Source organism: Streptomyces sp. NPDC058671 (assembly GCF_042716475.1).
Taxonomy (GTDB): domain Bacteria; phylum Actinomycetota; class Actinomycetes; order Streptomycetales; family Streptomycetaceae; genus Streptomyces.
Genome location: NZ_JBHXSA010000019.1, coordinates 56366 through 111427 on the forward strand (window position 1 = coordinate 56366; position 55062 = coordinate 111427).

The window sequence follows — 55062 nt, forward strand, 5'->3', positions numbered from 1 at the left end:
CCGTGGCTGCGCTGGGCGGTCCTGGTGGCGGGCGCGGTGGCCGCGCTCGGCCTGTTGTGCGCGGGCCGGGTGGACCGGCGGCTCGGGCTCGGGTTCGCGGGTCTCGGTCTGGCGGCGGGGCTCGCGGGTCCGTGTGCGTACACCCTGGCGACGGTGGACTCCGGGCACCAGGGCTCGATCGTGACGGCGGGCCCGGCGGGGGCGGGCTTCGGCGGGATGCGCGGCGGCCCCGGCGGCGGCCGGGACGGCGGCACGCGGATGGCGTACGGCTTCCCGGGCGGCGGGCAGACGGCCAACCAGACCTCCGGAGGGCCGGGCCGGCAGGACCAAGGCCAGGGCCGGCAGGACCAGAGCCAGGACCAGGGCCAAGGCCGGATGCAGCCCCCCGGACAAGGCGCCCGGACGCCGGGCGGCCAAGCCCCAGCCCCAGGAGGCCGGCTGCCCGGCATCCCCGCCGCCGAGCGCGGCGGCCCCGGCGGCGGCATGGGCGGGCTCCTCAACGGCGCGACCGTGGACGCGGCGGCGAAGGCGGCCCTGCTCAAGGGCGCGGACGACTACACCTGGGTCGCGGCCGCGGTCGGCGCCCAGAACGCGGCCGGCTACCAGCTCGCCACCGAGAAGCCGGTCATGGCGATCGGCGGGTTCAACGGCAGCGACCCGTCCCCGACGCTCGACGAGTTCAAGCGGTACGTCGCCGAGGGGAGGATCCACTACCTCGTCGCGTCCGGTGGGGGCGGAGGCGGCGGCATGGGCGGGAACGGCACGAGCGCCCGGATCACCGCATGGGTCCAGGACGCCTTCGAGCAGGTCACCGTCGGCACGTCCACCTTCTACGACCTCACGGCACCGAAGTAGCCCTGCGGATTATTCCCTGTACAGCGTACGAGAGCGCCTTGTACGGTGTACGAGACCCAGTCCCGTACACCGTACAAGGAGTCCTGCCCATGACGGCGACGACCGCCGCGAACGAACCGACCGCCACCCACGGTCATCCGCAGCGCTGGCTGATCCTCGGCGTCATCTGCCTGGCCCAGCTCACCGTGCTGCTCGACAACACCGTCCTCAGCGTCGCCATCCCCTCGCTGACCACGGAGCTCCACGCCTCCACCAGCGACATCCAGTGGATGATCAACGCCTACTCGCTCGTCCAGTCCGGCCTGCTCCTGACCGCGGGCAACGCCGCCGACCGCTACGGCCGCAAGAAGCTGCTGGCCGCCGGTCTCGCGCTCTTCGGCCTCGGCTCGCTCGCCGCCGGGCTCGCCGACTCCACCGGCCAGCTCATCGCCGCCCGCGCGGGCATGGGCGTCGGCGGTGCGCTCCTCATGACCACGACGCTCGCGGTCGTCATGCAGATCTTCGACGACTCCGAGCGGATCAAGGCCATCGCGCTGTGGGCGACCGTCAGCTCGCTCGGCTTCGCCGCCGGGCCGCTCGTCGGCGGTGTCGTCATCGAGCACTTCTGGTGGGGAATGATCTTCCTCATCAACATCCCGGTGGCGCTGATCGGCCTGATCGCCGTCATCAAGCTCGTACCGGAGTCGAAGAACCCCCAGGGTGACCGCCCCGACCTGGTCGGCGCGCTGCTCTCCACCGTCGGCATGACCGCCGCCGTGTACGCGATCATCACGGGACCCGAACACGGCTGGACCTCCGGGGAGGTGCTCGTCCCGGCCGCGATCGGGGCCGCCGTCCTCGCCGCGTTCGCGCTGTGGGAGCTGCGCGTCCCGTACCCGATGCTCGACATGCACTTCTTCCGCAACCAGAAGTTCGTGGGCGCCGTCGCCGGCGCGATCCTGGTCATGTTCGGCATGGGCGGCTCGCTCTTCCTCCTCACCCAGCACCTGCAGTTCGTCCTCGGCTACGAGCCGCTCGAAGCCGGTCTGCGGATGGCGCCGCTCGCGCTGACGGTCGTCGTGCTCAACCTCAGCGGCGTCGGCCCGCGGATCGTGACGAAGCTCGGCACCCCGCCGACCGTGGCCGTCGGCATGACCCTGGTCGCGGCCGGCCTCGCCTCGATCGCCCTGATCGGCGGCGGCACGGACGGCACCTACTGGGGCATGCTCCTCGGCCTGGTCCTGATGGGCGTCGGCCTCGCCGTCTCCAACCCGGCCATGGCCAACGCGATCATGAGCGCGATCCCGCCGGAGAAGGCCGGGGTGGGCGCCGGTGTCAACGGCACCCTCGCCGAGTTCGGCAACGGCCTCGGCGTCGCCGTCCTCGGCGCCGTGCTCAACGCACGCTTCGCCGCGCTCGTCACCGTCACCGCGACGTCGCTGCCCGCCGCACTCGCGGCGGCCCGGAGCGAGGCCGAACGGACGGAGATCTCCGACGCCTTCGCCTCCGGTCTCCAGACCAGCCAGCTGGTCGGCGCCATCGCCGTCTTCGCCGGCGGTCTCCTGGCCGCGGCCCTGCTGAAGCGGGCCGAGCGCACGGAGAAGGCGCGGGCGGCCGCCGAGCGGCCGGTCGCTGCCTAGCATGGTCACGGACGACGGACAGACGGAGGAACGCGATGGTCAAGGCAGCCGATCGGGCCAGGAACCCGGCGCGTTCCAGCGTCTGGCTGGAGAGCCGGGCCGCCCGCGGCGGCGGCGGCCCGGCCGGGCTCGACCGGGACCGGATCGTCGCCGCCGCGATCCGGATGCTCGACGAGGAGGGCCTGGCCGGACTGTCGATGCGCAAGCTCGCGACCGAGCTGGGCGTCACCGCGATGTCCCTGTACTGGTACGTGGACACCAAGGACGACATCATCGAGTACGCGATCGACAGCGCGTACGGCGAGATCGACCTCACGGCGGTCGACGCGGCCGGCGGCTGGCGGGAGCGGACCCGGGTCCTCGCCCTGGACTACCGTCGCATGCTGGTGGCCCACCCGTGGATGTCCCCGTGCGCCGGCCAGTATCTGAACATCGGCCCGCACGCGATCACCGTCGGCGGCAAGATCCAGGAGGCGATCAAGGACACCGGGCTGCCGACGGACCGTCAGCCCAGCGCGATGTCGGCGGTCTTCCAGTTCGTGTACGGCTACGGGACGATCCAGTCCCAGTTCCAGCGCCGTGCGGCGGAGGCCGGCATGACGCAGGACGACTTCTACGTGGAGTCGGTCAAGGCCTTCCGCGACGACCCGGCGTTCCGGGAGTCCCTCGAACCCATGGCGGAGGTCCTCGACGAGCGGGCCTCGCACGGCAGCGTCAGCCAGATCTGGGACCGCGACTTCGACTACGCGCTCGACGTCCTGATCGCCGGCATCGACGCGATGGTCGCACGCGACTCGACGAGCGGCGGGCCGGACGACAGAGCGAGCGACACGGCAGGCGACCCGGCGCGCGGCGGCGGTTCCGGAACATGACGGAGCGGCGGGCCGTCCCCTGCCCGCCGCTCCGTACTCGACCCGGCCGCGCCTCCGCTCGAAGCGCGCCCGGGAGCTTCTCTCAGCTCTCCTGCGACGAGCTGCTCTCCTTCGGCGAACCGCTCTCCTTCGACGAGCCGCTCTTCAGGGCGACCTCCTTGATGAACAGCGTCACCACGAAGGCGAGCAGCGCGAAGGGCGCCGAGTAGAGGAAGACGTCCGCGACGCCGTGTCCGTACGCGTCCTCCATGACCGTACGGATCGGGGCCGGCAGCTTGTCCATGTCGGGGATGCCGCCGCCCGAGCCGCCCTGGCCCACGGCGCCCGCCGCCTTCGGACCGAGCTCGGCCAGGCCGTCCTTGACGTAGCCGGTGACCCGGTGGGCCATGACCGCGCCGAGCGCCGAGACACCGATCGCACCGCCCAGGGAGCGGAAGAAGGTGACGACGGAGGACGCGGCGCCGAGGTCGGCCGGGGCCACCTGGTTCTGGGTGCAGAGCACCAGGTTCTGCATCATCATGCCGAGGCCGAGGCCCAGGACCGCCATGAAGAGCGCGAGGTGCCAGTACGCCGTGTCGTAGCGCATCGTGCCGAGCAGGCCGAGCCCGGCGGCGGCGAGGGCGCCGCCGCTGACCAGCCACGCCTTCCACTTCCCGGTCTTGGTGATGACCAGGCCGGAGACGGTGGAGGAGACGAACAGGCCCGCGATCATCGGGATGGTGAGGACGCCGGACATCGTCGGCGACTCGTTCCGCGCCAGCTGGAAGTACTGGCTGAAGAAGACCGTGCCGGCGAACATCGCGACACCCACGAACAGCGAGGCCAGCGAGGCCAGGGTGATCGTGCGGTTCCGGAAGAGGCGGAGCGGGATGATCGGCTCGCTCGCCCTCGACTCGACGAGGACGAAGATCCCGCCGAGGGCGATCGCGCCGAGCACCATGGCGGCCGTCTGCCACGACATCCAGTCGTACTTGTCGCCGGCGAAGGTGACCCAGACGAGGAGCAGGGAGACGGCGGCGCTGATGAAGAAGGCACCGGCCCAGTCGACCTTCACCTGACGCTTGACGACCGGCAGCTTGAGGGTCTTCTGCAGGACGACGAGCGCGATGAACGCGAACGGCACGCCCACGTAGAAGCACCAGCGCCAGCCGAGCCAGTCCGTGTCGGTGATGACACCGCCGAGCAGCGGGCCGCCGACGGTGGCGACGGCGAAGGTCGCGCCGAGGTAGCCGCTGTACCGGCCGCGCTCACGCGGGGCGATCATCGCGGCCAGGATGATCTGCGAGAGGGCGGTCAGACCGCCGACACCGATGCCCTGGACGACACGGCAGGCGATGAGCATGCCGGTGCTCTGCGAGAGACCGGCGACGACCGAACCCGCGACATAGACGATCAGGGCTATCTGGACGAGCAGCTTCTTGGAGAAGAGGTCCGCGAGCTTGCCCCACAGCGGGGTCGTCGCGGTCATCGAGAGCAGCGCGGCGGTGACCACCCAGGTGTAGGCGGACTGGCCGCCGCCCAGGTCGGTGATGATCTGGGGGAGGGCGTTGGAGACGATCGTCGACGACAGGATGGCGACGAACATGCCGAGCAGCAGCCCGGACAGCGCCTCCATGATCTGCTTGTGCGTCATCGGGGCGCCGCCGGAGGCGAGGTCCCCCTCCGTGGCGCTCCCGCCGCGCACACCGGTCTCTGGTGTGGTCGTCGTAGCCATCAACTTCCTTCGTTCTCAAGCGTGGTGCGCCCGGCAGTCCCCGAAGGAATCGCGGAGGCGGGCGAGCAGGGTGGTGAGCAGTGCGACGTCGTCGTCGGACCACTCCACGAGGGTGCGGGCGAGCATGTCGGTCAGCCGTCGGTCGAGGACGGTGAGCATGTCTTCGCCCGCCCGGGTCAGGTGCAGGATGCGGGAGCGCCTGTCGGCCGGGTCGGGCAGTCGCTCGACCCATCCGCGGTCCACGGTGTGGGCCACATGACGGCTGCTGACGGACATGTCGACGGCCATCAGCTCGGCCACGCGGCCCATGCGCATGTCGCCGTGGTGGTTGAGCAGGGCGAGGACGATCGCGGATCCGCTGGGGCACTCGGCCGGCAGGGTCCGCGCGAGTCCGCGCTTCACCGCTCCGATGGCGCTCACCTGGCGGGCGAGGTTCTCGTACCGATTGCCACGGTCCATCGGACCCTCCCAGCATGTTGTTGCTTAGGGCAACCATAGAGATGGATGGTTGCTCCAGGCAAACTAAATCGGTCAAACGGCGCTAAAGAATCGGCAAAGGCGGGTGGAGGGGGCGGTGGGGCGGGATCGGGGGCCGGAAGCGGACGGCGGGCTTGGGCCCCCCACCCCGACTTCGCTAGGGTCCTGGCCCATGGCACACAACCCCCAAGCACCGTACGGCCAGGGCCAGGGCCCCCAGGGGCAGAGCCCCGAGGGTTACGACCCCGCCGGCAACACGCAGATGTTCCGCGCCTTCGTCGACGAGGGCGCTCCGCAGCAGCGGCAGCCGCAGGCCGCGGCGACCTCGGGCGGCCCGCGGGTCGGCCTGATCGTCGGCGTGGTCGCGGTGATCGTCGTCCTGGCGGCGGTCGCCTGGCTGGCGCTTGGCTGACCGCTCCACACGCCCCGGGTGGGCCGGCTCCGCGTCACGCGGACCCGGCCCACCCTTCTTCCACGGGGGGCGCTGTACCTACGGGACCGCGCGCCGCTCCGGCCGCGATCGGCACGGGCGGCGGCCGGGCGGAGGTGGGCGTCGCCCAGTCGACGCCCGGGGCGCCGATGGCGTGCGTGGCGAAGGTGACCGTCCCGGAGCGGGCCGCCGTGCCGCCGCTGTTCCGGAAGGTGACGGCCACCCGCTCACACCAAAGCCTGACAGCACGTCAGGAAGGAAGTCGTTCGACGGAGGCCGCCACCACCGGCGTCACTCCCCGATGAGCCCCTCGCGCAGCTGGGCGAGCGTGCGGGTGAGCAGCCGCGAGACGTGCATCTGGGAGATGCCGACCTCCTCGCCGATCTGCGACTGGGTCATGTTGGCGAAGAAGCGCAGCATGATGATCTGCCGCTCCCTGGGCGGCAGCTTGGCCAGCAGCGGCTTGAGCGACTCGCGGTACTCGACGCCTTCCAGGGCCGTGTCCTCGTAGCCGAGACGGTCCGCGAGCGAGCCCTCGCCGCCGTCGTCCTCGGGCGAGGGGGAGTCGAGCGAGGAGGCCGTGTAGGCGTTGCCCACGGCGAGACCGTCGACGACGTCCTCCTCCGACACCCCGAGCACGGCCGCGAGTTCGGGCACGGTGGGCGAGCGGTCGAGCTTCTGCGCGAGGTCGTCGCTGGCCTTGGTGAGGGCGAGGCGCAGCTCCTGGAGGCGGCGCGGGACCCGCACCGACCAGGAGGTGTCGCGGAAGAAGCGCTTGATCTCGCCGACGACCGTCGGCATCGCGAACGTCGGGAACTCCACACCGCGTTCGCAGTCGAAGCGGTCGATCGCCTTGATCAGGCCGATGGTGCCGACCTGGACGATGTCCTCCATCGGCTCGTTCCGCGAGCGGAAGCGGGCCGCCGCGTACCGCACGAGGGGGAGGTTGAGCTCGATGAGGGTGTCGCGGACGTAGGTCCGCTCCGGGCTGTCGGTCGCGGCGCCTTCGGTGTCGAGGGCGCGCAGCCGCAGGAAGAGGGAGCGGGAGAGGGTGCGGGTGTCGAGGGCTCCCGACGTGACGACCATCGGCGGCGGCGCGGTCTCCGCGCTGTCGGTCGCGGTCGGCGCCGTCGTCTGCGTGGGCACGGGAACGGGCGTGAGCGTGAGCACCTTCGAGCTGCCCAGTTCTGTGGACATGCCACCCCCTTGAGGTCGCGGACGGTCGCGGTGGCCGCGACCATCTGAGGAACGCAGCTTCCACCTGAATACCGGCGGCGGGGCTGCGGCAAACTCGGTTCCTGCAGAATGTCACATGTCGGCAACACGCTGTAGTGACTTGTCGACAAGTCGAAGGTGCATTTCCGCAGGAAACAAGGGGTGTACGGCATTTGGGGCGCGCGAGAACTGCTCCGAACCGGTCTACCCGTTCTGATTACGCCTCGATCCTGTTTGCGGATCTCAAACGTGCGAAGCTGCGGGCGAGGAGCCTTGACACATGCATCTGGGAGACGCCGAGTTCCTGGCTGATCTGGGACTGCGTCAGATTGCTGTAGTAGCGCAGCATCAGGATCCGCTGTTCCCGTTCGGGCAGTTGTACGAGGAGATGCCGGACGAGATCGCGGTGCTCGACTCCGGCGAGGGCGGGGTCCTCGTAACCGAGTCGGTCGAGCAGTCCGGGCAGCCCGTCGCCCTCCTGCGCGGCCTCCAGGGAGGTGGCGTGGTACGAGCGCCCCGCCTCGATGCAGGCGAGCACCTCGTCCTCGCCGATCCGCAGCCGTTCGGCGATCTCGGCGGTGGTGGGGGAGCGGCCGTGGGCGGTCGTCAGGTCCTCGGTGGCGCCGTTCACCTGCACCCAGAGCTCGTGCAGCCGGCGCGGGACGTGCACGGTGCGGACGTTGTCGCGGAAGTACCGCTTGATCTCCCCGACGACCGTCGGCATGGCGAAGGTGGGGAACTGCACGCCCCGGTCGGGGTCGAAACGGTCGATGGCGTTGATCAGACCGATCGTGCCGACCTGGACGACGTCCTCCATCGGCTCGTTCCGGGAGCGGAACCGGGCCGCCGCGTACCGCACGAGCGGCAGGTTGGCCTCGATGAGGGCCCCGCGCACCCGGTGGTGCTCCGGAGTGCCCGGTTCCAGGTTCTTGAGCTGCCCGAAGAGCACCTGGGTGAGGGCGCGGGTGTCGGCGCCACGGGTGCTCTGGGGGCGGGTGCGCGGGGTCTCCGCGCCGCCTGCCTCGTGCTGGGGCGGGACTTGAGGTGCTGTACTGGCCGGCACGTTCACGCCACCCCTTTGGCTGGTCTTGCTGGTCGACTGGGTCAACTACGGTCAACTCATCCGTCAAAAGCGGTCATAGCATCACAAGACATGCCCACTGTGTGCAAGCACCGCATAATGACGTGTTGAGGGCATGAGGGTGGAAAAAGGGGAGGTCACACGCCGGAAAGGGCACCGAAAAAGCCCCCCGCCGCGACGACAGGGGGCTCCGGACGAAGCCGACTAGAAGGCGTAGTCCGCGATCACCCAGGTCGCGAACTCGCGCCACTGGGCCACACCCGCCTGGTGCGCCGGGTGCTCCAGGTACCGCTGGAGCGCGTCCGTGTCCTCGACGGCCGAGTTGATCGCGAAGTCGTACGCGATCGGCCGGTCCGTGATGTTCCAGTCGCACTCCCAGAACGCCAGCTCCGGGATCTGCCCGCCGAGCGCGCGGAACGCCTCGACACCCGCGACGACACGCGGCTCGTCACGCGTCACGCCCTCGTTGAGCTTGAAGAGGACCAGATGGCGGATCACGCGGGACTCCTAATTGATGAGTTCGGTCATGAACTGGCCGACTCCCTGGGCGGCCCCGGCAATGCCCTCGAACCCTACCTGCACGAGATCGGCGGCCCTCTCGGGAGACGTGACGATCGTGTACAGCACGAACACGGAGACCGCGTACAGCACGACCTTCTTCGCTTGCACCACTGCCCAGCCCTCCCCAGTTCCCCCGCCCGTACGACCGCGCCACTCTAACCGAGCCCTTATGGACCAAGGGCCCGGAGATCGAGGCCTTTTGCCGCCCGCCGGAAGGGTGAGGGGCGAGCAGTATGGATGTCGGGCCCGGAGGATCTGGCAGGAATCCGAAGGGCCCGAGGAACCGGCCCGCACTGCGGGGTCCGCGCCGCGAGCTTCCCCCCGAACGCGACGCAGGACCGGAGGACCGGTTCTCATCGGGGGGAGCGGCTTGTCCCCCCGATGCCGCTCCCCCCGCCCTGCGGAGAAGGCCCCGTCCGCGCCACGCGCGCGTACGGGGCCCTTGCCGTACGGACATCTCTTACGGAGCGGGTCCGGGATACGCCGAAGGGCCCGGTGCTGATGCGCCGGGCCCTTCGATCGAAGCGGTAGCGGAGGGATTTGAACCCTCGGTGACTTGCGCCACACTCGCTTTCGAGGCGAGCTCCTTCGGCCGCTCGGACACGCTACCGAGAGAGAGCTTAGCCGAAACTGCGGCTGCGATGAAATCCGTATCCAGGCGCAGGTCGGAGGCGGGGTCAGCGGCCGCGGAAGAACGCCGTCAACTGCTCCGCGCACTCCTCGCCGAGCACGCCGTGGATCACCTCGGGGCGGTGGTTGAGCCTGCGGTCCCGCACGAGGTCCCAGAGCGAGCCGATGGCGCCGGCCTTCTCGTCCAGGGCGCCGAACACCACCCGCTCGACCCGCGACTGGACCAGCGCGCCCGCGCACATCACGCACGGCTCCAGGGTCACGACCAGCGTGCACCCCGTCAGGCGCCACGCGCCGGTCGCCCCGGCGGCCCGGCGCAGCGCGAGCACCTCGGCGTGCGCGGTGGGGTCTCCGGTCGCCTCCCGCTCGTTGTGCGCGCGGGAGAGCACCGAGCCGTCGGGGGCGAGCACGACCGCGCCGACCGGTACGTCACCGGCCGGCGCGGCCGCGTCGGCCTCGGCGAGAGCGATCCGCATGGCGTCTCGCCAGGGGTCCCGCACGGGATCGGGAGCAGGTACCGCGGATGTCACTAGCGGACGGCCTCCAGGACCTCGGCCGCGCCCAGGGCGTCCGCGATCTCCGCGAGGGCGTCGCTCTCCAGCGCCATCAGGTCGGCCGGCGGCATGCCGAGGTCGGCCAGGATCAGCCGGTCGCCCACCGGGGCGGCCGGCACGACCTCCGCGGCGACTCCGGTGTCCTCGTCGTCGTCCGGGATGTCGTCTAGCGGCTCCCCGTCCTCCGTACCGTCCAGGTCCAGCGATTCGAGCTCGTCGACGATGTCGTCCAGGTCGTCGTCACCGAGGATCTCCCGGGTGAGGATCTCCCCGTACGAGGAACGGGCGGCGGCGGCGGCGTCGGAGACGTAGATACGAGGGTCTTCCTCACCGTCGATCCGTACGATCCCGAACCACGCGTCCTCCTGCTCGATGAAGACGATCACCGTGTCGTCGTCCGAGGCCTCGCGGGCCAGTTCGGTCAGATCCGACAGGGTCTCCACGTCGTCGAGCTCCGTGTCGCTCGCTTCCCACCCGTTTTCGGTGCGCGCGAGCAGTGCGGCGAAGTACACCTGACTCTCTCCCACTGATCAGAGGTGTGACGATCCGGCGGCGCCCTGCTGCTGCCCCGCCCAATCGGCATCGTGACAGAAACGACGCCCACAGGAGAGGTCTTCGGCTCTTGCGTCGTGCATCAGTCTGAACGACCCCGCGATCGGGCGGGCGTACGACCCCGGCGCACGCGGGGGGCGCACAGCGGGACACGCCGGGGCGTCGTCCGTGCCGGGGCCGGAGTCTCGCCGGGCCCCGGGGCGCCTCACCAGCGGAAGGTGCGCATCCGCATGGCCTGGCGCATCCGGGCCGCCCGCGCCCGTCTCGGCTGGACGCGCTCACGCAGCGCCTTGGCCTCGTTCAGCTCGCGAAGGAACTGGGCGCGGCGCCTGCGGCGCTCCGCGTCCGTCTCGTGCGCCGGCTTCCTGGGCGCCCTCTCGGCGGCCCTCTCGGCCGGTCCTTCCAGGTCGGGCATCGGCACTCCACCCCGTCGCTGGGACCCCGTGTCTCCCCCCGTGTCACCACCTTCCCCCAGTGACGTGGGTCGATGCCAGTGCGGGGCGGGCTACTGTTGAGTCATGCGTCTCCACGTCGTCGATCACCCGCTGGTCGCCCACAAACTCACCACGCTGCGCGACAGGCGCACGGACTCCGCGACCTTCCGTCGGCTCGCCGACGAGCTGGTCACCCTGCTCGCCTACGAGGCCACCAGGGACGTCCGGACCGAGCGGGTCGACATCGAGACCCCCGTCACGCCCACGACCGGCGTCAAGCTGTCGTACCCGCGTCCGCTGGTGGTGCCGATCCTGCGCGCCGGGCTCGGCATGCTCGACGGCATGGTCCGGCTGCTCCCGACGGCCGAGGTCGGTTTCCTGGGCATGATCCGCAACGAGGAGACGCTGGAGGCGTCGACCTACGCCACGCGGATGCCGGAGGACCTCTCGGGCCGCCAGGTGTACGTCCTGGACCCGATGCTGGCGACCGGCGGCACGCTGGTCGCGGCGATCCAGGAGCTCATCAAGCGTGGCGCGGACGACGTGACCGCGGTGGTGCTCCTCGCCGCCCCGGAGGGCGTCGAGGTCATGGAGCGGGAGCTCGCGGGCACGCCGGTCACCGTCGTGACGGCCTCGGTCGACGAGCGCCTCAACGAGCACGGCTACATCGTCCCGGGCCTGGGTGACGCGGGCGACCGCATGTACGGCTCGGCCGAGTAGTTCCTCAGCACTTCCCGATCGGTACGGGCGCGGGCCTGGTCAGGGCGACCAGGGCCGCGTCCGCCGTCGCTTTCGGGGCCAGCGTCTTGAACGCGGTCCCGATGATCAGGTCCACGTCCGCCGTGGCCCGGGTGTCCGTCCTGGTCGTGGCGCCCTTGAGCTGGGTGCCGAGGACGGGGAAGGCGCCCTTGGCGGCGGTCGTGGCGCCGAGCAGCAGGCCCGCTCCGGGGACCTTCTTGTCGTAGGCGGTGGGCGCGTTCCCCACTTTGCCGATCTTGAAGCCGCGCTTCTTCAGCTCGTCCGCGGTCGTCTTGGCGAGACCGCTGCGCGGGGTCGCGTTGTAGACGTTGACCGTGATCTGGGCGGGCTTCGGAAGGGCGACGGCGGGTGGGGCGGTCGCCCTGGCGACGGGTTTGCAGTCGGTCTGCTTTCCCGCGGTCGTCTTCTTGGCGCCGTCGCCGGAGAAGACGTCGACGAGCTGGAGCGTGCCCCAGCCGGCCGCGCCCAGCACGACCACGGCGGCGGCGGACGCGAGGACGATCCTGCGTCGGCGATGGGGGCGGCGCATGCGCGGGTAGACATCCCCCGTGATGCGGTACTTTCCGCCCATTCCTGGGGGAGTGAGCATGCTCATGAACGCAGCGTAATGCCGCCCGTCGGCGATGCCTACTTGATGATCATGTGATCGCGTCCGGATGGGGGTGAACTGACTCCGAAAGGGTCAGTGGGAGCGGGGCCGGTCGGCCGTCGGCTCAGTCCATTTCCAGGACGCGGGCGTGCAGCACCTGGCGCTGCTGGAGCGCCGCGCGGACGGCGCGGTGCAGTCCGTCCTCGAGGTAGAGATCGCCCTGCCACTTCACGACGTGCGCGAAGAGGTCGCCGTAGAACGTGGAGTCCTCGGCGAGCAGCGTCTCCAGGTCCAGCTGGCCCTTGGTGGTGACCAGCTGATCGAGACGGACCGGGCGCGGGGCGACGTCCGCCCACTGCCGGGTGCTTTCCCGGCCGTGGTCGGGATACGGCTTTCCGTTTCCGATGCGCTTGAAGATCACACGGAAAGCCTACCGGGCGAGCGGCTACCGGCGCAGCCGGGCGAGGACGGTGGGATGCTGGTGCGAACCGTGACATAAGCGAAATCGGGGTGCCGTCATGAGCGTGAGCGAGCAGAACGAGCCGCCATCCCGGAGCACCCCGCCCGCCCCGGCGGCCCCGGCCACTCCGCCCGGCCCTGCCGCCCCGTCCGCCCCCGCGGCCCCGGCCACTCCTGCCGCCCCCGCCACTCCGGCCGCCCCCTCCGCCCTCGCCGGGCCGGCCGCCGAGATCGCCGCCGGCTACGCCTTCGAGGGAGCCGCACTCGATCTGGGGGCCCTGCTCTGGGACGGCGTCTGTCACCCGGACGCGCCGATCCGCATCCCGCTGCCCGTCCTCAACCGCCACGGCCTGGTGGCCGGCGCGACGGGCACCGGCAAGACGAAGACGCTCCAGTTGATCGCCGAGCAACTGTCCTCGCACGGGGTGCCGGTCTTCCTCGCCGACATCAAGGGCGACGTCTCCGGCATCTCGGCACCCGGCGAGGCCCCTGGCGAGGCCCCTGGCGAGGCCCCTGGCGAGGCCCTCGGCGGCGCCGGCGCGAAGGTCAGGGAGCGGGCCGCCCAGGTCGGGCAGAGCTGGGCGGCGAAGGGCTTCCCCTGCGAGTTCTACGGGCTCGGCGGCACCGGCCCCGGCATCCCGGTCCGCGCGACCGTGACCAGCTTCGGCCCCGTGCTGCTGTCCAAGGTGCTCCAGCTCAACCGGACGCAGGAGCAGTCGCTCGGCCTGATCTTCCACTACGCCGACGCCAAGGGCCTGGAGCTGGTCGACCTCAAGGACCTGCGGGCGGTGGTGGCCTTCCTCGTGTCGGACACCGGGAAGGCCGAGCTCAAGGGGATCGGCGGGCTCTCGACGGTGACGGCCGGGGTGATCCTGCGGGCGCTGACGGCCTTCGAGCAGCAGGGGGCGGCCGGGTTCTTCGGGGAGCCGGAGTTCGACACGGCCGATCTGCTTCGGACGGCGGCGGACGGGCGGGGGATCGTCTCGGTGCTGGAGCTGCCGTCGGTGCAGGACAAGCCGCAGCTCTTCTCGACGTTCCTGATGTGGCTTCTTGCGGACCTCTTCCACGACCTGCCGGAGGTCGGCGACCTGGAGAAGCCGAAGCTGGTCTTCTTCTTCGACGAGGCGCATCTGCTCTTCGACGGGGCGTCGAAGGCGTTCCTGGAGTCGATCACCCGGACCGTGCGGCTGATCCGCTCGAAGGGGGTGGGCGTCTTCTTCGTGACGCAGACGCCGAAGGACGTCCCCTCGGACGTCCTCGCGCAGCTCGGCAACCGGGTGCAGCACGCGCTGCGCGCCTTCACCCCGGACGACGCGAAGGCCCTGAAGGCGACCGTACGGACCTTTCCGAACTCGCCGTACGACCTGGAGGAGGTCCTCACGGGCCTCGGTACGGGCGAGGCGGTGGTGACCGTACTGAGCGAGAGGGGCGCCCCGACGCCGGTGGCGGCGACCCGGCTGCGGGCGCCGGAGTCGCTGATGGGCCCCGTCGACACGGCGGTCCTGGACGCGGCCGTGGAGGCCTCGCCGCTTCACGGGCGGTACGCGGAGGCGGTGGACCGGGAGTCGGCGTACGAGAGGCTGACGGCAGAGCAGCGGGCGGCGGAGACGGCGGCGCTGGAGGCCGCGGCGGCGAAGGAGGCTGCCGGGTCCGGGCGGGCGGCGAGGGCTCCTCGAAGGAAGGAGGAACCCTCGCCGGTCGAACAGGTGGAGGGCAGCGGGATCTTCACGTCCCTGGCCCGGTCGATCGGCACCCAGCTGGGCCGGGAGATCAGCCGCTCGATCTTCGGGACCGCCCGCCGGCGGAGGTGACTACTCGGTCACCTCGTGGTGGTCGTCGTGCAGGCCGCCGCCGCTGCCCGCGTCGCCCTCGGTCGGGACGGAGACGACCGGCTTGCGCAGCGAGGAGATGTCGTGGGCGTAGGTGCCCACGGCGTTGGCGATGACGTCGGTGTTGACGTCGAAGGCCGTCATGTTGATGTTGTTGATGTCGTCGCCCTTGGCGTGGTAGTTCACGTCGTACGCGACGCCCGCCGTGCCGCCGAACTTGGCGGCCTGACCGGCGGTCTTGATGCCTTCGGCGCCGGTGAAGGTGCCGCCGGAGGGGATGCCGACCTCGATGAACGGGCCGTAGTCGGAGCGGCCGGTGAAGTCGGTGCCCTCGTGCGGGACTCCGCGCCTGTCCATGAAGTCGGTGATGTCCCGCTCCAGCTGGGCGGAGCCCTCGGGGCCCGCCCCCTCGCCGACGTTGTCCGAGTTGTCGCCGTCGTAGACGAACAGGCCGTAGTTCGGCGAGGCGATCATGTCGAAGTTGAGGTAGAGCTTGATCTCGCTCTTGTCGAGCGCGGTGAGGTTCTTGACGTAGTGCTCGGAGCCGAGGAGGCCGTTCTCCTCGGCCGACCACCAGGCGAAGCGGACCTTGTTGCGGACCTTGTCCTTCGTCTTGGCGAGTTCCAGGGCGGTCTGGAGGAGACCGGCGGAGCCGGAGCCGTTGTCGTTGATGCCGGGGCCGGCGGTGACGGAGTCGAGGTGCGAGCCGAGCATCACGGTGTTGGCGGCGTTGCCGCCCTTGGTCTCCGCGATGACGTTGTTGGTGGAGCGGATCTGCTGGAGCTGGCGGATCTCCACGGAGAGCGTGACCGGGCCCTTGGCGAGGTCGGCGGCGAGCTTCTCGCCCTCGGCCAGGGTGATGCCGCCGGTCGGTATCTTGCCGGCGGTGGCGTCGCCGAGGGTGCCGGAGAGGACGCCGTCGGCGTTGTTGTAGATGACGGCGGCGGCGGCGCCGGCCGTGGCGGCGTTCTGCTGCTTGACCGCGAAGGCGCAGCCGCCGCGCTTGATCAGCGCGATCTTGCCGGTGAAGGTGCCGGAGGCGAAGTCGCCCGGCTCGCAGCCGGTGGTGCCGTCGGCGTCCACGGGCACGGCCACGAGGCCCGCGGTGAGGCCGCCGACGGGGGTGGACTTGGTGTACGTCATCGCCTTGATGTCGAAGGCCCGGGGCGCGGGCGAGACGACGGACGCCTTCTCGGCGAGGGTCTCCGTGTACTCGAAGTCGAACCGCTGGTACGAGACGTTGTAGCCGGCCTTCTTGAGCTGCGTGTACACGTACGCGGCCGAGGCGTCGTGGCCGAGCGAACCGGCGGCGCGGTGGCCGCCGGCCGAGTCGGCTATCGCCTGGAACTTCTGCAGGTGCTTGTAGGCGTCCTGCGCGGAGGTTTCGCGGACCAGCTTCTTCGCCAGCTTGGCGGCATCGCGGGCGGGTGCGGCCGTGGGGTCCTGCCCCGCGGTGGCGGGGGAGGCGAGGACCATCGGGGTGGCGAGGGCGGCGGCGGCCAGAATGGCCGCGGCTCGGCGCTGGGTAGCGTTCACAGAAGTCCTTCCCGTTACGGACGAGGTTGAGGGGAAGTTAGCGATCTGCGGTGCCTTCTGTGAACACCTTCTCCACAATTCCTGTCACGTTAAGCAGGATTGCAATCTGGAGTTGTTAATTCTCGGTGCTTTTGGGCCCCTTGGCGGCTTTCGCGGCCTTCGCCGCCGCCTTCATCTCCTGCTTGTGGGCCCGCACCTTCGCGAGGGACTCCGGCCCCGTGATGTCGGCGGCCGAGCGGTACGCGCCCTGCTCGCCGTACGGCCCCGCCGCCTCCCGCCAGCCGGTGGGCCGCACCCCGTACCGCTTCCCTAGCAGCGCCAGGAAGATCTGCGCCTTCTGCTTGCCGAAGCCGGGGAGCGCCTGGAGCCGCGCCAGCAGCTCCCGCCCGGTCCCCGCGTCCGCCCAGACGGCCTCGGCGTCGCCCCCGTACTCCTCGACGAGGAACCGGCACAGCTGCTGCACGCGCTGGGCCATCGACCCCGGGTAGCGGTGCACGGCGGGCTTCTCGGAGAGCAGCGCGGCGAACTCCTCCGGGTCCCGGGCGGCGATGGCGTGCGCGTCGAGGTCGTCCGCGCCGAGCCGGGTGGCGATGGTGTACGGGCCGGAGAAGGCCCACTCCATCGGAACCTGCTGGTCGAGGAGCATGCCGACGAGCGCGGCGAGCGGGGACCGGCCGAGCAGCGCGTCGGCCTCCGGGTGCTGGGCGAGATGGATCTCGGGGCTCATTCCCCGATCATCCCGCCGCCGCGAGCCGCCCGCCCGGTGGGTTCACCCCTTCGCGAAGCGGTCGACGACGCCCAACAGGTGCCCCGGGTCGGTGCCCCGGGTCCCGGTCACCGGGGTGCCCCCGCGCGCCCTACCGCCCCTTGATCCGTACTCCGGGGTCCTCGCACCACTCCAGGAGCGACGCCCACTCCCCGTACCCCGAGTCGGGATCGAGGTGCCCGCCCCCGGGCACGTGGTCCACGTCGAGGCCGAGCGGGACCCCGTAGTGCAGGCCGGCGCCCTCGGGGCAGTACGGGTCGTCGTCCGCGTACACGAGCCGGGCCCCGAGACCCGTCTCCGTCAGGTCGAGCCCGTCGGCGAAGGCGGCGATCCCGGGGATCGAAGCCGTCACCGGCGGCGACGGCGGCGCGACGAGCAGCACCCGGTCGGCGGCCGGCCTGCGCGCACCCGCCCGCAGCCACAGCAGCACGGACAGGCTGTGCGCGAGGACGACGAACTCCCCCTCGCCCGGCCGCTCCGCGTGCTCCCCGAGGGCCGCGAGCCACTCCTCGGGGACGGGCGCGTCGGGCGCGGGCAGCTGCGGATACCGCACCTCGTGCCCCCGCGCCCGCAGCTCCCCGGCGAGCCAGTGCTGCCAGTGACCGGGCGGGCGGTGGTTCTGGTAGCCGTGCAGGATCAGATACGTGGTCATGCCACGATCCTGCGGTCGGTGACCGGCTCCGTCCACCGGCGTCCGAAGGCCGGTCAGCCGCCCACGTACTCCCGCAGGTGGCGGGCCGTCAGCGTGTCGCTCTTCTCGACCAGTTGGGCCGGGGTGCCCTCGAAGACGACGTGTCCGCCGTCGTGGCCCGCGCCGGGGCCGAGGTCGATCAGCCAGTCGGCGTGGGCCATGACGGCCTGGTGGTGCTCGATGACGACGACCGTGTTGCCCGCCTCGACGAGACGGTCGAGGAGGGCGAGGAGCTTGTCGACGTCGGCGAGGTGGAGGCCGGTGGTCGGCTCGTCGAGGACGTAGACGGCGCCCTTCTCCGCCATGTGGATGGCGAGCTTGAGACGCTGGCGCTCGCCGCCGGAGAGGGTGTTGAGGGGCTGGCCGAGACGGAGGTAGCCGAGGCCGACGTCCTGGAGGCGGCCGAGGATCGTACGGGCCTGGCTCTTCGTCGTGAAGAAGTCGTACGCCTCCTCGATCGACAGGGACAGGACCTCGTGGATGTTCTTGCCGTTCAGCCGGTAGGTGAGGACCTCGGGAGTGAACCGCTTGCCCTCGCACTCCTCGCAGACCGAGGCCACACCGGCCGCGATGGCCAGGTCGGTGTAGACGAGCCCGAGGCCGTTGCAGCGCGGGCAGGCGCCTTCCGAGTTGGCGCTGAAGAGGGCCGGCTTGACGCCGTTGGCCTTGGCGAAGGCCGTTCGGATCGGGCCGAGCAGCCCGGTGTACGTCGCCGGGTTCGAGCGGCGCGACCCGCGGATGGGGGACTGGTCGGCGACGACGACCCCGTCGCGGCCCGGCAGGTTGCCGTGGATGAGGGAGGACTTGCCGGAGCCGGCCACGCCCGTGACCACGGTGAGGACGCCGGTCGGGATGTCGACGCTCACGTCCTTGAGGTTGTGCTGGGTGGCGCCGGTGATCGCGAGGGCGCCGGTGGGGGTCCGTACCTCCGTCCGGAGCTTCGCCCGGTGGGCGAGGTGGTCGCCGGTGAGGGTGCCGGAGGTGCGGAGCCCCGGCACGTTCCCGCTGTAGCAGATCTCGCCGCCGGCGGCCCCGGCCCTGGGCCCGAGGTCCACGACGTGGTCGGCGATCTCGATGACCTCGGGCTTGTGCTCGACGACGAGGACGGTGTTGCCCTTGTCGCGCAGCCGCAGGAGGAGGTCGTTCATGCGCCGGACGTCGTGCGGGTGGAGTCCGGTGGTCGGCTCGTCGAAGACGTACGTGACGTCGGTGAGCGGGGAGCCGAGGTGGCGGACCATCTTCACGCGCTGGGCCTCGCCGCCGGAGAGCGTGCCGGAGGACCGGTCGAGGGAGAGGTAGCCGAGGCCGATCTCGACGAGCGAGTCGAGCAGCTCGCGCAGACCGGCGAGGAGCGGGGCGACGGAGGGGTCGTCGATCCGACGGACGAACGCGGCGAGGTCGCTGATCTGCATGGCGGAGCACTCGGCGATGTTCACCCCGTCGATACGGGAGGACAGCGCGGCCCGGGTGAGCCGGGCGCCCTCGCACTCGGGGCAGGTGCGGAAGCCGACCGCCCGGTCGACGAAGGCCTTGATGTGGGCCTGGAGTGACTCCCGGTCCTTGGCGAGGAAGAGCCGCTGGACCTTCGGCACCAGGCCTTCGTAGGTGAAGGTGTTGCTGCCGACCTTCACCTTGCAGGACGGCCTGTGGAGGAAGTCCTCCCACTCCTGCTCGGTGAAGTCCGCGAGCTTCTTGTCGGCGTCGTAGAAACCGGACTCGGCCATGATCCGCCAGTACCAGGAGTCCACGGCGAAGTTGGGGACGGTGATCGCGCCCTCGTTGAGGGACTTGGACCGGTCGACGAGCTCGTCGACGTCGATGTCCGAGATCTCGCCCGCGCCCTCGCAGCGCGGGCACATGCCCTCGGGCAGGTTGAAGCTGAAGGCGCCGGAGGTGCCGACGTGCGGGGTGCCGAGGCGGCTGAAGACGATCCGCAGCATCGTGTACGCGTCGGTGGCGGTGCCCACGGTGGAGCGGGAGTTGGCGCCCATCCGCTCCTGGTCGACGACGATCGCCGCGCTCAGGTTGTGCAGTCCGTCCACGTCGGGGCGGGCGAGGGACGGCATGAAGGACTGGAGGAAGGCGCTGTAGGTCTCGTTGATGAGGCGCTGCGACTCGGCGGCGATGGTGCCGAAGACGAGGGAGGACTTCCCGGAGCCGGAGACTCCGGTGAAGACGGTGAGGCGGCGCTTGGGAAGGTCGACGTCGACGTTCCTGAGGTTGTTCTCCCGGGCCCCGCGGACCTGGATGACGTGGTGGCTGTCCGCTGCGACGGGGTGGTTCATGCGTGCGCCCTCCGATGGTCTGCCTGCTTGCCGGGGAAGGGTACTCTATACAACGTATAAAATAAGTGGGACCGGCTCTGACCTGCGGCGATCCGGATATCTCGAACGGAACGGAACGGAACGACATGGCGGCGGCGAAGGGGAAGAACAGCAGCGGCGCGGGCGATCCGGCGCGCACCCTGGAACTCCTGTGGCGCGACGGCTCGGCCGCCCCCGCGGGGCGCCGGGGCCCCCGGCAGGGCCTCACCGTCGACGCGGTCGTCGACGCCGCCCTCGCCCTCGCGGACGCCGGCGGACTCGACGCGCTGACCATGCGGGCGGTGGCGCAGCACCTCGGCGTGACCCCGATGACGCTCTACACCTACGTCCCCGGCAAGGCCGAGCTCCTCGACCTCATGCTCGACGCCGTCTTCCTGCGCATGGACCGGCCGCCGTTCCGCCCCGGAGAGCCCTGGCGCACCCGGCTCACGGCGGTCGCCGACGCGAACCGGGCACTGCACCTGCGCCACCCCTGGCTGGTCGAACTCCGCATCGTGCGCGCTCCGTTGGGGCCCGGTGTGATGACCAAGTACGAGTACGAACTCGGCGCCTTCGAAGGGCTCGGGCTCGACGACGTGTCCCGGGACTCCGCGCTGACGTACGTCCTCGGCTTCGTGCAGTCCGGGGCGCGGGCGGAGCTGGACGCGCGGGCCGTGGCGCGCGAGAGCGCGATGTCCGACGGGGAGTGGTGGGACGCCCACGAGCCCCTGCTCACCCGGGTCCTCGACGGGACCCGGTTCCCGCTGGCGGCGCGGGTGGGGGAGGCGGCGGCGGTCGCGTACGACGGCCTGTACGACGCGGAGCACGCGTACCGCTTCGGGCTCGGCAGGGTGCTGGACGGGCTGGAGGCGCTGGGGGAGCGGCAGCCCGTCCCGTAGGGGAGCGGCAGCCCGTCCCGTAGGGAGGCTGCAGCCCGTCCCGTAGGGAGGCGGTAACCCGCCCCGATCCCCTGTCTTCGGGTCTGGCTCAGGCGCGCGGCCGGGCTGTCCTCGGGTCCGGCTTCAGGCGCGCAGCCGGAGCAGCTCCCGTACGCCCGCCTTCAGGCGGTCCGCCGACAGCTCCTGGTCGACCGACAGGTGGTGCATGAGGTCCGGGGAGAACGGCGCGAGCGCCAGATGGGCGAGGAGCGCGCTGTCGGACCCGGGCAGGAGTTGCCCGATGAGCAGGGCCACATGCGTGTGCATCACCCGGTACGCGCCGCTGAGGTAGCGTCCGCGCGGCGCGGCGGAGTGCGCGGCGAGCAGGATCTCGCGCTGCTCGCCGACCCGGTCGACGAGGGCGTCGAGGAAGGCGTCGAGCCGCTCGGCGGCGGGCGCGCCGGGGCCCAGGGGCGGCGGCCCGCTCATGTACGCCTCCTGGAACCGGCGCTCGCGGTCGTCGAGGAGCGCCCACAGGAGCTGGGAGACATCGCCGAAGCGTCGGTAGACGGTGCCGACGCCGATGCCGCTGGCGTGGGCGACCTGGTTCATGGTGACGGCGTCGGGGCCGTCCTCCGCGACGATCCGGGCGGCGGCGTCGAGGATCTTGCGCCGGTTGCGGGCCGCGTCGGCGCGCTCGGGGACGGGGGCGCCGACGGTGGGCAGCAGGCCGAGGGGAGGCGCCGTCGCGCCGGCGGCCTGCGGGTTCTCCGTGCTCATCTGTCGGCTCCTCTGTCCTTCGTACGGGTCGGCCCGTATCCCCCGCTCCGGTCGCCACCGGTCATTCCCGGTCATTCCCGGTCGTTCGTCGTACTGAGCATACCGGCTCCCCTTGCTAAACGGATATCGATCCGTTTAGCCTCGTGGCATCGAAACGGAAAGTAATCCGGTTGAGGGGAATCGTCATGTCCGTCAAGGTCGCCGTCATCTACTACTCCGCCACGGGAACCGTCCACCAGCTCGCCCAGGCCGTCGCCGAGGGCGCCGAGAAGACCGGCGCCGAGGTGCGCCTGCGCCGGGTGCCCGAACTCGCCCCCGACACCGCCATCGACGCGAACCCGGCCTGGCGCGCCCATCTGGACGCCACCGGTGACGTGGAGGTCGCCACGCTGGACGACCTGGAGTGGGCGGACGCGTACGCGCTCGGCTCCCCGACCCGCTTCGGCAACGTGGCCGCGCAGCTGAAGCAGTACGTCGACACCACCGGCGGGCTCTGGCAGCGGGGCGTCATGGCGGACAAGCCCGCGACCGCCTTCACCAGCGCGCACAACCCGCACGGCGGCAACGAGTCGACACTCCTCGCGCTCTACAACACCTTCCACCACTGGGGCTCGGTCATCGTCTCGCCCGGCTTCACCGACCCGTCGGTGTACGCGGCCGGCGGCAACCCCTACGGCACCGCGCACCCGGGCTCCCACGGCGCCCCCGACGAGAACGTCCTCCAGGCCGCCCGCTACCAGGGCGCACGCCTCACGAGGATCGCGAAGCGCCTGAGGGGTCTCGCGGACGACTGACCCGGTGGGGTCGCGGGGAACAGGAGCTAAGGGGACGCGGCGGAGTGCGGGGTCACCTGTCGGGGGCGACCTGTCCGACCCGTCACTCCTGCCTCGGTCCCGTCTCGTCGATCGGGCGGATGACCACCGGGTACTCCGGTGCCCCGGCCGGCTGGGGGCAGCGGGCGACCCGGGCGGCGATCTCCGTCACGCGCTCGAGCGAGGCGCAGTCCAGGACCCAGTAGCCCGCGATGACCTCCTTCGTCTCCGCGTACGGGCCGTCCGTGACCAGCGGTTCGCCGTTTCCGTCGAGCGTCACGAACCGGGTCGTGGACGGGGCGGCGAGGCCCTGGCCGTCGATCATCTCGCCGGACGCCGACAGCTCCTCGTTGATCGCGTTCATGTGGTCGAACATCGCCGTGAGGTCCGCCTTGCTCCAGGCCGGACTGCTCGGGGCGGGGCGGCCCACCATGGCCTCGTAGTCAGCCTCCGCGCCCTGCACCATTACCAGATACTTCATGACGTCCTCCTCGTGTGCGTCACTGCCTCTCGCAGGACAGTCGGAGCCGGGGGCCCGTTCTCGACACCGCGCGGGCGGCGACCGTAAAAACGGGAGAAATCACCCGACCGCACCATGATTCAGGGGTGAACGCCTTCAGCTTCTCCGCCGCCTTCATCACCTTCTTCTCCGTCGTCGGCCCCCCGAAGGTCCTTCTCGCCTTCGCCGGCCTCGCGCAGGTCCACCCCGCCCGCCAGCTGCGGACCATCGCCCTGATCTCCTCCGGCGCGGCCGTCCTCGTCGGCCTCGTCACCGGCATCACCGCCCCGTGGCTGCTGGACCTCTTCCACATCAGCACCCCCGCGCTCCAGCTCGCGGGCGGCGTCATCTTCTTCCTCTACGCCGTCGGGCTCGTCCTCGGTCTCCACCTCGGCTCCACCACCACCCACCAGGACGCCCCCGACCTGGTCAGCGGTGTGCGCGAGCTGCTCATGCCGTACGTGGTGAGCCCGCTCGCCATGACCGCCGTACTCATCGAGGCGGCGGCCCGCGACTCCTTCAGCTGGCGCTCCACGGTCGTCGGCGCGTACGTGTCCGTCATCGCCCTCGACGTGATCTGCGTGCTGCTCCTCACCCGGGTCCTGCGCCGCACCCACCACGCCATGATCGAGCTCCTCGGCCGCCTGCTCGGCCTGCTGCTCGCGGCGGTCGGCGTCGACCTGGTCCTCGACGGCCTCTCGGACCTGGGCGTCCCGGGCCTGTACACCCGCCACTGAGGCGAGTTCGCCACCCCTACGGATTCAGCAGCTGGTCGGCGACGTGGGTACGGGCGTAGAGGACGGAACGCCCGCTGCGGTGGGCGGTCACCAGGCCGGCGTTCCGCAGGGCGATGAGGTGCTGGGACACCCCGGCCGGGGACAGACCGCACTGCGCGGCGAGTCGGGTGGTGGAGGCGGGGGTGTCGAGTTCGGTGAGCAGCAGGGTCCGGGAGCGCCCGAGGACGGCGGCGACGGCCTCGGTCGCACCGGTGGTGCGGGGCTCCCATACGGAGCCGAACCCGCGCGCCGGATAGGCGAGTTGGGGAGGGTCCGGATGGACGGACCGGGTGAGGACCCGGGGCCACGCGAAGACGGAGGGGACGAGCAGCAGCCCGGAGCCGGCCTGGTCGCGGCTGAGCGCACAGTGACGCCGTACGAGCCGCAGGGTGCCGTCGTCCCACCGTACGGTCTCGTGGAGTTCGCCCAGGACCCGCGCGGAACCGTGTTCGGCGACCTGGCGGGCCCGGTGGAAGACATCCGCCTCCAGGACCTGCTGGATCCGGGCCCAGTAAGGGGCGAGGGCGAGTTCCCAGTACGTCTCGATCTCGTCGGTGACCTTCGGAAGGGCGGCGGCGGGATCGTCGCGCAGCAGACGCGCCCTGGCCCCGGCCCCCGCTTCCCTCCCCAGCATGTCGAGGTCGTCCCGTACCTGACCGGCGGGCGTGCGGCGGATGGCGTCGAGTTCGGCTCCCAGGGCGGGGAAGGGTCCGGCGGGGGTGGGGTTGAGGAAGTCGGCGAGGTAGCCGTCGGCGGGCACGAGCGCGGCGAGCCAGCCCCGGTCGAGCCCGGCCCGCGCGATCCGTGGCCGGACCTGGTCGGCCCAGCGCCGATGGGGCGCGGAGTCGGGGCGGCGGACGAGGAGCCGGTAGCTGGTCACGACCTCCCACATGGGGGAGACGGCGAAGCGGGTCTGGGCGAGATCGGCGGCGGAGAAGCTGAGCCCGGATTCCACAGGTTCCACGTCCTAGGTGCGGGGGCGGGGCGGGAGGCGAGGGAGCCGATCGCCGAGGGAGCCCCTGTCCGAGGGACGTGATCCGATACCCACCCACGAGATCGGATTCGGTCTGAGCTTAATCAATGGAGGGCGGCGGCAGGGTTCCCGCAGTCTCCTCCCATGTCCGCATCCCTGGCGTCACGCATCCCGTCCTCCTTCCGCGACCTCCCGCCCGTCGTCTGGACGCTCTTCGCCGGAACGGTCGTCAACCGCCTCGGCTACCTCGTCACCCCGTTCCTCGTCTTCTTCCTCGCCTCGCGCGGAGTGACCGGGACCGAGACCTCGTACGTCCTCGGTGCCCTCGGCGCGGGCAACCTCGTCGGCCCCGCCGTCGGCGGCATCCTCGCCGACCGCATCGGGCGCCGCCCCACCATGCTCATCGGCCTGATCGGCGCGTCGGCCGCGCAGGGCGCGCTCTTCCTCGCGCCCGGGGTGTGGACGATGGCCGCGGCGGCGCTGCTGATCAGCGCGGCGGGCAGCACGGTCTCGCCGGCGGCGTACGCGCTCCTCGCGGACGCCGTCGACAGCGAGCGCCGGCAGCGCGCGTACGCCCTCTTCGGCTGGGGCGTGAACATCGGCACCGCCGTCGCGGGCATCCTCGGCGGCTACCTGGCGGCCCGGGGCTACTGGCTCCTGTTCGCCGTCGACGCGGGCGCGATGCTCGCGTACGCCCTGGTCGTCGTGTTCCGCCTGCCGGAGCCGAAGCGCACGACGGCCGGGCGCAACCCCGAGGGCAGGCCCGGGGAGCGGAAGGACGGCATCGGCTACGGAGTGGTCCTGCGCGACCGCCTCGCGCTGCTCCTGCTTCCGCTCTTCGGCGTCCAGCTCTTCGTGTACTCGCTGACCGAGGTCGCCCTGCCGCTCGCCATCCGCGACAGCGGCCTCTCACCGGCGGTGTACGGGGCGATGGCGGCGGTCAACGCCGTCCTGGTCGTGGCCCTGCAGCCCTTCGCGACGTCCTGGCTGGCCCGGTTCCCGCGGCTGGCGGTGCAGGGCGCGGGCAGCACGCTGATCGCCCTGGGAGTGGCACTCACCGGCCTGGCCGACGGCGTCGCCGGGTACGCGGTGTCGGTCGTCGTCTGGTCCCTGGGCGAGGTCATGGTCGCCGGGATCGCCGCCGGGGTCATCGCCGACCTGGCCCCGGCCCACGCCAGGGGCCGCTACCAGGGAGCGTTCAGCTGGACCTGGGGAACGGCCCGCTTCGCGGCCCTCACCCTGGGCGTCGCGACCTACACGACGCTGAGCCCGACGGTCCTGTGGTGGACCGCCCTGGCGGCGGGAACGGTCACGGCGGCGGCGACGGTGGCCCTGAGGACCCGGGTCGAGACCCGAACGGCCCACGAACTGGCGGCGTGAACGAACGCGCTACCTCCCCTCGGCAAGGGTGTGGGCCACGAGCGCGTTGGCGTGCCCGTGGCCCAGTCCGTGCTCGGCCTTCAACCAGGACACGAGCTCCATGTGCTGGGTGAGCGGCGAGGAACGGACGAGCTCCTGCCACTCGGAGACCGGGCGCCCGTACTTCTTCTCGATGGAGGGGAAGTAACTGGCGGGACCCTTGACGACGTTCTCGGCCATGGAGCTCTCCTGGGCGCGGGGGCGGGCGGGGCAGTGCGACGAAGGACAAGACTCCCGCCCACCCGAGAACTCATCGCCGCCGCACTCAATCCCGTCGGATGTGCTCAGGATCGATGTGCCGCCGCACCATCGGCACGGAGGCGAGCGCGGCCACGCACAGCACCCCCAGCGCACAGGCGACCAGCAACGGCAACCCCTCCCAGTCCCAGTGCACCGCCCCACCCCCGGTGATCAGATAACTGGACTCGGCCAACCACCCGGTGACGATCGCCGCCCCCAACCCCACCCCCAAGGGCAACACCACCTGCACCACCTGCACCACCCGCAACGTCCCAGCCCGAGCCCCCAACAACACGAGCGCAGCCACCTGCCCCCGCCGCTCCAGGGCCCGATCAGCCACGGACACCACAAACGCAGCAACCCCGATGACAAGCCCGAGCACCATCCCGACAGCCAGAAGACTGCGGATGACGGTGAGCTGAGCCAGCGAGTCGATGACGATCCCGACGGGATCGACACCGGCGGTGGGCGCGACGGCCCCGATGCCGTCGAGAACGGAACGGATGGTGGCGGGGTCGGCGTCACTGACGAGAACGAGGTTGCCTTCGAGCAGACTCACTCCAGGAGGGAGGAACGACGGCGGAATGAGGAGGCTGGGTCCGGCGAACTCAGAGGGTTGATGGGCTCGAACCGAGACACTCCCCTGGGGGACCGTCACGTCCAACTTTCGGCCATTGCTGAGCAAGAACGGAAAGCTTCTTCCCACCACGGCTTCGGCGTCTGTGGAGAAGTTCTGGTCCCGGATCCGTAGCACCTTGCTCTCGACACACCCCTCCGCCCTTTCGACGAAGACAACCAGTTGCTGACAAGTGGCCACTACGGCATACGTTTGCGGAGTCTCGTCATCAGGTGACGCCTGCCATGAGGGTGAAGACATCCCGTGGGCGCGCACGCCCGCAAGCCGGGCGACCTCAGCACGCTGACGTTCACTCAGGTGGGCAAACGGAAGGGTGTACTCCTGGACAGGACTTGTGCGACGGCTCACTTGGTCCACTTCAACGAGCACACCTTGGGTGAGCGATGCTCCGAATACCAGCAGTACGAGCCCAGTGACCACGCGCAACGATGACCCGGGTTCGACCTCCGTGCGCCGCATCGCCAGCGCCATCGACAGCGACTTCGAAACCGCCGCCAGTCGCCGCGCCAGCCACGCAGTGATCGGTGCCAGGCCGAATACAAGTCCCAGTCCGGTCAAGAGCACCGCACCAGGTACCAACACGGAATTGGCCGAACCCCCCGACGGGTCCCGTCCCAACACACTCAGCACGCAGTATCCGCCGATGACGCCGATCCCCGGCACCAACAACAGCACCCCCCACTTCCTTGGGGGCTGACGTTCACCTGTCCGCCGCACACTGATGGGTGTCAGAGCGGCACGCCTCGCACTGCCCTGTCCCACCATCCATGCGAGCGCCGGGCACCCCAGCAGGCATACGGCAAGGGTCCATCCCGAGGGCCGACCGTCCGCCGGATACCAATGCAGCCCAGGCAGCCCTACCCGTGCCATGACCTCGTTGACGCCGAAGTACCCGAGGATCCCGAGCACGGCCCCACACAGAGCGGCGGTAACGCTTTCTCCAGCGTTTACTCGCAGTGTGTCCTTCGCGCTGAGTCCGACAAGCCGCAGAGCGGCAAGCCGACGGGCACGGGACTCTCCGGAGAGCCGCGCGCACACGGAGAGGAAAATGACGAGGGGGAGCAGCACGATGCACCCGAGGGTGAACCGGAGAATGCTGAGGGTCGACGGCTCAACCACTGTCCGCCACGGTCGGCCCGTGCCGAATCCGCCTAGTTCTTCTGCTTCGGTCAGCTCGTCCGGAGTGGTGCCGATATAGGCATACAGATCTTCGGTGTCCCCCAACCCCTCCGGTGCGATGGTGCCGATGACACGGCCGGGAACAAGACCGGCAGTCCTCGGATTGGCAGCCAGAATCTCGGCAAGTTTGGGCGAGACGATCGCCTCGCCGGCTTCGGGAAGCTTCCCGATGCCCGGAGGCACAGGAACACGCCCAGGGCCCGTCCGGGCGAGGAAAACACGGTGAAGCGGCTGCGCCCCGTACGGATCACGAAACTCTTGGTAGAGGAAATCGCTTGCGCCTTGCCTCGGTTCACGGGCGGCTGTGCGCGTGTCATGAGCAGTGAGGATCGACGGGATGGTGAGTACTGCGGCGAGGCACGCCACGCCGAGGGCCGAACCGAGTGTCATCAAAAGGAATCGTGCTCGTCCTCGGCGCCCGCTGCCCCACAGCAGACGCATACCGAGGACAAACGCGTTCACACTGCCACCCGTTGAGTGATGACACCGTCCGCCATCGTGTACTGCGTATCGGCCTTGGCAGCCACGTCGGCATCGTGGGTGACGATGACCACGGCAGTCTTCTGGCGTCGCGCCAGATGGAGGAACTCGTCCAGCACAGCAGCAGCGTTGGCACTGTCGAGCGCCCCGGTCGGCTCGTCCGCGAACACCACGTCCGGCCGGTGGACCAGAGCCCGTGCCACCGCAACGCGCTGACTCTGGCCACCCGACAACTTGGAGGTCCTGCGCCGCAGCAGATCGCCCATCCCGAGCCGCACCAGCACCTGGGCCGCCATCACGTGGGCATGAGCCTTGCTGATCCCGGCGAGCCGGAGGGGAAGTGCCGCGTTCTCCTCGACGGTCAACTCCGGCAACAGCTCGCCGTACTGGAAGACGAAGCCGAGGCGCGTACGGCGCAGGGCGCTCAACTCGCCGTCGGGGAGGGTGGAGAGTCGTACCCCGTCGAAGGTCACGAAGCCGCTGGTAGGGGGAAGAACCCCGGCGAGGCAGTACAGCAGCGATGACTTTCCGGACCCGCTGCTGCCCATGATGGCGGCTACTTCGCCGCGCTTCAGCGTGAAATCGGCGCTACTGACGGCTTGTTCGGTGCCGTAGAAGAGGTCCACGCCGTCCGCGCGGAGAATAACGTCCATCGTGGTCCGCACTCTCTATAAGGGGGGAGCCACTGGTTGACGGTGGCTCCCCAACCGGTGACTGCTAGCGCGTGAAGGCTCGAATCGGCGAGCAGTTGTTCGGTCGAAGCGCACCCCGGTCCCGGCATACGCGCATGTCCGCTGAATTCGTGTAACGAGTTGCGCCGTCGTGGACAGCGTCCTCCAGGTTCACGGTGCGCTTCTGAATCCCCTTGAATCGCTGCCATCCGTAGGAGTGCGCACGCACCTCCAGGTAGATGTTGTGACCGTCGTTGTGGTCACCGTCCCGCAGCGCACCTTTGAAGCGGAACCCGCCGTGCCTCACCCCGGCGGGTTCCCACCTGTACTTCACCTTCTCGAAGTGGGCGCCCCCGGTGGTGAGTGGGTCGGCGAGGGTATGCCACGAGTCCGCAACCGCCACCCCCATCCCCCCGAAGAACAGCCCCGCTGCCGCCACTGCCGTAGCGAACTTCCTCATGGATAACCCCTGTTTGGTTGGCCTACCGGTCATCACAGAAAGTATCGGCATCACTACACACCGGTGCCCGCAGTAACGTCCCTCCGTCCCATCGCCCCCCGATCCGGTGAACGCGGCTTTCGCGGACCGCGACCAGCGCACCTTCGCGCGCCCGTCAGCGGCCGGGGGACCAGCGGTGTTTCCTCCTCTCGCCTCGGTCGCGCCGACGTCAACCTGCGTCGCGATCCGCTCCGGATCCGCCAGGACCGGCGTCGTCATCGACGCGAGGCGGCCGGGCCCGGCAAGGGGGGGCGGAACGGGCGGGCTGCTCGAAGGCCGGCCGTCAGGTGGGGACAGCGCACCGGGTTCCCGAGGAGTGATCACCGGTGCGCCTGCGTCAGGGAAGGCGTCCGGGCCCCCAAAGATGCGCGCATGCGCTCTCTCTCCCCCTCCTCCCCGCTCAGCCGTGCCCTCGTCCCCTTCGCGGCCGCCGTCGCCCTCCTCGGTACGGCCGGATCCTCCGTAGCCGGCGCGGTGGAGGCCTGTGGTTCGGTCATCACCGCCCCGCTCGCCCGGCCCGCGTCCGCCGACGATCCCTGTCCGAGTGCCGACCCGGTCGTATGCCGGATCCGCGTCCTGCCGATGGACGAGAAGGTCGAGGCGCAGCGGACCCGGATGCGCTACCACGGGCTCCTGGAGGACATGCGGCGTACGGAGGTCGTCATGCGCGAGGCGGGGGCCACGGACGAGGAGGTCGCTCGCGAGCTGGTCGACATGCGGAACCAGGCCAAGGAGGTCACCCGCGCCGGTATGACTCCGCAGGAGGTACGGATCCTGGAGGAGCGGAACATGGCCACGTACGGAAACCCCCTCGGCCCCACCGCTGACCAGCTCTACGCCAAGTACGGATCCTGGCAGCGGGTGACCGACGCGTCGATGCGGACCAGTTACGCCGTCGACCGCGAGCTCAGCCTCGAGTACCGCCCCTGCCCTGTGTAGGCGCATACGCCGGAGGGCCGGACCGCGTCGAGCGGTTCGGCCCTCCGGCGTACAGGCGTATAGACGTAGAGCGGTCCGCGCACGCACGCGCGTACGGGTGCTACTCGGCGCTGTCAGGGGCCGCCGGGGTGACCCACTCGACGAGCTGGATGACGACGCCGTTGGGGTCGGTCAGCTGGAACAGGCGCTCTCCCCACGGCTCTTCGCGCAGCGGCATCGTGATCGGGGCGCCCGCCTCGCGCAGGCGGGTTTCCTCCGCCGCGAGGTCGGTGACGGTGAACGCCAGGATCAGTCCGGCCGCCTGCTGGTCGCGCTGCTCGGGCGGGAGGACGTCGGTGCCGCGCCGGAGCAGCACGATGTCGACCGCGGCGTCCTCGCGGGTCAGCGAGGCGAAGCCGTCGGCGGCCATGGCCACCTGGTAGCCGAGGTGGGTGGTGAGGAACTCCCGGGAGGCGTCCACGTCGGCGACGGTGAGGGAGAGGGTGGAGGTAGAGACGTTCAAGGCTGCGGCTCCTCGACGGGTGGACCTACGGGCGGCTGGTGCTGGTGCTGGTGTGGCTGAGACGCATTCTGTGTGGTGCGTGCGGTGCCTGAAACGCCGTGCGGCGCGGTACTGCGCGGGGTACTGGGCGCGGCGCGCGTCAGTACGTGCGGCGCGGCGCCTGGAACCTGGTGCGGGTGGGCGCCTGGCGGTGGCCGGTGCGCGGCAGCTCGCGGGCCGGACGCGGGGTGCCGGACACCGGACCGGCCTCCTGGGTGGCGGCGAGCTTGACGGTGGGGAACGGGGTGCTGGGGGAGGTGAAGGAGCGGTTCTGGCTTCGCATACGCGGTCTCCGGGGCTCGTCCTGCAGGGGGCGCTTTTTGCAACGGACATAACTTTACGCACGACGCAACGAGTGCGTCAAGCGTAAACTTGCGCTCAGTGTAAGATTCGCCCATGGGTATCGAGAGCATGGGACTCCGCGAGTCCAAGAAGCAGGAGACCAGGCAGCTGATCTCCGACCACGCCACCCGGCTCTTCATCGAGCAGGGCTTCGAGCAGACGACCATCGCCGAGATCGCCACAGCGGCCCGCGTCGCCAAGAAGACGGTCACCAACTACTTCCCGCGGAAGGAGGACCTGGCCCTCGACCACCACGAGGCGTTCACCGCCGGCCTGGCCGCCGCGGTCGCCGACCGGCCCGCCGGGGAGTCGGCGCTCACCGTGCTGCGACGGGAGTTCGCCGCCGCGGTGGAGCAGTGCAACCCCGTCGCGGGGTTCGCCGGCCCGGCGTTCGCCCGCATGATCGCCGAGAGTCCGACCCTGACGGCCCGCCTGCGTGAACTGCACGACCAGCGCGAGGAGGCTCTCGCCGCGGCCCTCGCGGACATCGCCCCCGCCGACGCCCCGCCCATCGCCCCCCGGGCCGCAGCCGCACTCCTCGGGGCCGCGCACCGGCTGCTGTTCCAGCGCATCCAGGAACTCACCCTGGCCGGCGAGCCCGACGAACGGATCGCGGCCACCGTGGCCGAGGAGGCCACGTACGTCTTCGACCTCCTCGCCACCGGCCTCGAAGCCCACCCGCCCACGGAAGCCTGACGCGGCGAGAGCCGGCAGGACATCGGTAACGGACCACTGACCGGCGCCGGACTGTCCCGGACAACGCCGAAGGGCCCCACCGCGAACGGTGGGGCCCTTCAACGAATTGCCCGGTGAGAGCAATGGCGGAGGATACGAGATTCGAACTCGTGAGGGGTTGCCCCCAACACGCTTTCCAAGCGTGCGCCCTAGGCCTCTAGGCGAATCCTCCGTCGCAGACATTACATGACCGGGGAGGGTGCTCGCGAACTCGATCCAGGTGGGGGCCGGTGGAGGGTTCCCGGTGGGGGAGGGGGTCGGGGGCGGGTTCGGGATCGGGTACGCTGGGCGGAGCCCCTCACGCGGTGCTATCTGACTGAACTCCCCCAGGGCCGGAAGGCAGCAAGGGTAGGTCGGCTCTGGCAGGTGCGTGGGGGGCGCTTGCGTTCCCGGGTTGTCGGTGGGCGCCTATAACCTCGTACATGTGTCGTCTCTCGCGCTCTACCGCCGCTATCGCCCCGAGTCCTTCGCCGAGGTCATCGGGCAGGAGCATGTCACCGACCCGTTGCAGCAGGCCCTGCGGAACAACCGGGTCAATCACGCGTACCTGTTCAGCGGGCCCCGTGGGTGCGGCAAGACGACCAGCGCGCGGATTCTGGCGCGCTGTCTGAACTGCGAGCAGGGGCCCACCCCGACGCCGTGCGGGGAGTGCCAGTCCTGTCGAGACCTCGCGAGGAACGGGCCGGGGTCCATCGACGTCATCGAGATCGACGCCGCGTCGCACGGTGGCGTGGACGACGCCCGTGACCTGCGCGAGAAGGCCTTCTTCGGGCCCGCGTCCAGCCGGTACAAGATCTACATCATCGACGAGGCCCACATGGTCACCTCGGCGGGCTTCAACGCCCTCCTGAAGGTGGTCGAGGAGCCCCCGGAGCACCTCAAGTTCATCTTCGCCACGACCGAGCCCGAGAAGGTCATCGGGACGATCAGGTCCCGGACCCACCACTACCCCTTCCGGCTCGTGCCCCCTGGCACCCTCCGGGAGTACCTGGGCGAGGTGTGCGGGCGCGAGGGCATTCCCGTCGAGGACGGGGTGCTGCCGCTCGTCGTGCGTTCCGGCGCCGGGTCCGTGCGTGACTCGATGTCCGTGATGGACCAGCTCCTGGCCGGGGCCGCCGACGACGGTGTGACGTACGCCATGGCGACCTCGCTGCTCGGTTATACGGACGGTTCGCTGCTCGACTCCGTCGTGGAGGCGTTCGCGGCCGGGGACGGCGCCGCCGCGTTCGAGGTCGTCGACCGGGTCGTCGAGGGCGGCAACGATCCGCGCCGGTTCGTCGCCGACCTCCTCGAGCGGCTGCGCGACCTGGTGATCCTGGCCGCTGTGCCGGACGCCGCCGAGAAGGGGCTCATCGACGCCCCGGTCGACGTGATCGAGCGCATGCAGGCCCAGGCGTCCGTGTTCGGTGCCGCCGAGCTCAGCAGGGCCGCCGACCTCGTCAACAGCGGGCTGACCGAGATGCGGGGCGCCACCTCGCCCCGGCTCCAGCTGGAGCTGATCTGCGCGCGCGTGCTGCTGCCCGCCGCCTTCGACGACGAGCGTTCGGTGCAGGCGCGGCTGGACCGGCTGGAGCGCGGGGCGGCCGCCGCGCCCGCGCCCGTCTTCACACCCGGCCCTCCGGCGCCCACCATGGGGTACGTGCCCGGGCCCGACGCCCAGACCCCGATGGCCCCGCCCCCGCCGGCCCCCGCGCGGCCCGCGCCCGCCCCGGCCCCCGCTCCCGTACCGGCGGTGCAGGCGCAGCCCGCCCCCACCCCCGTACACCCGCAGCACTCCGAGCCCACTCAGGCTCCCGCCGCTCCGCGCCCCGGTGCCTGGCCTGGTGCCGCGACCCCCGGCGGCGGGGGGCCCGGTGCCTGGCCCGGCGCGTCCGCCCCGGCGGCTCCCGCAGCCCCGGCTCCCGCTCCCGTGCAGGCGCAGCCCGCGCCGCAGGCCCCCGCCCCGGCGTCCACCGGTGGCGGTGGGGACGTGGCGCAGGTGCGGAACCTCTGGCCGCAGATCCTCGACGCCGTGAAGAACCGGCGCCGCTTCACCTGGATCCTGCTCAGCCAGAACGCCCAGGTGGCGGGCTTCGACGGCACGACGCTCCAGCTCGGCTTCCTCAACGCCGGGGCCCGGGACAACTTCGCGAGCAGCGGCAGCGAGGACGTCCTCAAGCAGGCGCTCGCCGAGCAGTTCCACGTGAACTGGAAGATCGAAGCGATCATCGACCCCTCGGGCGGCGCCTCGCCCCCGCCCGCCGCCACCGGCTTCGGCGGGTCGGGCGGAACGGGTGGCTTCAGCGGTTCAGGCGGAAGCGGCTCAGGCGGTTCCAGTGGTACGGGGGGATCCGGCGGCTTCGGCGGTTCGGGTGGAGGCGGTGGCTTCGGCGGTGGGCGGCCGTCGGCGCCCGACCAGGCCTTCCCGCAGTCCCCGCCGTCCGCCTCCGCACCCTCGCAGGCCCCGTCCGCATCCTCCTCCGCCTTCCCGCAGCCGTCCCCGTCCGCGTCGTCGGGGGCCTCCGCGCCCGCGTACACGCCGCCCGCGCCGCAGCCCGTGGCCCCTGAGGACGACGTACCGGAGGAGGACGATCCGGACCTCGTCGACTCCGCGCTCTCCGGGCACGACCTGATCGTGCGCGAGCTCGGAGCGACCGTTGTGGAGGAATACACGAACGAGTAGGGGCGTCTCGTTCAGTGGCCCCCACAAGGGGCATCCCGCCCCGCGGGCTACTCTGGCAGGCGTGAAGGTCCTCGTCATCGGCGGCGGCGCCCGCGAACACGCCCTGTGCCGCTCTCTCTCCCTCGATCCCGACGTCACCGCTCTGCACTGCGCGCCCGGCAACGCCGGAATCGCGGAGGTCGCCGAGCTGCACCCCGTCGACCAGCTGGACGGCGAAGCCGTCGCGCGCCTCGCCACCGAGCTCGGCGCCGAACTGGTCGTCGTCGGCCCGGAGGCCCCGCTCGTCGCCGGCGTCGCCGACGCCGTCCGCGCGGTCGGCATCCCCGCCTTCGGCCCGTCGCGGGAAGCCGCGCTGCTGGAGGGCTCCAAGGCGTTCGCCAAGGACGTCATGGCCGGTGCGGGGGTGCCCACCGCCCGCAGCTACGTCTGCACGACCCCGGAGGAGATCGACGAGGCGCTCGACGCCTTCGGCGCTCCGTACGTGGTCAAGGACGACGGTCTCGCCGCCGGCAAGGGAGTCGTCGTCACGGACGACCTCGCGCAGGCACGGGCCCACGCGCTCGCGTGCGACCGGGTGGTCATCGAGGAGTACCTGGACGGCCCCGAGGTCTCCCTCTTCGCGATCACCGACGGCGTCACCGTCCTCCCGCTCCGCCCCGCGCAGGACTTCAAGCGCGCGCTCGACGGCGACGAGGGCCCGAACACCGGCGGCATGGGCGCCTACTCGCCGCTGCCGTGGGCCGACCCGAAGCTGGTCGACGAGGTCCTTGTGACCGTCCTCCAGCCGACGGTCGACGAGCTGCGCCGCCGTGGCACGCCGTTCTCCGGTCTGCTGTACGCGGGTCTGGCGATCACCAGCCGTGGCGTACGGGTCATCGAGTTCAACGCCCGCTTCGGCGACCCCGAGACGCAGGTGGTCCTGGCCCGGCTCAGGACCCCGCTGGCCGGTGTCCTGCTGCACTCCGCCAACGGCACCCTGGAGGACCAGCCGCAGTTGAGCTGGAGCGACGACGCCGCCGTCACCGTGGTCATCGCCTCCCACAACTACCCGGAGACCCCGCGCACGGGCGACCCGATCGAGGGCCTGGACGAGGTCGCCGAGAAGGACGCCCCGCACGCGTACGTGCTCCACGCCGGTACGAAGCGGGACGGCGACGCGATCGTCAGCGCGGGCGGCCGCGTCCTCTCCGTCACCGCCACCGGAACGGACCTGGAGCAGGCACGCGAGCGCGCGTACGCGGCGGTCGGCCGTATCCGCCTTGACGGCTCCCAGCACCGTACGGACATCGCGCGGAAGGCCGCCGAGGCCTGACGGCGCCGCCCTTTTCTCGCGCGGCCGTGCGGTGGACCGCACGGCCGCGCGAATGCCATCACCTTTACCCAAAGCCATTCCATCGAGTGACGGCTCGGCCATCCGGATGACGTCCGCCACCGCCCCAACTAGGGTGCGGCGAAGGCGTTCCGGCACTTGGCCCACCGGCATTGCGATGTCAGTGGCGGGTGCCACAGTGGGGGAGTGAGCAACACCGCCACAGGCAGTCCCGGCATGGACGGTCCGGAGACGGGCGGTCCCGACATGGACAGAAGGGGGTGATGTACGGCGTGTCCGGTACCGGTTCCGTTGTCGGTGACGAATGGGGCGTGCGCGCCGCGCGCTCCCGAGCCATCGGCGTCCTCCGGGTCCGCGGCAGGGCCCTGGGCCTCGCGGTCCTCCCCGCCGCCGTGGCCGTCGTCCTGTACGCGGGCGGGGTCACCGGCCACTTCGCGGGCTCCGGCTGGGACGCGGCCCGCTGGGCGGTGACCGTGCTCGCGGTCGTCGTCCTCCTCGCCGCCACGGCCGTCGCCCTCGTCGTCGCCCGGGCCCGTCCGGCCGCGACGCCGACGGTGGAGCTCTCCGAGACCGCCGCCCCCGACCTCTACCGGCTCGTCCGGGACCTGGCCGACCGGCTCGACGTGCCGGCACCCGCCGCGATAGCCCTGACGCCGGACTGCGACAGCTGGCTCGAGGACCGCACCCACCGGGCCCACCGCGCGCGGCGCACGTCCGCCGACGGCGACTCGGACGGTGCGCCCGTCCTCGTCATAGGCTCACCCTTCCTGTGGTGGATGCGCGTCGGCGAACTGCGGGCGGTCCTCGCCCCCGTCGTCGCCGGCACCGGCCCCGCCGCCCACCCCGACATAGCCGCCGCCCGCCGCTTCGTCCGAGGCCTGGACGCGGCCGTCGCCGTGCCACGGAACTCCGGCCTCGACCCGCTCCGCAGACTCGGCGCGCACGGCGTGGGGCAGGTCGCCCGCGTCCTGCTGCGCGCCTGCCGCGGGCACGCCGCCGAGATGGAGCGCGGGGTCGCCGTCGCCGGCTCGGAGCGCGCCCAGGCCGTCGACTACGGCGTGCGGATCGTCGCCCAGGAGCAGGTCGGCCTGGCCTACGCGGGCTGGGACCGCCTCCTCACCCGGGTCGCGCTGCCCGCCTGGCGCATGGGCCGCTGGCCCTCCCAGCTCGACGCGGGCGTGGTCTCCGCCCTGACCGAACTCTCCCGCCGGGACCGGCTCGCGGACGGCTTCTCGTCGCGTCTGGGCGAGCGCCCCGCGTGCGACCTCCTGGAGGAGCCGGGAGCGGTCGACGAGGTCACCTCGCTGCTCGCCGCCCGCCTCTTCCACGGCGGCCCGGCCGAACCCGGTCCCGACTGGTCCCCGGTGGAGTGGAGCCAGTACCCGGAGGAGGTCGTCGACCGGAAGTGGCGTACCGACGCGGCCCGACTGCACCAGGTCCTCGACGGTCTCGGCGCGGCCGGCGCCCCGGCCGGGACCGCGTCCGCCGCCGACGCCCCGGCCGGGACCGCGTCCGCCGCCGACGCCCCGACCCTGACCCGTGTCATCGCCCACCTGTCGACGGCGCCCGTCCCGCTCCCTGAGGCGGGCGTAGCCGCGGACACGGCTCACGCCGACACGGCTCACGCCGACACGGCTCACGCCGACACGGCTCACGCCGACACCGCTCACGCCGACACCGCTCACGCGGAAGCCGACCTCGACGCCGCCACCGCCCCTGCCGACGTCGACCCCGCAGCCGAGGCTTCCACCGACACCAACACCAACACCGACACCGCCACCGAGACCGATCTCGGCATCGGCCCCGACCCCGGCATCGACCCCGACCCCGACCCCCTCGACATCCACGACGACGAGGACGACGAGGAGCCCGTCAACCCCGCTGCCGAGGCGCTCGCCGGGGCGCTCAGCGCGCTCCTCGCGCGCGAAGAGGCCGCGCGGGAGGCGCGGGTGGCCGCCGCCGGCGCTCGGACCGCCCAGACGGCGGCCCGGAGCGGCGGCAAGGACGACCGGCCCGGCGCCGCGCACCCGGGCGCCGTCAGCGGCCCCGACGGGCCCCTGCCGCTGTTCCCGCTCCAGCCGCCCCGTTCCGGCCGGGATCTGCTCGCAGACCACGTCACCGCGATGGTCTGCTGCGCGGCCGTGGACACCGCGGAGGCCGCGCCGGGCCTCGACTGGCTCGACGGGCCCGCCCTCCTGGTCGGCGGCGAGCGGGCGGCGGACCTGGGCCCCCGTGTCCTCGCCCTCGTCGAGGACGGCGATCCGGAGCCGTTGCGCGTCTGGCTGGCCCGCACGGGAGTGCGCCCGGAGAAGCCCGTACGCCTGGTCTGAGGCCTTCCGGGGCCCCGTCCATGGCATGGGTTTCTCGGAGCCAGAGGTTCCACTCTCGCCAATTCACGACGAACGGTGACGGAGTGCGCGCGTTATGTGATGTGCTGGAGACCGCCACTGACAGGAGCGCGCATGGGAAGCACCGAGCCGCAGCACGCACCAGCAGCACGCGCCGGAGGCACACAGCGCGAGCGCGCAGCAGAGGCACAGACACAAGGACACATCAGAGGCACTGACCAGCCGACCCGGGGGAGTCGAGGGAGGGCGCAGCATGGGGGCGGAGCAGATCAGGCGGTGGGAGTCGGGCGCGCTCGCGCACGCCGTCACCGATCCCTTCGGCCAGGGCCCCCTGCCCTGGCTGCGCGGGTCCGAGAACTATTTCGACGACACCGGCCAGGTGGTCCCCTGGTACGCGGACGAGATCCTGGCCCGGGGCGGCAGCGGCAGCCCGCGTACGGCCGACGACGTCCGGCGCCAGATCAAGGGGTTCGCGTCCGACGGGGCCGTGGCGCCGGGCGAGTCGATCGACTTCCACATCACGGTGGACCCGCCGCAGCAGTTCTCGGTCGACGTCTACCGGATCGGGCACTACGGCGGCGATGGCGCCGCGAAGATCACCACGAGTCCGCGTCTCTCGGGGATCGTCCAGCCGCCCCCGCTGACCGCCGACCGTACGGTCTCCTGTCACCACTGGTGGCAGTCGTGGCGGTTGCAGGTTCCCACGTACTGGTCGATCGGGGCGTACGTCGCCGTCCTCACCACCGTCGACGGCCACCGCTCGCACATCCCCTTCACGGTCCGCGACGACCACCCGGCCGATCTGCTCCTCGTCCTCCCGGACGTGACCTGGCAGGCGTACAACCTGTACCCGGAGGACGGCCGCACCGGCGCCAGTCTCTACCACGCATGGGACGAGGACGGCCGGCTGCTCGGGGAGCAGGACGCGGCCGTCACCGTCTCCTTCGACCGCCCGTACGCGGGCGCGGGGCTTCCGCTCCACGTCGGGCACGCCTACGACTTCATCCGCTGGGCCGAGCGCTACGGCTACGACCTGGCGTACGCGGAGACCCGCGACCTGCACGCGGGCCGGGTCGATCCGAGCCGCTATCGGGGCCTGGTCTTCCCGGGGCACGACGAGTACTGGTCGGTGCCGATGCGCAGGACCGTCGAACTCGCCCGTGACCAGGGCACGTCGCTGGTCTTCCTCTCGGCGAACACCATGTACTGGCAGGTGGAGCTGGGGCCCTCGCCGTCCGGGGTGCCGGACCGGCTCCTCACCTGCCGCAAGCGGCGCGGCCCGGGCCGTCCGGCACTCTGGCGCGAGGTGGACCGGCCCGAGCAGCAGCTCCTCGGTATCCAGTACGCGGGCCGGGTGCCCGAACCGCACCCGCTGGTCGTACGGAACGCCGAGCACTGGCTCTGGGAGGCCACCGGCGCCGGTGACGGCGACGAGCTGCCCGGCCTGGTCGCGGGCGAGGCCGACCGCTACTTCCCGCGCACGGCGCTTCCGGAGCACGAGGGCCGCATCCTGCTCGCCCACTCGCCCTACCGGGACGGCGAGGGGGCACTGCGCCACCAGGAGACCTCGCTCTACCGGGCGCCCTCGGGAGCCTGGGTCTTCGCCTCCGGTACGTTCGCGTGGTCGCCGGCGCTGGACCGGCCGGGCCATGTCGACGCCCGGGTCCAGCGCGCCACCGCGAACCTTCTCGACCGGATCTGTAAGAGGGACTGACCGGGGCCGACCAGGACTGACCGGGCCCGCCCACCGCCGACCGGTCCCGGTGCGAGAGAATCGAACCGCTCCTGGATCAACCTACGCGGAGGAACCGTGTCCGGATTCGTAGAAAAGCCCGAGCCTGTCCAGGTCCCGGGCCTCACCCATCTCCACACGGGCAAGGTGCGCGACCTGTACCGGAACGAGGCCGGTGACCTCGTGATGGTGGCGAGCGACCGCCTGTCCGCGTACGACTGGGTCCTGCCCACCGAGATCCCCGACAAGGGGCGGGTCCTCACCCAGCTCTCCCTGTGGTGGTTCGACCGGCTCTCCGACCTGGTCCCCCACCACGTGCTCTCGACCGACCTCCCGGCCGGCGCCCCCGCCGACTGGGCGGGCCGCACCCTGGTCTGCACGTCGCTGAACATGGTCCCGGTCGAGTGCGTGGCCCGCGGCTACCTCACCGGCTCCGGTCTCGTCGAGTACGACGAGTCCCGTACGGTCTGCGGCCTCGCGCTGCCCGAGGGGCTGAGCGACGGCTCCGAGCTGCCGGCCCCGATCTTCACCCCGGCCACGAAGGCCGCGGTCGGCGACCACGACGAGAACGTGTCGTACGAGGAGGTCGCCCGCCAGGTCGGCGCCGAGACGGCCGCCCTGCTGCGCCAGACGACCCTCGCCGTGTACGGCCGGGCCCGTGACATCGCGCGCGACCGGGGGATCATCCTCGCCGACACCAAGTTCGAGTTCGGCTTCGACGGGGAGACGCTGGTGCTCGCCGACGAGGTCCTGACCCCGGACTCCTCGCGCTTCTGGCCGGCCGACCAGTGGGAGCCGGGCCGTGCCCAGCCCTCGTACGACAAGCAGTTCGTCCGGGACTGGCTGACCTCCCCGGCCTCCGGCTGGGACCGCAGGAGCGAGCAGCCGCCGCCGCCCCTCCCGCAGGAGATCGTGGACGCGACGCGCGGCAAGTACCTGGAGGCGTACGAGCTGCTGACCGGCAAGACCTGGTCCGACAGCTTCTAGGCGCCCAGCCGCACCGTCGCGCGGGGCACGAGAAAGCCCCCGGTCGATTCGACCGGGGGCTTCTTCGTGGAGCGGACGACGAGATTCGAACTCGCGACCCTCACCTTGGCAAGGTGATGCTCTACCAACTGAGCCACGTCCGCATGCGCCGTAGCGCGGAGCCAACTATACCCAACCTTTCGCCTGCGCGAGCCGCACCGCCGTGTGACGGTTCTCGGCGCCGAGCTTCGCCGCGGCCGACGAGAGGTAGTTCCGGACGGTTCCGGGGGAGAGCGAGGCGCGCCGGGCGATCTCCGCGACCGGTGCCCCGTCGGCGGAGAGTTCGAGGACCTCGGCCTCCCGCGCGGTCAGCGGGGAGTCCCCCGCGGCGATCGCGTCGGCTGCCAACTCCGGGTCCACGTAACGGTTTCCGGCGTGCACGGTACGGATGATCTCGGCGAGTCGCTGGGCGCTGACGGTCTTCGGCACGAAGCCGCGTACGCCGGCGGAGAGGGCCCGCTTGAGGTGTCCCGGACGGCCGTGGCCGGTCACGATCATGGTGCGGCAGCCGGGGAGTTCGTCCCGCAGGACCGTGGCGACCGTCACACCGTCCGCGTCCGGCATCTGAAGATCGAGCACGGCGACGTCGGGGCGATGGGCCCGGGCCATGGCGAGCGCCTCGGGCCCGGTGGCGGCCTCGGCGACGACGACGAGGTCGTCCTCGAGCCCGAGCAGCGCGGCGAGAGCGCCACGGATCAGATGCTCGTCGTCGGCGAGCAGCACGCGCAGGGGGACGGTCACGGGGCCACCTCGGTACGAGGAAGGGGAAGGGGACGAGGAAGGGGGCGGCGTCGAGGACGCGTACGGGATACGGGGTGGGTCACGGGGCCGCCTCGGTACGTGTACGGGTGCGGAGGCTCGCCACCGGGACCCTGGCCGTCACGCGGAACGTACCGCTCTCGCCCGGCCCGGCCTCCAGGGTCCCGCCGACGGCCGCGAGCCGCTCCCGAAGCCCCGCGAGCCCCGACCCGCGCCCGGCCCCCGTCCCGTGCCCGGCACCCGACCCCGTCCCGCGCCAGGACCCGGTCCCGCGCCCGGCCCCCGTCCCGTGCCCGGCACCCGCTCCGCCCCGACCGTCCGGTCCTCGGGAGTTCGTGGTCACCGCCACCCCGTCGTTCTCCACGGTCAGCAGCACCGCGCCCTCCTCCTCGCGTACGGAGATCGCGCAGTGCCGCGCGTCCCCGTGTCTCAGTACGTTCGTCGTGGTCTCCCGGACCACCCACCCGAGCGCCGCCTGCACCTCGTCGGGCAGGGCGAGCGCGGGGGTGTCGACGGCGCTGTCGATCCCGGCCGCGTCGAGGACACCCCGCGCGCCCTCCAGTTCCACCCTCAGGTCCGCCTCGCGGTAGCCGCGCACGACGTCCCGGACCTCCCGCTGGGACTCCTGGGCGATGCGCTGCACCTCGATCATCTGGTCGATGGCCTCGGGGCGTTCGCGCCGCGCGAGCTGGACGGCGAGTTCGCTCTTGAGGGCGATCACGGACAGGTTCCGGCCGAGGATGTCGTGCAGGTCCCGCCCGAACCGCAGCCGCTCCTCGGCGACCGCGAGCCGGGCCTGCACGTCACGCGCCTCGCGCAGCTCGAAGAGGACCCTGAGCACCCAGAGCGAGAGGCGGATCGTGACGGCGAGCCAGCCGGTGATCATGAGGACGGTCACCACGGTGACGACGGTCTGCAGGGTGTCCAGGCCCCCGAGGGGTACGGCGGCCAGGAGCACGCCGGCCAGCAGGGCCTGGTGGAGGACGACGGTCCGTACGGGGAAGACCAGGCAGTGCCCCGCGACGAAGGGGACGAGGGCCGCCCCGAGCATCCCGGGCAGCAGCCCCGTCACGTCGCTGGTGGCGGACTCGGCGAGGACGGCCCCCGCGGTGGCGGCGCCGGCCACGGCGGCCGGCAGGACCTCGCGCGGGCCGAACGCGGTGCCGGGCCGCAGATAGACGTCCATCCCGCGACGCAGGAAGCGGTGGCAGAGGATGCCGTTGGCGAGGTTGAGCACGGGGGCCACGACGACCAGGAGGAGCGGTGCCTCGTGCCGGATCGGCCGGATCAGGAGGAGGAGCCCCAGGCCGAACATGGCGGCCCACAGCAGCATGTACGCGGTGACGCGCGTGTAGACGTCCACCTTGGCCGGCCCGCTCCGGCCGCTCCAGCTCTTCACGACGGGTCCTCCCGGCCTCTCGGGGCAACTCTCAACGCGCGGTCTCCCGGCGCGGGTCGGTCGGTGCCACACCAGTGCGGGCGCCGGTCGCGCACCGCCCGCTCGCGCACCTCCCGCTCGCGCACCCCCCGCTCACCGCCCGCTCGCTCACCGCCGGGGCTCCCACCGGAACCACCGCTGGACAGCAAACACCGAGAGCGCGATCCAGGCCAGCGCGGTCACCGTGGCGCCCGCCGGCTCCCCTGCCTCCACCCCGCCGGTCCACCCGGCCCGTACGAGGGTCATCACGCCGGTCAGCGGCAGCAGTTCGCAGAGCGAGGCGATCCGGTCGGGGAGGAGGGAGAGGGGGACGAAGAGTCCGGAGCCCATGCAGGAGACCAGGAACAGCGGCAGGGTCGTGAGCTGGGCGCTGTCGACGGTGCGGGTGAGGGCGGACGTGGCGGCGGCGACGGCGGTGAGCAGGACGAGGCCGAGGACGACGCCGACGAGGAGCAGCGCGGGCCGGGCGGGTGCGGACACGCCGAGGACGGTGATGCCGCCGACGGTCATGAGGGCGCACTGGGCGAGCGCGAGTACGGCGGCCGGCAGGGCGATCCCCGTGAGGATCTCGATGTCGGTGACCTCTCCGGTCCGCAGCCGTTTGAGGACGAGCGCCTCGCGGCGGGCGACGAACGCGGAGACGAGGTTGGAGTGCACGACCATGAGCAGCGCCATGCCGATGCCGCCGGTCACGGCGACCTCCGCGACGGTCGTGCCCGTCTTCCCGAGGTCGACGCTGTCGAGGGAGCTGCGGATCGCGCCCATCATGAGCACGGGGACGAAGACGGCGACGAAGAGAGCCGTGCGGTTGCGGACGAGCAGGGTCAGCTCGGCCCGTCCGAGTGCGGCGAGCCGGGTACGGGCGGCGAGGTGCGTGAGGGAGCTCATCGGACGGCCTCCGGTTCCTGCGCGTGGGTCGGTGTCCCCGCCGTGGTGCGGGACGCGATGTCGAGGAACGCCTCTTCGAGGGACGCGGACCGGGCGTCGAGTCCGTCGAGGCGTACGTCGTGCTCCCGGGCCCAGCGGAGGAGCGCGGTGAGGTCGTCCTGGAGGGAGCTGGTACGGATCTCCACCCGCCCGCCGTCCTCGGCGGCCCGCAGGTGGAGCGGGAGCCGTCCGGCCGGGACCCCGTCGGGGAGGGTGAAGCGGATGCGGGCGGGCCGGGCGGCGGTGACCTCGGCGGGGGTGCCGGAGAGGACGATCCGGCCGGCGTGCATGATCGCGAGCCGGTCGGCCAGCGTCTCGGCCTCCTCCAGGTAGTGCGTGGTGAGCAGGACGGTGGTGCCGTCGTCGCGGAGTGCCCGGACGAGTTCCCAGGTGTCGCGGCGGCCCTCGGCGTCGAGGCCGGTGGTCGGCTCGTCGAGGAAGAGGACCTCGGGGCGGCCGAGGAGCGCGAGCGCCAGGTCGAGTCGGCGTCGTTCGCCGCCGGACAGCTGCTTGACCCGGACGTGTTCGCGGCCGGTGAGTCCGGTGGCGGCGAGGGCTTCGGCGGCGGGCCGGGCGTTGCTGGTGCACCCCGCCCACATCCGTACGGTCTCGGTCACGGTCAGGTCGCCGGGGAAGCCGCCTTCCTGGAGCATCACGCCGATGCGGGGGCGGACGGCCGCGCGCTCGCGGTACGGGTCGTGGCCGAGGACGCGGGCGGTGCCGGCGCTCGGGGCCGCGAGGCCCTCGAGGAGTTCGACCGTGGAGGTCTTGCCGGCGCCGTTGGTGCCGAGGAGGGCGAAGATCTCGCCGCGGGGGACGGTGAAGGAGATGCCGCGCACGGCCTCGAAGCCGCCGACGTAGCCGCGGCGCAGGCCTTCCGCTTCGATCGCGTTGGTCATGCGTCCAGACTTCCGGCGGGCGCGGCCGTCCGGCAGTGCGCGCTGTCACCACGACTTCTGACACATGTCATGAGGGCGAGGGTGATGCGGCGGAGACGATGAGAACGCGGGGACACGGCGAAGGCCCCGGTTCCTGAGAACCGGGGCCTTCGACTTCCTGAGCGGACGACGAGATTCGAACTCGCGACCCTCACCTTGGCAAGGTGATGCTCTACCAACTGAGCCACGTCCGCATTGCTGCCGCACATCGGCCTTCTCGAAAGAGGACCACTGGGCGGTGCGAGCACTACTCTACCTGATCCACAACGGTGGTCGGTCGAGCGATGCAGAGCGGGTGACAGGAATTGCACACTGCGCCTTCCCCCTGGAAGGGGGATGTTCTACTACTGAACTACACCCGCACGCTGCGTGAGGTGGGGCTTTGCGGCCTCGCCCCTCGGCGTGTTCCAGACTCTAGCGGATCATGGGGGGTGCAATGCAAATCGGTTCCCCCGGCCCGGTCCGCCGAGTCGCCCGCCCGGGCCCGCCGCGCTGAGCGGCGCCGCTCAACTCGCCTCGCGGAAGGCCTCGTAGACCCGCTTCGGGATCCGTCCGCGAGCGGGCACCTCCATCTTGTTGGACTGGGCCCAGGCCCGGACCGCCGCCGGATCGGGGGCGAGGGAGGTGTGGGTGTACGTCTCCGCCGAGGGGGTCGGGCCGGCCGCGCCCCTGGCCGGCAGCCTGCGGCCGGCGGCGAGGTACGGCGCGAGGGCCTTGCGGAGTTTCTTTGCATTGGCAGCATTCAGGTCGATCTCGTACATCTTCCCGTCAAGACCGAACGCGACCGTTTCAGCCGCTTCTCCGCCATCCATGTCGTCGGAGAGAGTGACCACCACACGCTGAGCCACGGATATCGGTCCTTTCCTGCGGCCGACGCCGCGGGGGAGGCGCTTGTGGCACCTCTGACGTGCGGTGATGTCGGCCTTGCGGCTGTTCCGGGACAATAATGCTTTCTTCTGGATTCCTTTGTACAGCGGCAGGTGTCGCATTGTGAAGCCCTGGCAATTGTTTCCGCGTGTCCTGAGGCAATGAGATCCGCAATATTTCACTCGAATTTTGCGTGGGTGTGCCCGGCCGGGGGCATGGGCGGTGCGCGTGCCGTGAGCCCCTCCGCGGCCGGGCATTTGGAGGATCCTTCAGATCTCTACCCGCGTAGAATTTGGAGGCAGGTACGCTGAGGGAACCGCCCACGCAACACACCACCGGGAGTGCCAGTGGCACGCGTCGTAGTCGACGTCATGCTCAAGCCGGAGATCCTCGACCCTCAGGGGCAGGCGGTGCAGCGTGCACTGCCCCGCCTGGGATTCGCCGGAATCGCCGACGTCCGCCAGGGGAAGCGCTTCGAGTTGGAGGTGGAGGGACCGGTCGACGAGGCCGCCCTCGCCCGCATCCATGAGATGGCCGAAACGTTCCTTGCCAACACCGTGATCGAAGACTTCATCGTGAAGGTGGAATCGTGACCGCACGCATCGGTGTCGTCACGTTCCCCGGAACGCTCGACGACCAGGACGCGTTGCGTGCCGCTCGTCTCGCGGGTGCCGAGCCCGTCTCGCTCTGGCACCGCGACAAGGACCTCAAGCAGGTCGACGCCGTGGTCCTGGCCGGTGGTTTCTCCTACGGCGACTACCTGCGGGCCGGAGCCATCTCCCGCTTCTCGCCGGTGATGGAGCCGATCATCGAGCAGGCGAGGGCGGGCATGCCCGTCCTCGGTATCTGCAACGGCTTCCAGATCCTCACCGAGGCGCATCTGCTGCCGGGTGCGATGCTGCGCAACAACCACCTCCACTTCATCTGCCGCGACCAGAAGCTGCGGGTGGAGAACGCGGGGACCGCCTGGACCTCGGACTACACCGAGGGCCAGGAGATCGAGGTCCCGCTCAAGAACATGGACGGCCGGTACGTCGCCGAGGAGCGCGTCCTCGACGAGCTGGAGGCCGAGGGGCGGGTGGCCTTCCGCTACCTGGACATGAACCCCAACGGCTCGCTGCGCGACATCGCGGGCATCACCAACGCCGCGGGCAACGTGGTCGGCCTCATGCCGCACCCCGAGCACGCCGTCGAGCCCCTGGTCGGCACCGGTAAGACGGACGGCCTCGGTTTCTTCACCTCGATCCTCAAGAAGCTGGTCAACGCCTGATGACTCTGGACACGGTCAAGCACGCGGCCGAGACGCCGGACAGCGAGCAGCCCTGGAAGGACCTCGGCCTCAAGGAGGACGAGTACGCGCGCATCCGCGAGATCCTCGGCCGCCGTCCCACCGGCGCCGAGCTCGCCATGTACTCCGTCATGTGGTCCGAGCACTGCTCCTACAAGAGCAGCAAGGTCCACCTGAAGCAGTTCGGCGAGAAGGTCCCGGAGAACGACGCCATGCTCGTCGGCATCGGCGAGAACGCCGGCGTCGTCGACGTCGGCCAGGGGTACGCGGTCACCTTCAAGGTCGAGTCGCACAACCACCCCTCGTACATCGAGCCCTACCAGGGCGCGGCCACCGGCGTCGGCGGCATCGTCCGCGACATCCTCGCCATGGGTGCCCGTCCGGTCGCGGTCGTCGACCCGCTGCGCTTCGGCGCGGCCGACCACCCCGACACCAAGCGCGTACTGCCCGGGGTCGTCGCCGGCATCGGCGGTTACGGCAACTGCCTGGGCCTGCCGAACATCGGCGGCGAGGTCGTCTTCGACTCCTGCTACCAGGGCAACCCGCTGGTCAACGCCGGCTGCATCGGCGTGATGAAGCACGAGGACATCCACCTCGCCAAGGCCTCGGGCCCCGGCAACAAGGTCATCCTCTACGGCGCCCGCACCGGCGGCGACGGCATCGGCGGCGTCTCGGTCCTCGCGTCCGAGACCTTCGACGACACGAAGCCGACCAAGCGCCCCGCCGTCCAGGTCGGCGACCCCTTCCAGGAGAAGCTCCTCATCGAGTGCACCCTGGAGATCTTCAAGGAGAAGCTGGTCGCGGGCATCCAGGACCTCGGTGGCGCCGGGCTCTCCTGCGCCACGTCCGAGCTGGCCTCGGCCGGTTCCGGCGGCATGCGCGTCGAGCTCGACCGGGTCCACCTGCGCGACGCGACCCTCTCGCCCGAGGAGATCCTCATGAGCGAGTCGCAGGAGCGCATGTGCGCGATCGTCGAGCCCGTGCACGTCGAGCGGTTCCTGGAGATCTGCGAGAAGTGGGACGTCATCGCCACCGTCATCGGTGAGGTGACCGAGGGAGAGCGCCTGGAGATCTTCTGGCACGGCGAGCAGATCGTCGACGTGCCGCCGCGCTCCGTCGCCCACGAGGGTCCGACCTACAACCGGCCGTACGCCCGCCCGGAGTGGCAGGACGCGCTCCAGGCCGACGACGCCGGCAAGCTGCCCCGGCCGCAGAGCGGCGCCGAGCTGAAGGACCAGGTCCTGAAGCTGGTGTCGTCCCCGAACCAGGCCTCGAAGGCGTGGATCACGGACCAGTACGACCGGTTCGTGCAGGGCAACACGGTGCTGGCGCAGCCCGAGGACGCGGGCATGGTCCGTATCGACGAGGAGACCAACCTCGGCGTGGCCATGGCGACCGACGGCAACGGCCGGTACGCGAAGCTCGACCCGTACACGGGTGCGCAGCTCGCGCTGGCGGAGGCGTACCGCAACGTCGCCGCGTCCGGTGCCAAGCCGCTGGCCATCTCGGACTGCCTGAACTTCGGTTCGCCCGAGGACCCGGCCGTGATGTGGCAGTTCGCGGAGGCCACCCGTGGTCTCGCGGACGGTTGCCTCCAGCTGGGCACCCCGGTGACCGGCGGCAACGTGTCGCTGTACAACCAGACCGGTGAGGTCGCCATCCACCCGACGCCGGTCGTGGCCGTGCTCGGTGTGATCGACGACGTGAACCGCCGTACGCCGATCGCCTTCGCGGAAGAGGGCCAGCTCCTCTACCTGCTGGGCGACACGCGCGAGGAGTTCGGCGGCTCGGCCTGGTCCGAGGTGATCCACCAGCACCTCGGCGGCATGCCGCCGGCCGTGGACCTCGACCGGGAGAAGCTGCTCGGCGAGATCCTGATCTCTGCCTCCCGCGACGGCATGATCGACGCGGCGCACGACCTGTCCGACGGCGGTCTGGTGCAGGCGGTCGTCGAGTCCTGCCTGCGCGGCGGGAAGGGCGCGCGCCTGGTGGTCCCGGAGGGCCTGGACGCCTTCACGTTCCTCTTCAGCGAGTCGGCCGGCCGTGCGGTCGTCGCCGTCCCGCGCAGCGAGGAACTCCGCTTCACCGACATGTGCGGGGCGCGGGGTCTGCCGGCGGCCCGGATCGGTGTCGTCGACGGGGACGCGGTGGACGTGCAGGGCGAGTTCATGCTCTCCCTGGCGGAGCTGCGCGAGGCGCACGAGGCGACGATCCCGGCCCTGCTGGCCTGATGCTCGGACGTTTCACGTGAAACGGCCCCCGCCCTCGGGCGGGGGCCGTACGCGTGCCCGGCGGCGTCTACGCGGCCGTGCCCCAGAAGGCGTCGGACTGATCGATGTCCTCGACGCACTCGTCGATGTCGGTGATCTTCCCGCCGACGATGGTGAACACGAGTGCGCCCTGCATCTCGATGCCGCGGTCACCTCGCTCCGCGAAGAACTTGTTGGCCGCCACGGCATGGCCGCGACCGTCCACGCAGACGCTGTGCAGTTCGACGCGCATCTTGCCGCCGGTGAGCTCGAACATCTGGCGGTACATGGCGAGGATGTTGTCCCGGCCCTTGAAGTGCCCGGAAATCTGGCTCTCACCGGGCATGTGGTGCGTGCAGTCCGCCGTCATCAGGGCGCCGACGGTTTCCATGTCCCCGCTGGTCCATGCCTCGAAGCCGCGGCGGACCAGGGCTGCGTCAGGGTGCTCAGCCATGGCTGATCGACCCCTCTCGTAGGTGGGGGTGTGCGGGCGACCCTCCCCCTCCAGTCTCCGACTACCCTCGCCCCCATGCCACCGGCCAAGAAGCGCACCCGTAGTTATGACTCCGCCAGGATCCGGGCGGCCGTGCTCGCCCAGTTCGGGCACGTACGGAAGGCGGTCGGGGCGCTCACGCCCGAGCAGCTCGACGGGCCGACCCGGCTCGGGGAGTGGACGGTACGGGACCTGGCTGCGCACCTCGCCTGGATGGTCGACTCCGTCCCGCAGCTCCTGGCCCTGCCGGAGCGGGGCGGGGACCGGCTCGCCCTCCTCGACTGGCCGTTCGTCACCGCCGGAGCGGCCGAGCGGATCGACGCGCACACCCGGGACATCGACGCCTCCGACCTGGCGGGGCTGTACGCGCGGGTGGCGGACGACTACGAGCGGGCGGTGGCGGGCGCCGCCGACGAGCGGCTCCTGCCGGTGAGCTTCGGCCCCATGACCCTCGCCGATTTCCTGGTCACCCGGACCGTGGAGCTGGTCGTCCACACCGACGACCTGAACGCGGCGACCGGTGCCGCCGTCCCGTACGACCGGCAGGCCCTCGCCGCCTGCACCCGGCTGCTCGCCGACACGCTCGCGTCGAAGGCCCCGGGCGGCGCGGTGGAGGTGCGGATCCCGCCGTACGCGGTGGTTCAGTGCGTGGAGGGCCCCCGGCACACCCGGGGCACCCCGCCGAACGTGGTCGAGACGGACCCGCTGACGTGGATCAGACTGGCGACCGGCCGGGCCGGGTGGGCCACCGAGCTGGACGGGGCGAAGGTCCGCGCCAGCGGTGAACGCGCCGACCTGGCCGGGCTGCTGCCGCTGATGGGCTGAGGGAACCGACTCCTCCGCGCGCCCGTCCCATCGCCATGAAGACGCCGCGTACGCCCCTCGCAGCAGCCGCCCTGGTCCTTCTCCTCGCCGCCTGCGGTACGGAAGGAGGTACCGGATCAGGTGGTGCGGCCACCGTCTCCCCCGACCTGCCCGTCGCCGGCACCCACTGGACGATCGGCGCCGTGACGGTCGACGGGCGCAGGTCTACCGCCCCGGACGGCGCGCGCGTCGACTTCGAGAAGAACGGCCGCGCCCGGGGGAACAGCGGCTGCAACACCTTCGGTGCCGCCGTCGCGGTGAACGGTGACACCCTGACCGTCTCCCCGCAGGAAGTCACCGAGATCGGCTGCCCGCCCGACCGGCAGCGCTTCGAGCAGGAGCTGCTCAAGGCGTTCTCCGGTCGGCTCAAGGGGACGATCGAGGGCGACAGGTTCACCCTCGACTCGGCCGACGGCAAGAACGGTCTGGAGCTGACCTCCGAACCGGCCGCCCCCCTGCGCGGCACCACCTGGAAGGTCGACGGTCTCGTCTCCGGGAAGACCGCGGCCTCGCTGCCCGCCGGCGGCGAGGGCAAGGCGCGGATCGTCATCGGCGCGGACGGGCGGGTCAGCGGCAACCTCGGGTGCAACAACTTCTCCGCGACAGCCCGCGTCGACGAGAAGGCCCGCACCCTCACCGTCGACGGCCCGGCGGCGACCACCCGCATGATGTGCGCGAGCCCGCAGATGACGCTGGAGACGAAGCTGTACGAGCTCCTCGACGGCCCCCTCGGCTACCGCCTGGATCACCGGACCCTGACCCTCACCGACGCCTCGGGCGAGGGCCTCACCGCGGTCGCCGCCCCCGCTCAGTAGCGCAGGAGCCCCGCGTCGATCCGTTCCCAGGCCGTTCGCAGTGAGGCGGTAAGGCCGGGTTCGGCAGCGGCCAGGTCCGCCTGCTCGCGGACGTCCCGGCCGAGGTGGAAGAGCTGGTCGCGGCCGGTCTTGCCCCGGTAGTACTTCCAGTCGCCCCGGCGCAGGGCCCGCTCGCCCCGCACCCGCCAGAACAGGTCCCGGTCGGGGACGTCGTGGCCGCGCAGCAGGTGCCCGGCGAGGCTCGTCCCGTCGAGAGGGAAGGCGGGGTGGGGGCGGGCCCCGGCCAGTTCGAGGAGGGTGGCGGTCCAGTCGGGGGTGAAGACCGGGAGGCGGCTGACCTGGCCGCCGTCGATCCGGGCGGGCCAGCGCAGGATCGACGGGACGCGGATGCCGCCCTCCTGGAGGGAGCCCTTGTTGCCGGTGAGCGGCCAGTTGTAGGAGAAGCGTTCGCCGCCGTTGTCGCTGGCGAAGAAGACGAGGGTGTCGCGCTCCTGGCCGGAGCGGCGCAGGGCGTCGAGGACCGTGCCGATCGACCGGTCGAGGTCCTCGACCATCTGCCCGTACTTCTCGATGGAGCCGCCGTCCTGGTGCCAGAGCGCACGTCCGTCGCCCGCCCTGATGCGGCGGGTGATCTCGTCGCTGGTCTCCTTGTCGCCGTCGGCGACCCAGGGCCAGTGCGGGGTGGTGAAGTTCAGGTTGAGGAGCCAGGGCCGGTCGTGATCGCGGCCGATGTACTCGCTCGCCCGCTCGGTCAGGATCCGGGTGTAGTAGCGCAGGTCCTTGTACTCGGCGTCGCCCTCGTAGAGGTCGTACTCGCCGCCGAGGCCGAGCTTCGAGTAGTACTCCAGGGCCCCGCCGAAGTTGCCGAAGAACTCGTCCCAGCCGGATCGGGTGGGGGAGTAGTCGGGGAGGTAGCCGCAGTGCCACTTGCCGATGAGGGCGGTGGCGTAGCCGGAGTCGCGGAGCAGTGAGGCGAGCGTCGGGTGGGTGGGTTCGAGGCCGACGGAGCGGTCGGCGATGGGTTCGGCGAGCCCGCCCTTCGTACGGCCCGGGTAGCGGCCGGTGTAGAGGCTGAAGCGGGTCGGGGAGCAGGTGGCGGAGCCGGAGTAGGCGTCGGTGAAGCGGACGCCCTGGCGGGCGAGCCGGTCGAGGTTCGGGGTGCGGATCTGTGGCGAGCCGTACGAGGAGAGGTCGGCCCAGCCGAGGTCGTCGCCGAGGACGAAGAGGATGTTGGGCCGCCGGGAGTGCCGGCGCGGGTTCGCGGCCCGGAAGTCGCGCTCCTCGGGCGGGCCGGGCCGGGCGTGGGCGGGGGAGGCGGCGGCGCCCAGGGCGGCGACGGCCGCGGCACCGGCGGCGGCACCGCCGAGGGCACGACGGGACAGGGGTGTGGACATACGGGGTCTCCAGACGGAGGCACGGAAGAGGTGCGAAGAAGAGGAGAGGGGAGAGAAAGGGGGCCGCGGAAGCGGTCAGACGCAGCGACACACGGCGCCGGCGACACGGACGAGGTCCACGTGCAGGCGCTGGACGAGGGTGACCGAGCGGTCACGCGGGGGCTGCATGGGGCTGGAGCTTCGTCCAGGGTCCGCGTACCTGTCAACGACCGTCTCGTACCCCGGGATGACTGTGGCGAGGGCGTTGCGGCAGTGTTTCCCGGGCCGTTCCCAGGGCTACGGAGCGACCGGCGATGCGAACTCCGTCACATCGCGCGGGTACCCCGGGGCTGGTACGAGCGTCCGTCGCCGGGCGGTCGGAGGGCCGGAGCCCTTACCCCGCCTGGTTCGTAGGCCTCTCCAAGCCGCAGATGATCAATTCGTAGGTTCGCACGAGCAGCGATGTCTCGGATTTCGCCAATTCGGACCAGTGGTCGAGCGCGTCTACACTCGGAAACGTGCCACGTGGTGACGGTCGACTCAATCACGACTTGCTTCCCGGAGAAAAAGGCCCCCAGGACGCTTGTGGCGTCTTCGGTGTCTGGGCTCCGGGTGAAGAGGTCGCAAAGCTCACGTACTTCGGGCTCTACGCCCTCCAGCATCGGGGCCAGGAATCCGCGGGAATCGCGGTCAGCAACGGCTCCCAGATCCTCGTCTTCAAGGACATGGGCCTCGTGTCCCAGGTCTTCGACGAGACCTCTCTCGGTTCCCTCCAAGGTCATATCGCGGTCGGTCACGCCCGCTACTCGACCACCGGGGCGTCCGTGTGGGAGAACGCGCAGCCGACGTTCCGGGCGACCGCCCGCGGCTCCATCGCGCTCGGCCACAACGGCAACCTGGTGAACACGGCGCAGCTCGCCGAAATGGTCGCCGACCTGCCCAAGAAGGAAGGCCGCGCGACCCGCGTGGCCGCGACCAACGACACCGACCTGCTCACCGCGCTCCTCGCGGCCCAGGTCGACGAGGACGGTGAGCCGCTCACCATCGAGCAGGCCGCCGCGAAGATCCTCCCCGATGTCCGGGGCGCCTTCTCCCTCGTCTTCATGGACGAGCACACGCTCTACGCGGCCCGTGACCCGCAGGGCATCCGCCCGCTGGTCCTCGGCCGCCTCGAGCGCGGCTGGGTCGTCGCGTCGGAGTCCGCCGCCCTCGACATCTGCGGCGCCAGCTACGTCCGCGAGGTCGAGCCGGGCGAGCTGATCGCGATCGACGAGAACGGCATCCGTACCTCGCGATTCGCGGAAGCGAAGCCCAAGGGCTGTGTCTTCGAGTACGTGTACCTGGCCCGCCCGGACACCGACATCGCCGGCCGGAACGTGTACCTCTCCCGTGTGGAGATGGGCCGCCGCCTCGCGAAGGAGGCGCCCGTCGAGGCCGACCTGGTCATAGCGACACCGGAGTCCGGCACCCCGGCCGCCATCGGTTACGCCGAGGCCTCGGGCATCCCCTTCGGCGCGGGCCTGGTGAAGAACGCCTATGTCGGGCGCACCTTCATCCAGCCGTCCCAGACCATCCGCCAGCTCGGCATCCGGCTGAAGCTGAACCCCCTCAAGGACGTCATCAAGGG

56 protein-coding genes, 5 tRNA genes and 1 other RNA gene (2 of these 62 only partly in view) are annotated in these 55062 nt (G+C 71.2%); 24 read left to right on the plus strand and 38 right to left on the minus strand.

The annotated features are described in order from the left end of the window. The 3 genes from ACFWV2_RS23235 to ACFWV2_RS23245 form a co-directional block, all read left to right on the plus strand. Positions 1-855: the end of an ArnT family glycosyltransferase gene (locus ACFWV2_RS23235; protein WP_384407236.1), read on the plus strand. It extends 1284 nt beyond the left edge of the window; the window shows 855 of its 2139 coding nt (coding positions 1285-2139); the start codon falls outside the window, past its left edge; its stop codon occupies positions 853-855. 89 nt (positions 856-944) lie between these two features. Then, a complete protein-coding gene (locus ACFWV2_RS23240) occupies positions 945-2474 on the plus strand; it encodes an MFS transporter (protein WP_384407238.1) in 1530 nt (509 codons plus the stop codon). 35 nt (positions 2475-2509) lie between these two features. After that, complete coding sequence (locus ACFWV2_RS23245; protein ID WP_384407240.1) at positions 2510-3346, plus strand: TetR/AcrR family transcriptional regulator; 837 nt, start codon at positions 2510-2512, stop codon at positions 3344-3346. Positions 3347-3428: 82 nt separating this feature from the next. Here the strand turns inward: ACFWV2_RS23245 and ACFWV2_RS23250 are convergent, their stop codons facing one another. Then, positions 3429-5060, minus strand: coding sequence for a DHA2 family efflux MFS transporter permease subunit (locus ACFWV2_RS23250; protein WP_384407242.1), 1632 nt, complete (start codon positions 5058-5060; stop codon positions 3429-3431). 15 nt (positions 5061-5075) lie between these two features. Further along, entirely contained in the window at positions 5076-5519 is a 444-nt protein-coding gene (locus tag ACFWV2_RS23255) for a MarR family winged helix-turn-helix transcriptional regulator (protein WP_384407244.1), read from the minus strand. A gap of 190 nt (positions 5520-5709) precedes the next feature. Between ACFWV2_RS23255 and ACFWV2_RS23260 the strand changes: the two genes are divergently transcribed. After that, positions 5710-5949: a hypothetical protein gene (locus ACFWV2_RS23260; RefSeq protein WP_360787867.1), complete on the plus strand. Its 240-nt coding sequence runs from the start codon at positions 5710-5712 to the stop codon at positions 5947-5949. 34 nt (positions 5950-5983) lie between these two features. Here the strand turns inward: ACFWV2_RS23260 and ACFWV2_RS23265 are convergent, their stop codons facing one another. The 9 genes from ACFWV2_RS23265 to ACFWV2_RS23305 form a co-directional block, all read right to left on the minus strand. After that, positions 5984-6190 carry a hypothetical protein gene (locus ACFWV2_RS23265; RefSeq protein ID WP_384407246.1) on the minus strand — a complete coding sequence of 69 codons (207 nt, stop codon included), beginning with the start codon at positions 6188-6190 and terminating at the stop codon, positions 5984-5986. 68 nt (positions 6191-6258) lie between these two features. Further along, entirely contained in the window at positions 6259-7164 is a 906-nt protein-coding gene (locus tag ACFWV2_RS23270; RefSeq protein WP_384407248.1) for an RNA polymerase sigma factor SigF, read from the minus strand. Between the two features lie 235 nt (positions 7165-7399). Next, positions 7400-8245 carry an RNA polymerase sigma factor SigF gene (locus ACFWV2_RS23275; RefSeq protein WP_266894342.1) on the minus strand — a complete coding sequence of 282 codons (846 nt, stop codon included), beginning with the start codon at positions 8243-8245 and terminating at the stop codon, positions 7400-7402. A 222-nt stretch (positions 8246-8467) separates the two neighbouring features. Continuing rightward, a complete protein-coding gene (locus tag ACFWV2_RS23280) occupies positions 8468-8761 on the minus strand; it encodes a Dabb family protein (RefSeq protein WP_360787862.1) in 294 nt (97 codons plus the stop codon). Between the two features lie 9 nt (positions 8762-8770). Then, positions 8771-8935, minus strand: a complete 165-nt coding sequence (locus tag ACFWV2_RS23285; protein ID WP_360787859.1) for a hypothetical protein — start codon at positions 8933-8935, stop codon at positions 8771-8773. Between the two features lie 414 nt (positions 8936-9349). Next, a tRNA-Ser gene (locus tag ACFWV2_RS23290) sits at positions 9350-9434 on the minus strand. Positions 9435-9501: 67 nt separating this feature from the next. Continuing rightward, positions 9502-9930, minus strand: coding sequence for a tRNA adenosine(34) deaminase TadA (gene tadA, locus ACFWV2_RS23295; protein WP_384407252.1), 429 nt, complete (start codon positions 9928-9930; stop codon positions 9502-9504). Positions 9931-9983: 53 nt separating this feature from the next. Beyond that, complete coding sequence (locus ACFWV2_RS23300) at positions 9984-10520, minus strand: hypothetical protein (RefSeq protein ID WP_384407378.1); 537 nt, start codon at positions 10518-10520, stop codon at positions 9984-9986. A 245-nt stretch (positions 10521-10765) separates the two neighbouring features. Then, positions 10766-10975 carry a hypothetical protein gene (locus ACFWV2_RS23305; protein WP_360787852.1) on the minus strand — a complete coding sequence of 70 codons (210 nt, stop codon included), beginning with the start codon at positions 10973-10975 and terminating at the stop codon, positions 10766-10768. A gap of 103 nt (positions 10976-11078) precedes the next feature. On the opposite strand from ACFWV2_RS23305, the gene upp reads away from it, so the two are divergent. Next, on the plus strand, positions 11079-11714 hold the full coding sequence (gene upp, locus ACFWV2_RS23310; protein WP_360787849.1) for a uracil phosphoribosyltransferase: 636 nt from the start codon (positions 11079-11081) through the stop codon (positions 11712-11714). A 4-nt stretch (positions 11715-11718) separates the two neighbouring features. On the opposite strand, the gene ACFWV2_RS23315 is transcribed toward upp, so the two are convergent. Both ACFWV2_RS23315 and ACFWV2_RS23320 read right to left on the minus strand, forming a co-directional pair. Further along, positions 11719-12348: a LytR C-terminal domain-containing protein gene (locus ACFWV2_RS23315; protein WP_384407255.1), complete on the minus strand. Its 630-nt coding sequence runs from the start codon at positions 12346-12348 to the stop codon at positions 11719-11721. A gap of 118 nt (positions 12349-12466) precedes the next feature. Further along, positions 12467-12763: a type II toxin-antitoxin system VapB family antitoxin gene (locus ACFWV2_RS23320; RefSeq protein WP_015034993.1), complete on the minus strand. Its 297-nt coding sequence runs from the start codon at positions 12761-12763 to the stop codon at positions 12467-12469. Between the two features lie 97 nt (positions 12764-12860). Here ACFWV2_RS23320 and ACFWV2_RS23325 point away from each other — a divergent pair, with 97 nt between their 5' ends. Further along, positions 12861-14612, plus strand: a complete 1752-nt coding sequence (locus tag ACFWV2_RS23325; RefSeq protein WP_384407257.1) for a helicase HerA-like domain-containing protein — start codon at positions 12861-12863, stop codon at positions 14610-14612. Here the strand turns inward: ACFWV2_RS23325 and ACFWV2_RS23330 are convergent, their stop codons facing one another. The 4 genes from ACFWV2_RS23330 to ACFWV2_RS23345 all read right to left on the minus strand — a co-directional run bounded on the left by ACFWV2_RS23330 (position 14613) and on the right by ACFWV2_RS23345 (position 19908). Then, positions 14613-16106: a M28 family metallopeptidase gene (locus ACFWV2_RS23330; RefSeq protein ID WP_384407380.1), complete on the minus strand. Its 1494-nt coding sequence runs from the start codon at positions 16104-16106 to the stop codon at positions 14613-14615. Between the two features lie 175 nt (positions 16107-16281). Next, positions 16282-16893 (minus strand): HhH-GPD-type base excision DNA repair protein, encoded by a 612-nt coding sequence (locus tag ACFWV2_RS23335; RefSeq protein ID WP_384407259.1) that lies wholly within the window; start codon positions 16891-16893, stop codon positions 16282-16284. A 130-nt stretch (positions 16894-17023) separates the two neighbouring features. After that, positions 17024-17584, minus strand: coding sequence for an RBBP9/YdeN family alpha/beta hydrolase (locus ACFWV2_RS23340; RefSeq protein WP_384407261.1), 561 nt, complete (start codon positions 17582-17584; stop codon positions 17024-17026). Between the two features lie 53 nt (positions 17585-17637). Further along, complete coding sequence (locus tag ACFWV2_RS23345; RefSeq protein WP_384407263.1) at positions 17638-19908, minus strand: ATP-binding cassette domain-containing protein; 2271 nt, start codon at positions 19906-19908, stop codon at positions 17638-17640. Between the two features lie 125 nt (positions 19909-20033). Between ACFWV2_RS23345 and ACFWV2_RS23350 the strand changes: the two genes are divergently transcribed. Beyond that, the gene (locus ACFWV2_RS23350; protein WP_384407265.1) at positions 20034-20825 is read left to right on the plus strand and encodes a TetR/AcrR family transcriptional regulator C-terminal domain-containing protein; all 792 of its coding nucleotides are present in this window, start codon (positions 20034-20036) and stop codon (positions 20823-20825) included. Positions 20826-20948: 123 nt separating this feature from the next. Here ACFWV2_RS23350 and ACFWV2_RS23355 read toward each other — a convergent pair whose 3' ends face one another. Further along, the gene (locus ACFWV2_RS23355; protein WP_384407267.1) at positions 20949-21584 is read right to left on the minus strand and encodes a TetR/AcrR family transcriptional regulator; all 636 of its coding nucleotides are present in this window, start codon (positions 21582-21584) and stop codon (positions 20949-20951) included. Positions 21585-21769: 185 nt separating this feature from the next. On the opposite strand from ACFWV2_RS23355, the gene wrbA reads away from it, so the two are divergent. Then, positions 21770-22378, plus strand: a complete 609-nt coding sequence (wrbA, locus tag ACFWV2_RS23360) for an NAD(P)H:quinone oxidoreductase (RefSeq protein ID WP_384407269.1) — start codon at positions 21770-21772, stop codon at positions 22376-22378. A gap of 82 nt (positions 22379-22460) precedes the next feature. On the opposite strand, the gene ACFWV2_RS23365 is transcribed toward wrbA, so the two are convergent. Then, positions 22461-22877, minus strand: a complete 417-nt coding sequence (locus tag ACFWV2_RS23365) for a YciI family protein (protein ID WP_384407271.1) — start codon at positions 22875-22877, stop codon at positions 22461-22463. Positions 22878-23002: 125 nt separating this feature from the next. On the opposite strand from ACFWV2_RS23365, the gene ACFWV2_RS23370 reads away from it, so the two are divergent. Next, on the plus strand, positions 23003-23632 hold the full coding sequence (locus ACFWV2_RS23370) for a MarC family protein (RefSeq protein ID WP_384407273.1): 630 nt from the start codon (positions 23003-23005) through the stop codon (positions 23630-23632). A 16-nt stretch (positions 23633-23648) separates the two neighbouring features. Here ACFWV2_RS23370 and ACFWV2_RS23375 read toward each other — a convergent pair whose 3' ends face one another. Continuing rightward, positions 23649-24626: a DUF5937 family protein gene (locus ACFWV2_RS23375; protein WP_384407275.1), complete on the minus strand. Its 978-nt coding sequence runs from the start codon at positions 24624-24626 to the stop codon at positions 23649-23651. 162 nt (positions 24627-24788) lie between these two features. Between ACFWV2_RS23375 and ACFWV2_RS23380 the strand changes: the two genes are divergently transcribed. Beyond that, a complete protein-coding gene (locus tag ACFWV2_RS23380; protein ID WP_384407277.1) occupies positions 24789-26024 on the plus strand; it encodes an MFS transporter in 1236 nt (411 codons plus the stop codon). 9 nt (positions 26025-26033) lie between these two features. Here the strand turns inward: ACFWV2_RS23380 and ACFWV2_RS23385 are convergent, their stop codons facing one another. The 4 genes from ACFWV2_RS23385 to ACFWV2_RS23400 all read right to left on the minus strand — a co-directional run bounded on the left by ACFWV2_RS23385 (position 26034) and on the right by ACFWV2_RS23400 (position 29730). Then, positions 26034-26243, minus strand: coding sequence for a DUF4287 domain-containing protein (locus ACFWV2_RS23385; protein ID WP_384407279.1), 210 nt, complete (start codon positions 26241-26243; stop codon positions 26034-26036). Between the two features lie 85 nt (positions 26244-26328). Further along, positions 26329-28560 (minus strand): FtsX-like permease family protein, encoded by a 2232-nt coding sequence (locus ACFWV2_RS23390; RefSeq protein WP_384407382.1) that lies wholly within the window; start codon positions 28558-28560, stop codon positions 26329-26331. A gap of 17 nt (positions 28561-28577) precedes the next feature. Next, positions 28578-29252: an ABC transporter ATP-binding protein gene (locus tag ACFWV2_RS23395; protein ID WP_384407281.1), complete on the minus strand. Its 675-nt coding sequence runs from the start codon at positions 29250-29252 to the stop codon at positions 28578-28580. A 64-nt stretch (positions 29253-29316) separates the two neighbouring features. Beyond that, entirely contained in the window at positions 29317-29730 is a 414-nt protein-coding gene (locus tag ACFWV2_RS23400) for a hypothetical protein (protein WP_384407283.1), read from the minus strand. 411 nt (positions 29731-30141) lie between these two features. Here ACFWV2_RS23400 and ACFWV2_RS23405 point away from each other — a divergent pair, with 411 nt between their 5' ends. Beyond that, positions 30142-30708, plus strand: coding sequence for a hypothetical protein (locus ACFWV2_RS23405; protein ID WP_384407285.1), 567 nt, complete (start codon positions 30142-30144; stop codon positions 30706-30708). A 100-nt stretch (positions 30709-30808) separates the two neighbouring features. Here ACFWV2_RS23405 and ACFWV2_RS23410 read toward each other — a convergent pair whose 3' ends face one another. Together ACFWV2_RS23410 and ACFWV2_RS23415 are read right to left on the minus strand one after the other, a co-directional pair. Beyond that, the gene (locus tag ACFWV2_RS23410; protein ID WP_384407287.1) at positions 30809-31210 is read right to left on the minus strand and encodes a VOC family protein; all 402 of its coding nucleotides are present in this window, start codon (positions 31208-31210) and stop codon (positions 30809-30811) included. A 139-nt stretch (positions 31211-31349) separates the two neighbouring features. Continuing rightward, positions 31350-31532 carry a hypothetical protein gene (locus ACFWV2_RS23415; RefSeq protein WP_384407289.1) on the minus strand — a complete coding sequence of 61 codons (183 nt, stop codon included), beginning with the start codon at positions 31530-31532 and terminating at the stop codon, positions 31350-31352. A 113-nt stretch (positions 31533-31645) separates the two neighbouring features. On the opposite strand from ACFWV2_RS23415, the gene ACFWV2_RS23420 reads away from it, so the two are divergent. After that, positions 31646-32287, plus strand: coding sequence for a TetR/AcrR family transcriptional regulator (locus ACFWV2_RS23420; RefSeq protein ID WP_384407291.1), 642 nt, complete (start codon positions 31646-31648; stop codon positions 32285-32287). Positions 32288-32410: 123 nt separating this feature from the next. On the opposite strand, the gene ACFWV2_RS23425 is transcribed toward ACFWV2_RS23420, so the two are convergent. After that, a tRNA-Ser gene (locus tag ACFWV2_RS23425) sits at positions 32411-32498 on the minus strand. A 117-nt stretch (positions 32499-32615) separates the two neighbouring features. Here ACFWV2_RS23425 and ffs point away from each other — a divergent pair. The 6 genes from ffs to ACFWV2_RS23455 all read left to right on the plus strand — a co-directional run bounded on the left by ffs (position 32616) and on the right by ACFWV2_RS23455 (position 41385). Then, positions 32616-32714: signal recognition particle sRNA small type (gene ffs / locus ACFWV2_RS23430), an RNA gene on the plus strand. A gap of 36 nt (positions 32715-32750) precedes the next feature. Then, positions 32751-34988 carry a DNA polymerase III subunit gamma and tau gene (locus tag ACFWV2_RS23435; protein ID WP_384407293.1) on the plus strand — a complete coding sequence of 746 codons (2238 nt, stop codon included), beginning with the start codon at positions 32751-32753 and terminating at the stop codon, positions 34986-34988. Positions 34989-35049: 61 nt separating this feature from the next. Then, positions 35050-36300 (plus strand): phosphoribosylamine--glycine ligase, encoded by a 1251-nt coding sequence (purD, locus tag ACFWV2_RS23440; protein ID WP_384407295.1) that lies wholly within the window; start codon positions 35050-35052, stop codon positions 36298-36300. A gap of 281 nt (positions 36301-36581) precedes the next feature. Then, a complete protein-coding gene (locus ACFWV2_RS23445; protein WP_384407297.1) occupies positions 36582-38648 on the plus strand; it encodes a hypothetical protein in 2067 nt (688 codons plus the stop codon). Positions 38649-38919: 271 nt separating this feature from the next. Then, on the plus strand, positions 38920-40380 hold the full coding sequence (locus tag ACFWV2_RS23450) for a N,N-dimethylformamidase beta subunit family domain-containing protein (protein ID WP_384407299.1): 1461 nt from the start codon (positions 38920-38922) through the stop codon (positions 40378-40380). Between the two features lie 96 nt (positions 40381-40476). Further along, entirely contained in the window at positions 40477-41385 is a 909-nt protein-coding gene (locus tag ACFWV2_RS23455) for a phosphoribosylaminoimidazolesuccinocarboxamide synthase (RefSeq protein WP_384407301.1), read from the plus strand. A gap of 67 nt (positions 41386-41452) precedes the next feature. Here ACFWV2_RS23455 and ACFWV2_RS23460 read toward each other — a convergent pair. The 8 genes from ACFWV2_RS23460 to ACFWV2_RS23495 form a co-directional block, all read right to left on the minus strand. Then, positions 41453-41528 (minus strand) — tRNA-Gly (locus ACFWV2_RS23460). Between the two features lie 22 nt (positions 41529-41550). Then, on the minus strand, positions 41551-42165 hold the full coding sequence (locus tag ACFWV2_RS23465) for a response regulator (protein ID WP_384407303.1): 615 nt from the start codon (positions 42163-42165) through the stop codon (positions 41551-41553). A 79-nt stretch (positions 42166-42244) separates the two neighbouring features. Next, complete coding sequence (locus ACFWV2_RS23470; protein WP_384407304.1) at positions 42245-43582, minus strand: sensor histidine kinase; 1338 nt, start codon at positions 43580-43582, stop codon at positions 42245-42247. Between the two features lie 147 nt (positions 43583-43729). Beyond that, positions 43730-44509 carry an ABC transporter permease gene (locus ACFWV2_RS23475; protein ID WP_384407306.1) on the minus strand — a complete coding sequence of 260 codons (780 nt, stop codon included), beginning with the start codon at positions 44507-44509 and terminating at the stop codon, positions 43730-43732. Then, on the minus strand, positions 44506-45447 hold the full coding sequence (locus ACFWV2_RS23480) for an ABC transporter ATP-binding protein (protein WP_384407308.1): 942 nt from the start codon (positions 45445-45447) through the stop codon (positions 44506-44508). The genes ACFWV2_RS23475 and ACFWV2_RS23480 overlap by 4 nt, the downstream gene beginning before the upstream one ends. Positions 45448-45607: 160 nt before the next feature. Further along, a tRNA-Gly gene (locus tag ACFWV2_RS23485) sits at positions 45608-45680 on the minus strand. Between the two features lie 96 nt (positions 45681-45776). Then, positions 45777-45848 (minus strand) — tRNA-Gly (locus ACFWV2_RS23490). A gap of 144 nt (positions 45849-45992) precedes the next feature. Then, positions 45993-46334 (minus strand): Lsr2 family protein, encoded by a 342-nt coding sequence (locus ACFWV2_RS23495; RefSeq protein WP_384407310.1) that lies wholly within the window; start codon positions 46332-46334, stop codon positions 45993-45995. A 366-nt stretch (positions 46335-46700) separates the two neighbouring features. On the opposite strand from ACFWV2_RS23495, the gene purS reads away from it, so the two are divergent. From purS to purL, 3 genes are read left to right on the plus strand one after another with little or no spacing between them, the layout of a single operon-like run. Further along, the gene (gene purS / locus ACFWV2_RS23500) at positions 46701-46946 is read left to right on the plus strand and encodes a phosphoribosylformylglycinamidine synthase subunit PurS (RefSeq protein ID WP_030221400.1); all 246 of its coding nucleotides are present in this window, start codon (positions 46701-46703) and stop codon (positions 46944-46946) included. Continuing rightward, a complete protein-coding gene (purQ, locus tag ACFWV2_RS23505; RefSeq protein WP_384407312.1) occupies positions 46943-47623 on the plus strand; it encodes a phosphoribosylformylglycinamidine synthase subunit PurQ in 681 nt (226 codons plus the stop codon). The genes purS and purQ overlap by 4 nt, the downstream gene beginning before the upstream one ends. Further along, positions 47623-49872, plus strand: a complete 2250-nt coding sequence (gene purL, locus ACFWV2_RS23510; protein WP_384407314.1) for a phosphoribosylformylglycinamidine synthase subunit PurL — start codon at positions 47623-47625, stop codon at positions 49870-49872. Before purQ ends, purL begins: the two co-directional genes overlap by 1 nt. 67 nt (positions 49873-49939) lie before the next feature. Here the strand turns inward: purL and ACFWV2_RS23515 are convergent, their stop codons facing one another. Then, the gene (locus ACFWV2_RS23515) at positions 49940-50344 is read right to left on the minus strand and encodes a nuclear transport factor 2 family protein (RefSeq protein WP_384407316.1); all 405 of its coding nucleotides are present in this window, start codon (positions 50342-50344) and stop codon (positions 49940-49942) included. Positions 50345-50419: 75 nt separating this feature from the next. On the opposite strand from ACFWV2_RS23515, the gene ACFWV2_RS23520 reads away from it, so the two are divergent. Together ACFWV2_RS23520 and ACFWV2_RS23525 are read left to right on the plus strand one after the other, a co-directional pair. Continuing rightward, on the plus strand, positions 50420-51208 hold the full coding sequence (locus tag ACFWV2_RS23520) for a sterol carrier family protein (RefSeq protein WP_384407318.1): 789 nt from the start codon (positions 50420-50422) through the stop codon (positions 51206-51208). A gap of 35 nt (positions 51209-51243) precedes the next feature. Then, positions 51244-52062, plus strand: a complete 819-nt coding sequence (locus ACFWV2_RS23525; protein WP_384407320.1) for an META domain-containing protein — start codon at positions 51244-51246, stop codon at positions 52060-52062. On the opposite strand, the gene ACFWV2_RS23530 is transcribed toward ACFWV2_RS23525, so the two are convergent. Both ACFWV2_RS23530 and ACFWV2_RS23535 read right to left on the minus strand, forming a co-directional pair. Next, positions 52056-53456, minus strand: coding sequence for a sulfatase (locus tag ACFWV2_RS23530; protein ID WP_384407321.1), 1401 nt, complete (start codon positions 53454-53456; stop codon positions 52056-52058). The two genes, ACFWV2_RS23525 and ACFWV2_RS23530, sit on opposite strands and share 7 nt — an antisense overlap. A gap of 75 nt (positions 53457-53531) precedes the next feature. Beyond that, a complete protein-coding gene (locus tag ACFWV2_RS23535; protein WP_384407323.1) occupies positions 53532-53624 on the minus strand; it encodes a putative leader peptide in 93 nt (30 codons plus the stop codon). A 329-nt stretch (positions 53625-53953) separates the two neighbouring features. Here ACFWV2_RS23535 and purF point away from each other — a divergent pair, with 329 nt between their 5' ends. After that, positions 53954-55062: the 5' portion of an amidophosphoribosyltransferase gene (gene purF / locus ACFWV2_RS23540; RefSeq protein ID WP_384407325.1), read on the plus strand. 418 nt of this gene lie beyond the right edge of the window; 1109 of the gene's 1527 nt are visible here — the first part of the coding sequence; it begins with the start codon at positions 53954-53956; the stop codon falls past the right edge of the window.

Coding starts and splice junctions, on each gene's coding strand:
- ACFWV2_RS23240 (WP_384407238.1), top strand. CDS start 945: ATGACGGCGACGACCGCCGCGAACGAACCGACCGCCACCCACGGTCAT.
- ACFWV2_RS23245 (WP_384407240.1), top strand. CDS start 2,510: ATGGTCAAGGCAGCCGATCGGGCCAGGAACCCGGCGCGTTCCAGCGTC.
- ACFWV2_RS23250 (WP_384407242.1), bottom strand. CDS start 5,060: ATGGCTACGACGACCACACCAGAGACCGGTGTGCGCGGCGGGAGCGCC.
- ACFWV2_RS23255 (WP_384407244.1), bottom strand. CDS start 5,519: ATGGACCGTGGCAATCGGTACGAGAACCTCGCCCGCCAGGTGAGCGCC.
- ACFWV2_RS23260 (WP_360787867.1), top strand. CDS start 5,710: ATGGCACACAACCCCCAAGCACCGTACGGCCAGGGCCAGGGCCCCCAG.
- ACFWV2_RS23270 (WP_384407248.1), bottom strand. CDS start 7,164: ATGTCCACAGAACTGGGCAGCTCGAAGGTGCTCACGCTCACGCCCGTT.
- tadA (WP_384407252.1), bottom strand. CDS start 9,930: ATGCGGATCGCTCTCGCCGAGGCCGACGCGGCCGCGCCGGCCGGTGAC.
- ACFWV2_RS23305 (WP_360787852.1), bottom strand. CDS start 10,975: ATGCCCGACCTGGAAGGACCGGCCGAGAGGGCCGCCGAGAGGGCGCCC.
- upp (WP_360787849.1), top strand. CDS start 11,079: ATGCGTCTCCACGTCGTCGATCACCCGCTGGTCGCCCACAAACTCACC.
- ACFWV2_RS23315 (WP_384407255.1), bottom strand. CDS start 12,348: ATGAGCATGCTCACTCCCCCAGGAATGGGCGGAAAGTACCGCATCACG.
- ACFWV2_RS23325 (WP_384407257.1), top strand. CDS start 12,861: ATGAGCGTGAGCGAGCAGAACGAGCCGCCATCCCGGAGCACCCCGCCC.
- ACFWV2_RS23330 (WP_384407380.1), bottom strand. CDS start 16,106: ATGGTCCTCGCCTCCCCCGCCACCGCGGGGCAGGACCCCACGGCCGCA.
- ACFWV2_RS23335 (WP_384407259.1), bottom strand. CDS start 16,893: ATGAGCCCCGAGATCCATCTCGCCCAGCACCCGGAGGCCGACGCGCTG.
- ACFWV2_RS23340 (WP_384407261.1), bottom strand. CDS start 17,584: ATGACCACGTATCTGATCCTGCACGGCTACCAGAACCACCGCCCGCCC.
- ACFWV2_RS23345 (WP_384407263.1), bottom strand. CDS start 19,908: ATGAACCACCCCGTCGCAGCGGACAGCCACCACGTCATCCAGGTCCGC.
- ACFWV2_RS23350 (WP_384407265.1), top strand. CDS start 20,034: ATGGCGGCGGCGAAGGGGAAGAACAGCAGCGGCGCGGGCGATCCGGCG.
- ACFWV2_RS23355 (WP_384407267.1), bottom strand. CDS start 21,584: ATGAGCACGGAGAACCCGCAGGCCGCCGGCGCGACGGCGCCTCCCCTC.
- wrbA (WP_384407269.1), top strand. CDS start 21,770: ATGTCCGTCAAGGTCGCCGTCATCTACTACTCCGCCACGGGAACCGTC.
- ACFWV2_RS23365 (WP_384407271.1), bottom strand. CDS start 22,877: ATGAAGTATCTGGTAATGGTGCAGGGCGCGGAGGCTGACTACGAGGCC.
- ACFWV2_RS23380 (WP_384407277.1), top strand. CDS start 24,789: ATGTCCGCATCCCTGGCGTCACGCATCCCGTCCTCCTTCCGCGACCTC.
- ACFWV2_RS23385 (WP_384407279.1), bottom strand. CDS start 26,243: ATGGCCGAGAACGTCGTCAAGGGTCCCGCCAGTTACTTCCCCTCCATC.
- ACFWV2_RS23390 (WP_384407382.1), bottom strand. CDS start 28,560: ATGCGTCTGCTGTGGGGCAGCGGGCGCCGAGGACGAGCACGATTCCTT.
- ACFWV2_RS23395 (WP_384407281.1), bottom strand. CDS start 29,252: ATGGACGTTATTCTCCGCGCGGACGGCGTGGACCTCTTCTACGGCACC.
- ACFWV2_RS23400 (WP_384407283.1), bottom strand. CDS start 29,730: ATGAGGAAGTTCGCTACGGCAGTGGCGGCAGCGGGGCTGTTCTTCGGG.
- ACFWV2_RS23405 (WP_384407285.1), top strand. CDS start 30,142: ATGCGCTCTCTCTCCCCCTCCTCCCCGCTCAGCCGTGCCCTCGTCCCC.
- ACFWV2_RS23415 (WP_384407289.1), bottom strand. CDS start 31,532: ATGCGAAGCCAGAACCGCTCCTTCACCTCCCCCAGCACCCCGTTCCCC.
- ACFWV2_RS23420 (WP_384407291.1), top strand. CDS start 31,646: ATGGGTATCGAGAGCATGGGACTCCGCGAGTCCAAGAAGCAGGAGACC.
- ACFWV2_RS23445 (WP_384407297.1), top strand. CDS start 36,582: ATGTACGGCGTGTCCGGTACCGGTTCCGTTGTCGGTGACGAATGGGGC.
- ACFWV2_RS23450 (WP_384407299.1), top strand. CDS start 38,920: ATGGGGGCGGAGCAGATCAGGCGGTGGGAGTCGGGCGCGCTCGCGCAC.
- ACFWV2_RS23475 (WP_384407306.1), bottom strand. CDS start 44,509: ATGAGCTCCCTCACGCACCTCGCCGCCCGTACCCGGCTCGCCGCACTC.
- ACFWV2_RS23480 (WP_384407308.1), bottom strand. CDS start 45,447: ATGACCAACGCGATCGAAGCGGAAGGCCTGCGCCGCGGCTACGTCGGC.
- purL (WP_384407314.1), top strand. CDS start 47,623: ATGACTCTGGACACGGTCAAGCACGCGGCCGAGACGCCGGACAGCGAG.
- ACFWV2_RS23515 (WP_384407316.1), bottom strand. CDS start 50,344: ATGGCTGAGCACCCTGACGCAGCCCTGGTCCGCCGCGGCTTCGAGGCA.
- ACFWV2_RS23520 (WP_384407318.1), top strand. CDS start 50,420: ATGCCACCGGCCAAGAAGCGCACCCGTAGTTATGACTCCGCCAGGATC.
- ACFWV2_RS23525 (WP_384407320.1), top strand. CDS start 51,244: ATGAAGACGCCGCGTACGCCCCTCGCAGCAGCCGCCCTGGTCCTTCTC.
- ACFWV2_RS23530 (WP_384407321.1), bottom strand. CDS start 53,456: ATGTCCACACCCCTGTCCCGTCGTGCCCTCGGCGGTGCCGCCGCCGGT.
- ACFWV2_RS23535 (WP_384407323.1), bottom strand. CDS start 53,624: ATGCAGCCCCCGCGTGACCGCTCGGTCACCCTCGTCCAGCGCCTGCAC.